The organism is Kinneretia sp. DJ1R-11 (assembly GCF_025717595.1).
Lineage (GTDB): Bacteria > Pseudomonadota > Gammaproteobacteria > Burkholderiales > Burkholderiaceae_C > Paucibacter_A.
Map to the genome: position 1 here is coordinate 227,666 of NZ_JAJIRR010000001.1, position 55,478 is coordinate 283,143.

The following is a 55,478-nucleotide window of genomic DNA, read 5'->3' on the forward strand; positions in this document are numbered from 1 at the left end:
CGCGCTCCAGCACGCTTCGGCCCATCCAGGCGAAATGCTCACGCGCCAGCGCCAGGCGCTGGGCGGCATCGAGCTCGGGAAAGCAGAGTTCGAGATTGCGCAAGGCGATGCGCCGGCGCGAACGCGCCAACACCCACAGCAAGCTCCCCAAGCCACGACCCAGGGCCGCGAGCAGCGACAACGGCAGGAAATGAAGAAGCCAGAGCAGGCCGATCAGGAACTTGGCACCCCAGGTGGACAGCATTCAACGCTCCGCTTCGGCGGCAGGAGCAGTTGCGGCAGCCGGAGCGGCCGCAATGTCCAGGCCACGCGGCTGCTTGTAACGGTGGTAGCCCCAGAGGTATTGGCTGGGCGCCAGGCAGATCAGCTGTTCCATGGATTGATTGATGAGCAGGGCGGCCGATTCTGGCGTGATTTCGCGCCCGATCTCGGGGCCGGGTCGCACATGCACCACATATCCGCGGCCCTTCTCTAGACGCTCACCCCAAATCAGGAGCGCGCGCGCGCCGGTCTGCTGCAGCAAACGGCTGGCCAAGGTCATGGTGTAGGCCTGCCGGCCGAAGAAGGGCGCCCAGACGCCCAGGCCATCGGGCGGCACCTGGTCGGGCAACAGGCCGATGGTGTGGCCCTGGCGCAGGGCGCGAATCATTTGCCGCACCCCGGCCAAATTGGCGGGCGCTGTGTCCAGCCCGGGACGGCCACGCGAGCCATCGACCACCTCGCGCAACCAGGCCTGGCGGGCCGGCCGAAACAGCACGGTGATGGGCGCCTTCGCGCTTTCCGCAAAGCGCTCGGCATAGGCCTGGGCGCAGATCTCAAAGCAAGCCAGATGCGGCGTCATCAGTACCAGACCGCGCCGCTCCTGCAGGGCTTGCGCGATCAGTTCGGCGCCGTCCCAGCTGACCCGATCGCCCAGCGGCGTGCCCGGCGGGCGCAGCCACAGCCAGGGCAGCTCGGCAATCATGCGCCCGGCCGCGGCCACGCCGCCGCGTACCGCCGGCCAAGCCAGACCGGCCTGAGCCACATTGGCCCGATAGCGGCGCCGGTAGGTGCTTGAGGCCAGGAAGGTCAGCCAACCGGCCAGGGCCCCGAAAGCATGGAGCAGCCGCAGGGGGCATTTGGAGAGCAGGCGAAGTAGCACAAACATATTTCTATAATCAGCGCATCGCCGAGTTACTGAACAACTTGCGGGGCGATGCGGGCCTTGTTCGAGAGATTGAGGGGTCCGCCGGGCAGCGATGCTCAACAAATGCTGCTAAAGCGTTCGCCGCGTCTCCAAACCAGACAGTCCGGCAACGCCGTCGAACTATCAACTGGAGTGTAAAAGTGGCGAACGATTTTCTCTTTACTTCTGAATCCGTCTCCGAGGGTCACCCGGACAAGGTAGCCGACCAGATCTCGGATGCGATTCTCGACGCAATCTTCACCCAGGACCCCTTGTCCCGTGTCGCGGCCGAAACGCTGACCAACACCGGCCTCGTGGTGCTGGCCGGCGAGATCACCACCAATGCGCACGTGGACTACATCCAGGTGGCTCGCGACACCATCAAGCGCATCGGCTACGACAACACCGAGTACGGCATCGACTACAAGGGCTGCGCGGTGCTGGTGGCCTATGACAAGCAGAGCAATGACATCGCCCAAGGCGTGGACCGCGCCAGCGACGACCACCTGAACATCGGCGCCGGCGACCAGGGCCTGATGTTCGGCTACGCCTGTGACGAGACGCCGGAGCTGATGCCGGCGCCGATCTACTATGCCCACCGTCTGGTCGAGCGCCAGGCGCAGATGCGCAAGGACGGCCGTCTGCCCTTCCTGCGCCCGGACGCCAAGAGCCAGGTGACCATGCGCTATGTGGACGGCAAGCCGCACAGCATCGACACCGTGGTGCTGTCCAGCCAGCACGCGCCCGAGATGAGCGACGGCTCCAAGATGAAGCCCGAGTTCATCGAGGCGGTGATCGAAGAGATCATCAAGCCGGTGCTGCCCAAGGAATGGCTGAAGGACACGAAGTACCTGATCAACCCGACCGGCCGCTTCGTCATCGGCGGCCCGCAAGGTGATTGCGGCCTGACCGGCCGCAAGATCATCGTCGACACCTATGGCGGCGCCTGCCCGCACGGCGGTGGCGCCTTCTCGGGCAAGGACCCAAGCAAGGTCGACCGCTCGGCCGCTTACGCAGCCCGTTATGTGGCCAAGAACATCGTCGCCGCCGGCCTGGCCCGCCAGTGCCAGATCCAAGTGGCCTACGCCATCGGCGTGGCCCGCCCGATGAACGTGACCGTCTATACCGAAGGCACTGGCGTGATCAGCGACGAGAAGCTGGCCGCCCTTGTCAACGAGCATTTCGATCTGCGCCCCAAGGGCATCATCCAGATGCTGGACCTGCTGCGCCCGATCTACACCAAGACCGCCGCCTACGGCCACTTCGGCCGCGAAGAGCCCGAGTTCACGTGGGAGCGGACCGACAAAGCGGCTGCGCTGCGTGCAGCGGCTGGCCTTTAAGGGCCAGAGGACGCCGAAGGCGAACCCGCCGCTTTGGGGCTTCGCTCATATCGCGCAGCGATGTGAGCGAAGCCCACAAGTCTGCCGCTCTGCTTGCTGCAGCTGGGCTGTAAGGCCCACCTCGCGCCAGCGAGGCATCGGTCCGCGGGCGATGCTCATGCTGCGAAGCAGCGTGAGCAGAGACCAAAGAACTGACGAGCCAAGACCCCGGCTGCGGCGAGGACTGCAGCATTTCTTGTCCCAACCAAAAAAGGCCGCTCCGGCACCCCGGAGCGGCCTTTTTTCATGGGCGCAGGTTTCAGCTCAATCCGCAGAATTTCTTGAACGGCGCCAGCACCGCGTCGCCGCGGAAGGGTTTGACGATCCAGCCCGTGACACCGACCTCCTTGCCGCGCGCGCGCATGGCCGGGTTGTCTTCGGTGGTCAGCATGATGATGCGCACGTCTTTGTTGCCCAGCTCCTTGCGGATCTTGTCGGCCATGGTGAGTCCATCCATATTGGGCATATTGACGTCGCTGACGATCAGCTTGATGCCGGGGTCGCTGCGCAGCTGCAGCAGCCCGTCACGGCCATCGGAGGCCACGGCCACTTGAAAGCCGTTTTGATTCAAATAGCCCGCCACGATCTCACGCATGGTGGCGGAGTCGTCAACCACCAGAACATTCGCCATATTTTTCTCTCCTCACGCTGCCGCAGTTGCGGGCTCATTCAAGGGGTCATTCGCTCAGAACAGATCCAGCTCACCGGTGGGGCTGACCGTCGGGGCCGCCGCATCGAACTCGGCAAACTCATCGGGTGACCAGTGCAGGTTGAAGATGAAGCGCTGCACGATCATCAAGGGCGGCAGGCCCGGCCGGAAGGGGTCAGACAGCTGGTAGCGTATGCACAGCTGCGGGTCTTGCGAGCCAAAGCTGATGTACTTGTGCTCGTGGTTGATGACGATGGGCACCTGCGTCTGCTGATTGGCAAAGGCCTGGGGCGGGATGTAGCGGTTCTTGAACGCACCCCAGATCAGATTGGTGGTCTCGCCGAGCATATTGTTGAGCTCGCGGAAGTTCAGGTCGCCGCCGATGCCGGCATAGCTGAAGCCCTGGATCAGGCCCTGGCGCAGGGCACTTTCCTCGGTCTGCAGCATCATGTAGCCGCGGCACCAGGTGCTCTCGATGGCGATCAGGGTCGACACCTCGCCATGGATGATGCGGTCATGCACCACATAGGGCGACTCCGACACCACCAAGGCATTCGGGAACATGGCGCCCAGGGCCGAACGGGTCAGGTCAACGATGCCATGCACCAGGCTGGTCGGGTAACGCAGACTGAAGATGGTGTACTCCACCGCCGCCTTGAGATGGGCCAGGTCGCCGGTGTTCCAGCGGTGGCGCACCACCACCTCTTCCTCGGGCGCCAGCTGGCGCTCGGTGGTGCGGCGCAGAAAGATGGGCAGCTCGGGCCGGAGCTTGTGGATGGCGCGCGCCAGATGCAAGCCGTCGGGGCCGTCACAAGGCAGGTCCTCGGCCAGCAGCACGCCACCCAGGTCCTTGTTCTGCGCCAGCGTCGCCAAGGCATCGGCGGCCGAGCGCGGCAGCGCCATCAGGCCGACCTCGCGGCAGAACTCGTTCAAGACCTGGAATTGCGCCGCATCATGCTCGAGCAGCAGCACCTTGGCTTCAAGTTGGGTGGTTTCGGTCATGTACATGCCCAGGCGGAGACGCCTGCCCTTTTCAACACAAGAGGAGCTCGCAGACCGGCCAGGCACAAAGAGGAGGAGGCCCTGACGCGCCCCTCCTCAACAGGCCGGAGATCCCGACAGGACGCCTCACGCACAGCGGTAGGCACCCATCGGCTCTGTGTTCTCTTTATCGGCCACCGCGCGCGGTTCTGAAGCAAAAAACAGCGCGACAAGCGCTTGGTGCACTCAAGCCGGGCCCTTGAACGCCGATAGCGCATGGACGAGTGGAGCGACCGCGCGAAACACCCGCGCCCGGCCGGCTGACCACCGCACCGTCAAACCGCGGATCCGCCCATGGCCATCACCTCGCCGAACCCACTCACCGTACTGATCGTTGACGATCAAAGCGCCACCCGCGTCGCCGTCAGCGCCGAGCTGGACCGGGTGGGCCACCGCGTCATCGAAGCCGACAGCGGGGAATGGGCCCTGGAACTGTTCATCCGCTACCGGCCTGATATGGTCCTGCTGGATGTGGAAATGCCGGGCCGCGACGGCTACTGGACTGCCCGCGCCATGCGCGCGGCCGAGCCAGGGGGCTGGACACCGATCCTTTTTCTTTCTCAGCGCGACCAAGATGAGGACATCTGGCAGGGCATCGACGCCGGCGGCGACGACTACCTGATCAAGCCCCTGTCACCGATGATCTTGCATGCCAAGCTGCGCGCCATGCAGCGCCTGATAGGCATGCGGCAACGGCTGCTGGAGATGTCCGAGGAATTGCGCCGGGCCAACGCGCAATTGCAGGAGCTGAGCAGCATTGACAGCCTGACCGGACTGATGAACCGCCGCGCGCTCGACGCCAGGCTGCATGAAGAAATCGGGCGAGCCAGGAGGGAAGGCACGCCGCTGACGCTTGTTCTCTGCGATGTGGACTTCTTCAAACGCTACAACGACAGCCTGGGCCATGTGGAGGGCGACAGCTGCCTGCGCCAAGTGGCACGACTGCTCAGCGAGGCCTGTCGCCGCCCGAGCGACTGCGTGGCCCGCTATGGCGGTGAGGAGTTCGCCCTGGTCCTGCCCAACACACCACGCTCGGGCGCCATGACCTATGCCCGCACCCTGACCCATCTCGTGACCCATGCCCATATCGCGCACCCGGATTCGCCCGTCGCCGGCCACGTCAGCTTGTCCGGCGGCATCACGACCTGCATTCCCGACGCGTCGACCACGGCCGAGGGCCTCTTGATTCGCGCCGATGACGCGCTTTATACGGCCAAGGCACATGGCCGCAACCGTTTCTTCAGCTACGAAATGCTGCTCGACACGGTGGAGCAGAGGGAGTTGCTGCGCGCCACACCCAAGCACTGAAACAGCTGGACAAAACCACAGCCCCTTGCCTATGCTCCGCGCCCAGGAGGGCCGCTCATGGGCGTCAACAGCAAGACCATCACACTCGAAGACCTGCGGCGCCATGCCGTGGCCCGCAGCCTGTTCAAGCCGACCAGCCTGCCGCAGGCCATCCAGCGTCTGGGCTTTGTGCAGGCGGATCCGATCCGCGCCCCGGCCCGCGCGCAAGACCTGACCCTGCGGCACCGCGTCAAAGACTACCGCGCCGGCGACTTGGAGCGGCGCTATGCCCGCCTGGCCGTGGAAGAAGACTGCCTGGTCAACTACGGCTTCCTGCCGCGCGAGCACCTCAAGCTCATGCACCCGCGCAGCGCCAAGCGCAGCTGGGACGCCAAGACCCGCGCCCAGGCGGCCGAGATCCAGGCATTCATCCAGTCCCATGGCCCCTGCCACCCGCGCGAGATCCAGGCCGAGTTTCAGCTCGGTGCCACCCGCAATGCCTGGGGCGGCAGCAGCAATGCCACCACCCATCTGCTCGACGCCATGCACTACCGCGGCTTGCTGCGCGTACAGCAACGGGAGCAAGGGCAGCGGGTTTACAGCGCCGTGGTGCACGAGGCCGACCCGCGCTCGCCGCATGAGAAAGCACAGGCCCTGCTAGAGCTGGTGCTGGCCAAGTACGCGCCCCTGCCCTCGCGCAGCCTGGGCCAGCTCTGCAGCCTGCTGGGCTACGGCGCACCGCATTTGCGCGGCGAGCTGCGCCAAACCCTGGCCATGGCGCGCAAGACCTGGCCCCAGGCCGAGGTCGAGGGGCAGATCTGGTACTGGCCCGAGGGCGAGAACCCCAGTTCCAAGCGCTGGAAGCTGGACGAGGCCGCGCGCCTGCTGGCCCCCTTCGACCCCATCGTCTGGGACCGCCTGCGCTTCGAGCGCTTCTGGGGCTGGGCCTATCGCTTTGAGGCCTACACCCCGGCGCCCAAGCGCAAACTCGGCTACTACGCCCTGCCCCTGCTCTGGCGCGGCGAGGTGATCGGCTGGGGCAATGTCAGTGCGACCGAGGGCCGGCTGCAGGCGCAGCTGGGCTATGTGCAAGGCCACCCGCCCGCCGACCCGGCCTTTGCCAAGGCATTGGAGCAAGAGCTGAGCAAGCTGGCCTGCTTTCTCGGCATGGAACAGCCAGGCTGAAGAAACCCCGGCCCGGCGATTAGCCAGGGATTCCCCGCTTGTTCCGCTCGCGACTTGCAGTGATGCGGCTAGAATTCAGGCGTTCCGAGGAGCGTTGCAACCTGGATCCGGCTCGCTGGACCTGGGCCAGGCTCGGAAAAATTTGCACAGCGGCCCCTCCCCTCTCGGCCCTGTCCATATGGCAACCGCGCTCACCCGCTGACGTTTTCGCGTGGGTGATCGGTTTGCAAGGTTCGGAACTCCGGGCCTGTCCTTCTGGACACCCTTTCCCCCCGGCGATGACGACAGCGGCTTCATATTTCGCATGAAGGAGCTGTCCGATGACTACCGCCATCACCACCACCCCGCTGGCCGCCGACCAATACCTGATCAAGGACCTGAGCCTGGCCGCCTGGGGCCGCAAGGAAATGAACATCGCCGAGAGCGAGATGCCCGCGCTGATGGCCATCCGCCGCGAGTACGCCGCCACGCAACCGCTCAAGGGTGCTCGCATCACCGGCTCGCTGCACATGACCATCCAGACCGCCGTGCTGGTCGAGACCCTGCAGGCCCTGGGCGCACAAGTGCGCTGGGCCTCCTGCAATATCTTCTCGACCCAGGACCAGGCCGCCGCCGCCCTGGTTGCCAAGGGCACGCCGGTGTTCGCCTACAAGGGCGAGACGCTGGAAGACTACTGGGACTACACCCACCGCATCTTCGAATTCGCCGGCAAAGGCGAGGCGGGTGAAGGCCCGAACATGATTCTCGATGACGGCGGCGATGCCACCCTGCTGATGCATCTGGGCCAGAAGGCCGAGAAGGATCTGAGCGTGCTGGCAAACCCGGGCAGCGAGGAAGAACGCATCCTGTTCGCCGCCATCAAGGCCAAGGTCGCCCAGGACGGCAGCTGGTACACCCGCAAGAGCGCCGAGATCATCGGCGTGACCGAGGAAACCACCACCGGCGTGCTGCGCCTGAACGAGATGGCCGCCAAGGGCAGCCTGCTGTTCCGCGCCATCAACGTCAATGACTCGGTGACCAAGAGCAAGTTCGACAACCTCTATGGCTGCCGCGAATCGCTGGTGGACGCCATCAAGCGCGCCACCGATGTGATGGTCGCCGGCAAGGTCGCCGTGGTGGCCGGCTACGGTGACGTGGGCAAGGGCTCGGCCCAGGCCTTGCGCGCCCTTTCGGCCCAAGTCTGGGTGACCGAGATCGACCCGATCTGCGCCCTGCAGGCCGCCATGGAAGGCTACCGCGTCGTCACCATGGAGTACGCCGCCGACAAGGCTGACATTTTTGTCAGCGCCACTGGCAACAAAAACGTGATCCGTCGCGAGCATATGGAGGCCATGAAGGACCAGGCCATCGTCTGCAATATCGGCCACTTCGACAACGAGATCGATGTCGCCTCGCTGGAATCCTGCGAGTGGGACGAGATCAAGCCGCAGGTTGACCATGTGATCTTCCCCTCGGGTCGTCGCATCATCCTGCTGGCCAAGGGCCGACTGGTGAACCTGGGCTGCGGCACGGGCCACCCAAGCTATGTGATGTCGTCCAGCTTCGCCAACCAGACCATCGCCCAGATCGAACTGTTCGCCCACAAGGACGCTTACGACATCGGCAAGGTCTATGTGCTGCCCAAGCACTTGGACGAGAAGGTCGCTCGCCTGCAGCTGACCACGCTGAATGCGCAGCTGAGTGAGTTGACGGCGGAGCAGGCCGCTTACATTGGTGTGCCCAAGACTGGCCCCTTCAAGCCCAACACCTACCGCTATTGATGGGCGTGGGGCTACTGCGCGGCGCTCAGGCGTCGTTGCGGGTCCCTCCGCAGATCCTCACGTAGCCCGAGCTACGTTCCGGTCTGCGGATCCGCCCGCGCCTAGCCTGAGCACCGCTCGCTACGCCCTGCAAGACTGAGTTTCCTTTTCACCTATGCGCGCTGATCAACTGTTAGTTTCCAAAGGCCTGGCGCCGACTCGTTCGGCGGCGCAGCGGCTGATTACGGCCGGCGCGGCGCAGTGGCGGGCGCCCAAGGACTGGCAGGCGATCCGCAAGGCGGGTGAAGAGTTGCCGGAACATTGCGAGCTGCGCGTCAGCGATGACGCGGAGCTGCGCTTTGTCTCGCGCGGCGGGCTCAAGCTGGAGGGGGCGCTGCAGCAAAGCGGCCTGGATGTGAGCGGCCTGACGGTGCTGGACATGGGCCAGAGCACCGGCGGCTTCACCGACTGCCTGCTGAAAGCGGGCGCGGCCAAGGTCGTGGGCGTGGACGTGGGCCACAGCCAGCTGCATGAGCAGCTGCGCCAGCACCCCCAGGTGGTGGGGCTGGAGCATTTGCATGTGCGCGAGCTGGCCGGCTCAGCCCTGGTGCAGCACGCGCCGCCCGAAGGCTTTGCCCTGATCGTCGGCGACCTCAGCTTCATCTCCATGCTAGGCGCCCTGCCGCATCTGGCGGCCTGGCTGGCCCCTCAGGGTCAGGTCTTGCTGCTGGTGAAGCCGCAGTTCGAGCTGGGCAAGAAAGCGCTGGCCCGCGGCGGCCTGGTCAAGGACGCCAAGCAATACCCGCTGCTGGAAACCCAGGCCCGCCAGGCCGCCCGAGATCAGGGCTGGCAGGTGCGGGGCTATTTTGAGAGTGCCATCACCGGTGGTGACGGCAACAAGGAATTTTTCCTCTGGGCGCAAGCGCCCGAGGTCGCGAAAGAAACGCCATGAGTACAGCTACACCCCGCGTGCCGGTCAGCTTCGAGTTCTTCCCGCCCAACACGCCGGTGGGCACCGAGAAGCTCAAGACCGTGGTGCAAGACCTGAGCGTGCTGAACCCGCATTACTTCAGCGTCACTTACGGCGCCGGTGGCTCCACGCGCGAGAAGACGCTGAGCACAGTGATGGACATCGCGGCAGCTGGCTATGAGGCCGCACCGCATCTGTCCTGCGTGGGCTCCACGCGCGAGAACATTGCCGAAATCCTGGCCACCTACCGCGCGCAGAACATTCGCCGCGTGGTGGCCCTGCGCGGCGATCTGCCCAGCGGCACGGCCACCGCCGGTGAATTCCGTTATGCCTCGGAGCTGGTGGCCTTCATCCGCGAGACCCAGGGCCCGGACTGGCAGATCGAGGTGGCCGCATACCCCGAATACCACCCGCAGCAGCGCTATGCCGCCAAGGACTTGGAGCACTTTGCCGCCAAGATGCGTGCCGGTGCCAACTCGGCCATCACGCAGTTCTTCTTCAACCCCGATGCTTACCTCCACTTCGTCGACGAAGTGCGCAAGCTCGGTGTGGACGCGCCCATCGTGCCGGGCATCATGCCCTTCCACAACTACGCCCGCATCGCCCAGTTCGCGGCCCGCGATGGCATCGAGATCCCGCGCTGGGTGGCACTGAAGATGGAAGGCTATATGGATGATGTGGCCAGCATCCGCGAGTTCGGCCTGGAGGTGATGACACGCGTCTGCGAGCGTCTGATCGCCGGCGGCGCGCCCAGCATCCACTTCTATACGCTCAATCAATCGGCCTTGACGCTGGCGTTGTGCAAACGCCTCGGCCTTGGCTGAGTTGTTTGCGGTAAATCAAGTGGCACCGGCCCTCCTCGCGAGGGCCTTTTTGCGTTTGCGCCAGATCAAGGGTTAACCCCTCGCGCCGCGATTCAATGGCTTCCATCGGGAACAGATTTGATTGATCCCATACATAGGAAGCCAAAAAATGATCACCAAGACTTTTGCTCGCACCGCCGCTGCCGCCCTGGCCATCGCCACCCTGGCTGGCGCCTCCTTCAGCGCTGCCGCCCAAGAAAGCCCCTGGCTGGTGCGCGTGCGCGCCGTGAATCTGGATTCGGCCAACAAGGACAGCACTGGTCTGGGCCTGAGTGTGAACAACAAGGTCATCCCTGAAGTGGACTTCAGCTATTTCGTGACCCCGAACTTCGCCCTGGAACTGATCCTGACCGTGCCGCAAAAGCACACCCTGAAGTCCAATGGCACGGCCATCGGTTCGCTCAAGCATCTGCCTCCGACCCTGTCGGCCCAGTACCACTTCAACCCGACCGGCGGCTTCCGCCCCTATGTCGGTGCTGGCCTGAACTACACCAACTTCTCGGCCGTGAAGTTTGATTCCGCCGTGGATGCTGCCCTGCACCCCAGCATCAAGCGCAACAGCTACGGCCTGTCCTTCCAAGTCGGCGCAGACATCGAGCTGAGCAAGAACATGTACCTGAACGTGGACCTCAAGAAGGTGAAGCTCGGCACCACCGTCTACTCCAGCGGCACCAAGGTCGGCACGTTCAAGGTCGACCCCACCCTGGTCGGCGTGGGTCTGGGCTTCCGCTTCTAATTCGGAGCAAGCCAAACCCAGACAGTTTCCCGCTGTCATCACCCGTGCCACCTTCAACAGTGGCCGCGCCAGAAGTCGAGGCGCCATGCCGCTGCAGCTTGAAGAAAGCGCAGCGGCATTTTTTCGTCGGCTGGAAACGGCACAGAGCCGTCGTTCGCGGAGAAGTTTCAGCACGCAGAGTTCGCAGAGGACCGCAGAGGACGCTGAGAACACAATCCTCGCTCTTCTTCTCTCTCTGCGACCTCTGCGAACCTCCGCGCACTCTGCGTTCGTATTCAAATCTCAGCGAACGACGGTTCTGTGCCGACACCCGCCGGAACAGACTCAGCTCAAGTTAGCAAACGCATCCCGCGTCAGATTCTCGGCAGCCCCTTCCGCCCGGCAGACCACATCGTCCTCGATGCGGATGCCGCCGAAACGGCTCAGGCGCTCGACCTTGGCCCAGTCCACGGACGAAGCTGAAGCGCTGGCGCGCAGCTGGCGCAGCAAGGTCGGGATGAAGTAGAGGCCGGGCTCGATGGTCACCACCATGCCGGCCGCCAGGGGGCGGGTCAGGCGCAGATAGGGGTGGCCTTCGGGCTTGGGCGAAACTGCACCGGTTTCATCGGCCATGAAGCCGCCCGCATCGTGCACCTGCAGGCCCAGCAAATGGCCAATGCCGTGTGGGAAGAAGATGCTGGTCACGCGCTCGGCCAGCTGCGCTTCCACGCTCATGCGCACCAGACCCTGGTCTTGCAGAATGGCGGCGATGCGGCGGTGGGTGCTCAGATGGATGTCTCGGTAGTCCGCCCCGGCGCGCACCTCGGCCACCAGCGCCAGCTGGGCCGATTCCATGGCGGCCAGCAGGGCATCGAACTCGGTGCTGTCGGCGCCACCGACTGACCAGGTGCGGGTGATGTCCGAGGCATAACCGTTCACTTGCGCGCCAGCGTCGATCAGGAAGCTGCGGCTCTGTGCCGGGCGCTGCGTGTCCTGGTACTGGTAGTGCAGCACGGCACAATGCTCGTTGAGCGCCACGATATTGCCGTAGGGCAGATCGCGGTCGGTATGGCCGGCAGCGATCAAGTAGGCACGGTGGATTTCGGCTTCCGAGGCGCCGGCCAGGAAGGCATCGCGCGCGGCCAGATGGGCCGGCGCAGCGCGGCGCGAGGCGGCGCGCATCTGCTCCAGTTCATACGCCGTTTTGTAGGCGCGCTGGTAATGCAGCAGGTGAATCAGGTCCTGCGGGTTGTTGGGCACCACGCCGTCGAGCGCGGCATCGGCCTCGCCGATGATGGCCAAGCGGCCCGGCACCTGCAGATGAGCGGCGGCGTCCTCGGCGCGGCAGATGACGATCAGCTCCACATGCTGCACCCACTCGCCGGTCGGGGCGCTGGGCGGCACATGCCAGTAGTCATCGGGCTGATAGTAGACAACGCGCGGCTTGTGGCCCGGGCGCAGCAGCAGCCAGCTGTTGGGATGCTGGGTCAGCGGCAGCCAATGCTTGAAATGCGGGTTGGGCTGGAACAGATAGGGCCGGTCATCGAGGAAGGCGTACTTCTCGATGCCGGACGCGATCAGCAGCGCGTCAAAGCCGGTGCGCGCCAGGGCGCTTTCCAGCTGCGCTTGCAGCTGGGCCAGGTGTTGGGCGTAGGTCGTCGTGCTCATGGCTGCGGATTGTCGGCCATGGCGGGCTGAAGAATGCTCAGCCTTCGCGGTCCCAGACCACACCTTCTTCGGTCAAGACGGCATCCAGGGGCACATCATGCGGCTCGGCCTTGAGCATGGGCAGAAAGCCATGGGCATAGCCGACGCCGGCCGTGGCCGGGCGCGGCTGCAACTCGGCCAAGGTGCGATCCATGAAGCCACCGCCATAGCCGAGGCGCAGGCCGAAAGGCCCGTAGCCCACACAGGGCACGATCAAGAGCTGCGGCTCAAACGTGGCGGTGTCCTTGGGCTTGGGGATGCCATAGGCGTCTTCTTCCATCGGGCAGCCGGGATACCAGATGTGAAAGCGCAGCGTGCCATGCTCCTTGTCCACCACCGGCAAGCCTATCTTCCGGCTCTGGCGATCGGGCGCGGCCTCGCTCCAGCGGTAGAGCGCCGGCAGCGGGTCGAACTCGCCCTTGATGGGCCAGTAGGCGCCGATGGTCAGCTCAGGCCGCCGCACCAGCCAGACCCGCAGCACGCTTTGCAGCTGCTCGGCCAGCTCCAGGCGATGGGGCAGGTTCAGGCGATCCTGGATCAGCTTGTGGCGCAAGGCGGCACGGTCATTCATGTCCACTGACAACTCCCTGGGAACTGGCTGGCAAGCAATTCGGAATGCCTCGCGATTGTGTGCGGACTTGGTGACGGGCCTGGGCAGAAACTGCCCCTATATTTGACCCATGTCCAAGGATTCCAAGGAATTGCTCGCCCACAGCCTGGAGTTGCTCGCCCCGCTGGGGCCACTGCGCAGCCGGCGCATGTTCGGCGGCTGGGGCATTTATGTCGACGACATCTTCATCGCCCTGATCGCCTTCGATCAGCTCTACCTGAAGGCCGATGCCGAAAGCCGGCCCCAGTTCGAAGCCGCCGGCTGTGCGCCCTTCCAGTACGAGCGCGAGGGTCAGGTCATGAGCTTGGGCTACTTCGTGGCGCCCGAGGAGGCCATGGAGTCGCCGGCTCTGATGGCGCCCTGGGCGCGCCTGGCCCTGGGCGCTGCCTTGCGAGCACGGGCCAGCAAGGCCAGGAAACCCAGGCGCGCCACCGTCAAGAGCCCAAAGGGCCGGCGCTGACCTGCGCCAGGTCGACCAGGGCTTCTTCCGCGCCGCTCATATAAAGGCGTTTGCCTTGCCTGGGATAGTCACAGACGTCCTGCTCCAGGTTCGTGCGGGCGACGATGAAGACCAGCGGCTCCTCACCCGTGTTGATCAAGGTGTGCGCCGCGCCACGAGCCGCAAAGCCGAGAAAGTCGCCCGGGCCGATGACATGGCGGCGCTCCTCGATCACGGCCTCGCCGCGCCCCGACAGGATGTAGACGCACTGCTCCTCGTACAGATGGCGGTGGTACTCCCAGGCCTCGCGCCCGGGCGCCACGCTCAGCAACTGAAAGCCCAGAGCCGACATGCCGGTTGCGGCGGCAAGATCGCGGCTCTCGCGCTGCGCATTGGCATTGAGCAGATGCGTCTTGTGCTGCACCGGCAGCGCGGCCATGGCGGCGGACGTGATCAAGACTTGGGCATCCATGAGTGGATCGAACTCAGGCTGCCGCCAACAAGCGCCCCATCGCCGCCTTGCCGCGCGCATCGCGGCTTTCACGCTGGCGCGCCTGCAAAGCCGGGCAGGCCGAGGGCGGCACCAGCAGTTGGAAGTCAGCCTGGGGCCAGGCCTCGATCACCACCTGGCTGCCTGAAGCCAGGGCCAACGATTGCCCTGCCTGCAGCCAGACATCCTCAGAAGGCGCCTCGGGGCGGCCAGGCTGGGTCAACCAGAGGCGGCCGCTGCTCACGCGCAGCTCGCGCGCGCCCGGGCCGACCTTGAAACTCAGGGCCTCGCCCTCGGCCAGGCGCCACAATGCTTGCGATTCACTCATGATTCTTGCTCCCGCTGTTCGCTCCCTGGGGCGCCTCAGACATTGCGCGCGTCCTTGGAAGCCATGGGTGAATCCTAGGGTTCGCCCGGAGCGGCGTCCAATGAGACTGTTGCCCGCGATTGATACCATTCGCGCATGAATGGCGAGCACCCCTCCGACCCGCAGCCCGCGCGGCTGCCCTTGTCCAGCCGGCAGCGACCGCTGTCCATCGGCCCCCTGCGCGCCTTCGAGGCGGTGGCGCGGCTGCTCAGCTTTCGGGCTGCGGCTGAAGAGCTGCACCTGACCCAATCGGCCATCAGCCGCCAGATCCGATCGCTGGAAGACGAGATCGGCTGCACCCTGTTCCTGCGTGGCACGCGCTTCGTCGAGCTGAGCGCCGATGGCGCCGTGCTGCGCCACCAGGTCCTGCCCCTGCTCGAACGCCTGGACCAAACGGTGCGTCAGATCCGCCAGTCGCGCGGCCGGCGCGTGGTCAATGTGACCACCTTCGCCTCCTTCGCCTCGCTCTGGCTGATCCCGCGCTTGGAGGCCTTCCAGCGCGAGCATCCGGACATCGACATCCGCGTCTCGGCCAATGACGTAGTGATCGACCTCGACGACAGCGAGTTCGACGTGGCCCTGCGCTATATCTCGAAAGAACAAACCCCGGCCGGCGCTGAGCGCTTGTTCGGCGAGACCCTGACCCCGGCCATCGGCCGCTGGGCCGCCGAGCGCGCCGAGGCCGGCGAAGCCCCGCCCCTGCGCCAGCCGGCCGATCTGGCCGCCTACAGCCTGGCCGAGGAAGACGACTCACGCGCCAGCACCGAATACCTGGGTTGGCGCCGCTGGCTGCGCAGCCATGGCGTGGGCGAGCTGCAGCCGCGTCGCTGGATGTACCTCAACTTCACCTACCAACAGGTGCAAGCAGCACTGGCCGGTCAGGCCGTGGCCCTGGCGCGCGTGGCCCTGGTCGGCGAGCAGCTACAGAGGGGCGATCTGGTCGAACCCTTCGGCCCCGCCGGCCGCATGAGCAGCCCCATCTCCTACTGGCAGCTGCAGTCGCGCCACAGCCGCGAGCGCGCCGAGGTGCGGCAATTCTGCGACTGGATCACGGCGCAGGCGGCGCAGACGCGGGCGGATATTGGCGAGGCGGAGCTGCCACCCGAGACCTGAGGCCCGCTACAGCCGGGTCCACGACGCCGTGCGGGCATTGAAAAATCCCGACTGCGTGTAGGCCTTGCGGACCACCCCCTGCTGCAGCAGGCGCTGCAGGCCGCCATCGAGCGCGCTGCGCAGGCCAAAACCTTCCGGGTGCTCGCGCGCCAGCAGATAGTGGCGCGTGCCGCGCAGGGCGATCTTGAGGCCCGGAATGGGCAGCAGACGCACATTGCCCACCGTCAAGGACAGGTCGGGCGTGGCCTGAAAAGGCGCCAGCAAAAGGTCAGCCCGGCCGGCTGCGACCATGCGCGGCATCAGCTCCCAGTTGGTGACATGCTGGCGCCGGCTGATCCCCAGCTGCTCCAGCGTCGCCCAATCGACCACCCAGTTGCGATTGGACAGCACGCTCAAGCCCTGCACATCTGCCAGTGTGCGCGCGCTCATGGCGCGGCGGTTGCTCTCCACCGTGTAGAGGCCGGCCTCAAACTCGCCCATCTGGATCATGGGCCGGCTCAGCATCACGCCCTGGCCGGTGCCAGCGCCTGGGCCGGCAATATCTTGCTGCCAATAGGTGGTGGCACTACAGATCAGGCGGCCCGAGCTGATCTCGCGCAGCAGGCGCTCACCCGAGGGCATGTCCACAAACTGCAGCGGGTGCTGCCAGCCACCGAGCGCCAGCGCCTGGTGCAGCAGCACCACCTCCACCACATCTCGGCGCGAGTACGGCCCGGAGAAGTCGCTGATGCTGAGAGGGTCGCGGCGATTCAGGAAGCGCTCGTAATCGGCCATCACGTCCGCGGGCACGGCGGCCTGGATGACGCCCAGCTCGGGGCCTGCGGCCCAGGCCGCCGGCAGGCAGGCACAGGACATGAGGGACAGCGCCTGGCCCAGACAGTTCCGGCGACTCAAGACGTCCATCAGGCCTCACGCTTCTGGATGGGGTTCACGGCGACATCAGCTCCCGCTCGGTCAAAACCAGGGTCAGGGCCTGGTCATGCGCCTCGACGGCAAACGCCGCCTCGCCCAAGCTCCAGGCCAGGCCGATGCTGGTGACGCCCGGGTGGGCAGCCAGCCAGCGATCGTAATAACCACCGCCGTAGCCGAGGCGGTAGCCCTCACGGGTGAAGCCCACGCAGGGCACCAACACCACATCGGGCACCAGCACCGCACCCTTGCTGCTGGGAATGCCGCACTCGTCCAACAGCGTGGGCGCCGGGCCGTCGAGCGGGCCGTCCCAACGCCGGTAGTCCATGCGGCGCGGCGATTTGTAGGCGTAGGGCAAAGCGAACTGCAGCGGCTCGGCCGGGCCCTCGTCTTCCAAGTCATCGTCGTCGTCTTCGTCCGCCTCGGGCTCCAACATGGCGGCCAGGTTCAGCAGATACGGGGCCGGGTTGAACTCGCCGTCCAGCGGCCAATAGATACCCAGGCACTGTGGCGCCAGCTGACGCAGCAGCTCGTGCAAACGCTGGCCCAAGGCGGCGCTGGCCGCATGCGCGGCCGGTGTGGCCAACCAAGCGCTGCGCTGGGCCAACAATTGCGCGCGCAGGGCCGGCCGCTCGTGCGACAGTGTGGTGTGGCTGGGTGTTGAAGACGGAGCCGGTGTGGAGTTGCTCATGTGCTGGGCTCCTCAGGCAAGCGATGCACGCAGGCCAGCCTGAATCGTTGCGATGGAAAAAAGACCGAAGAAAGCAGTGGGACCATGTTCTTGGCAGTATATGAATCAGAAGTCCGGCCGCAGGCTGGGGAAGCCCCCGATCGCCGGGCGAGCCGCGCACGCCAGTTGACCCTGGCGCTGGCCTGTGCCATGGCCGGTTGGCTGGCAGCGACCGGCACGCCAGCCCTGGCGCAAACTGCGACCACAGCCGGCGCCAGCGCCAGCGCCAGCGCCGAGCTGATCCTGGACGCGCAAGACGCACTTCGCCAGAAAAACCGCGCGCGGCTGTCGGCCCTGAACGTGGCAGCGCAAGAGCTCAAACACCCGCTGGCGCCCTGGGTCGACTACTGGCAGCTGGGTCTGCGCCTGGCCGAGGCCTCGCAAAGCGAGCTGGACGCCTTCTACGCCCGCTGGCCGGGCAGCTATGTCGAAGACCGGCTGCGCAATGACTGGCTGCTGGAGCTGGGCCGTCGCCGCGACTGGAAGAATTTTGCGAACGACCACACCCGCTACCAGATGCGCGACGACCGCGAGGTCGTCTGCTACGCCCTGCTGGCCGAGCATTTCAACGGCCGGCCGGTGGCACGCGAATCGGCCCGCGCCGCCTGGTTGGCCCAGCGCGACGCCGGCGAAGGCTGCGGCCTGCTGGCCAGCACCTGGCTGGACAACAAACAGTTCAGCCAGGCGGACATTTGGCTCAAGCTGCGCCTGTCGCTCGAATCGCTCAAGCTGCCGGCCGCGCGCCAAGCCGCCAGCCTGCTGGGCAAGCCGACCGAACTGGCGCTCAAGGAAATCCTCGACAACCCGACCCGCTATATGGCGCGCAAGGCGCATGGCGGCGCTCGCACGCACACCGAGCTGGCCACCCTGGGCTTGATGCGCCTGGCCGCCGCCGACCCGAGCGCCGCAGCCGAGGCCTTGGCCAAGCGCTGGGAGCGCGAGCTGCCGCAAGATCTGCAGGCCTGGGCCTGGGCCCAGATCGGACGGCACGCGGCCTTCAAGCTGCAGCCCGAAGCCAGCGAGTATTTCGAACGCGCGCTCAAGGCCCAGGGCCGCCAGAGCCCCGAATGGAGCGAGGACACCCGCGCCTGGGTCGTTCGCGCCGCCCTGCGCAGCGGCCGCTGGACTCAAGCCCTGCAAGGCCTGGACCTGCTGACTGGCACCGACGATGGCCAGCGCGAGGGCCGTGAAGCACGGGAGGCGCGCCAGGCCCGCGAGCTGCGCGAAGCGCGCGACTTGCCGCCCTGGCCCTACTGGCGCGCGCGCGCCCTGCTGGCCACCGCCGCCGCCGGCGCCGCGGGGGAAGCCCAGCGCGAAGAAGCCCGCAAGCTGCTGCGCGCCATGGCCGACGGGCCGCAGGCCGGCCTGAATTACTACGGCCGCCTGGCCGCCGAAGAACTGGGGCTCACCCCCCATCTGCCCGCAACACCCAGCCCCTTGAGCCCGGCCGAGCGCAGCCAGGCGCAGGGCCACGCAGGATTGAGCCGAGCCCTGCTGCTGATCAACGCCGGCCTGCGCAGCGAGGGCAACCGCGAGTGGAACTTCTCCTTGCGCGGCCTGAACGACCGTGAGCTGCGCGCCGCCGCCCAGCTGGCCTGCGAGCGCGAACTCTGGGACCGCTGCATCAACAGCAGCGACCGCAGCCGTCAGGAATTTGACCTGGCCCAGCGCTTCCCCACGCCCTTCCGCAATGCCTTGCTCGGCCAGGCCCGCGACGCCGGGCTCGACCCGGCCTTCGTCTACGGCCTGATCCGCCAGGAGTCGCGCTTCATTGCCGACGCCCGCTCGTCCGTCGGCGCCACGGGCCTGATGCAGGTGATGCCAGCCACAGCGCGCTGGACGGCCAAAAAGGCTGGCCTCAGCTACAGCCCCGAGCTGATGAAGACGCAAGACTTCAATCTGCGCATCGGCACCCACTACCTGAAGCTGGTGCTCGACGACTTCGGTGGCTCCTACGCCATGGCTGCGGCCGCTTACAACGCCGGCCCCGGCCGCCCGCGCCGCTGGCGCGATGGCCCTGTGCTGGAGGCGGCCATCTGGGCCGAAAACGTGCCCTTCATCGAAACCCGCGACTATGTGAAGAAGGTACTGACCAACAGCGCCGTCTATGCCCAGCTGCTGGGCCTGGGCCCCGAGGCCAGCAGCCTCAAGGCCCGCCTGGGCCGCAGCATCGGCCCGCGCAGCGCAGGCACCGACATCGTCCCCGAGGAGCAGCCCCAGCCATGATGCCCAACCGCCCATCCAGCGAACCGTCCGTCCTGATCCTGGGCGGCAGCGGCTTCATCGGCCGAGCCCTGTGCGAGCAGCTGGTGCAAGCCCACGGCGGACGCGCCCGCATCACCGTGCCGACGCGACGCCTGGGCCATGCGCCGGGCTTGCAAGCCATCCAGAGCCTGCCGGGGCTGACGGTGCTGCAGGCCGATGTGCACCGGCCCGACACCTTGCAAGCCCTGGTGGCAGACCATCAGGTGGTGGTCAATCTGATCGCCATCTTGCAAGGCAGCGAGGCCCAGTTCCAGCGCAACCATGTGCAGCTGCCGCGCCAGATTGCGGCTGCCTGCCGGGCGACGGGCGTGCGCCGCCTGATCCACATCAGCGCCCTGGGCGTGGGCGCCACGGTGGACGGGCAGACCGAGGGCCCTTCACGTTATCTGCGCTCCAAGGCCGGGGGCGAAGCGGTCTTGCAGACCTCGCCCGATCTGGACCTCAGCATCCTGCGCCCCTCGGTGGTCTTCGGCGCGGGCGATCGCTTCGTCAACCTCTTTGCCAAGCTGCAGGCCTTGTTCCCGCTGATGCCGCTGGCCGGCGCCGAGGCGCGCTTCCAGCCGGTCTGGGTCGAGGATGTGGCGGCAGCCATTCGGCGCTGCATCGCTGACCCGGCGACCATCGGCCAGACCTACGAGATCGCCGGTCCCGAGGTGCTGAGTCTGGCCGAGATCGTGCGCCGGGCCGGCCGCTGGAGCGGCCACTCGCGCCCCATCCTGCCCCTGCCCGCGCCCCTGGCCTGGGCCCAAGCGCTGATGATGGAGCTGATGCCTGGCGAGCCGCTGATGTCGCGCGACAACCTGGGCTCCATGCGCGTGCCCAATGTGGCCGGCGCCGCAGGCCCGGCCCTGCCAGGCCTGGCAGAGCTGGGCATCAGCCCCAGCGCCATGGCGGCGGTGGCCCCCGGCTACTTGCGCCCTGAGCAGCAGGGCTGCGGGCGGCTCGATGCCTGGCGCATGAAGGCGGGGCGCTGAGGCAAAACCCAAGGCCAGCCGCTGTTATGGATTGATGCGTTCAGCGCATCAAGCTCATGCATGAATATCAGCGGCCTGGCTTTCGGTTTCAGCGGCCTGACTCGCTAAGCTGGCCGCTCTTCGCAAGCCCATCCGACGACCAGAAAGAACCCACCCCATGAAGCTCTACATCGGCAACAAGAACTACTCCTCCTGGTCCATGAGGCCCTGGGTGCTGCTCAAGGCCTTCGGCATCCCCTTCGTGGAGGTGAAGCTGCGCTTTGATTTCAGCCCCCGCTCGGCCTTTTACCAGACCCTGGCGGCACTGACCCCAGTGGGCAAGGTGCCGCTGCTGGTCGAGGACGACGGCTTTGTGGTCTGGGACACGCTGGCCATCACCGAGACCCTGGCCGAGCAGCACCCCGAGCACGCCATCTGGCCGCGCGATGCGCGCCAGCGCGCCCGCGCCCGCAGCGTTTGCGCCGAGATGCATGCTGGCTTCAGCGCCCTGCGCAGCCTGTGCCCCATGAATATCGATGCGGAACTGCAGGCCGTGGGCACCCGCCTGATGGCCACCGAGCCCAAGCTCAAGGCGGACCTGGCCCGCATCGATGGGCTCTGGAGCGAGGCCCTGGCCGCCAGCGGCGGGCCCTTCCTCTTCGGCGCCTTCAGCGCGGCAGACGCTTACTTCGCCCCGGTCGTGATGCGCGTGACGCGCTACGGCCTACCCCTGTCCGCCGCTGCGCAAGCCTATGTTCAGGCCATCGAGGCTCACCCGGCGGTGCAGGCTTTTGTGGCCGACGCCGTGGCCGAGCGCGACTTCATCGCCGAGGACGAACCCTACCGAACCCAGCCTTGAGAAAGCACGAGAAAGCAGGGACGCGATGACGCCGATGAAGTCCTACTTGGTCGGCGGCGCCGTGCGCGATGCCCTCTTGGGCTGGCCGGTCAAGGACCACGACTGGGTGGTCGTGGGCGCCGACCCGGCTGCCATGCGCGCGGCCGGCTACCAAGCCGTGGGCCGCGACTTCCCGGTCTTTCTGCACCCCGAAACGCATGAGGAATACGCCCTGGCCCGCACCGAGCGCAAGACCGCGCCGGGCTACCACGGCTTTGCCTTCCATGCCGCGCCCGATGTGACCCTGGAGCAAGACCTGGCCCGGCGCGACCTCACGATCAATGCCATGGCGCAAGACGCCAGCGGCCAGATCATCGACCCCTACGGCGGCCAGCGCGATCTGGCCGCACGGGTGCTGCGCCATGTCTCGCCCGCCTTTGCCGAAGACCCAGTGCGCATCTTGCGCCTGGCCCGCTTCGCCGCCCGTTTTGAGGGCTTCACCGTGGCGCCAGAAACCCTGGCCCTGATGCGCGAGATGGTGGCAGCCGGCGAGGTCGATGCCCTGGTGGCCGAGCGGGTCTGGCAGGAGTTCGCCAAAGGCCTGATGGAAGCGCAGCCAGCCCGCATGATCGAGGTACTGCGCGACTGCGGCGCCCTGGCCCGCCTGGCGCCCGAGTTGGAGGCCCTGTTCGGCGTGCCGCAGCCACCCGCCCACCACCCGGAAGTGGACACCGGCATCCATGTGCTGATGGTGCTGCAGCAATGCGCGCGCCAGCAGGCGCCGCTGACCGTGCGCTACGCCAGCCTCTGCCACGACCTGGGCAAGGGCCTGACCCCCGCCGATGTGCTGCCCCGCCACATCGGCCACGAAAGCCGCAGTCTGCCCCTGGTGCGGCGCCTGAGCGAACGCTGGCGCGTGCCCAGCGATTGCCGCGAGCTGGCCGAGCTGGTCGCCCGCGAACACACCCATGTGCACCAGAGCGAGAGCTTCAGCCCCGAAGCCCGCCTGCGCCTGATGGAACGCTGCGATGCCTGGCGCCGCCCCGAGCGTTTCGAGCAGTTGCTCTGGGCCTGCGAATGCGACGCCCGCGGCCGCCTGGGCCTGGAAGACCGGCCCTACCCGCAGCGTGACAAGCTGCTGCAAGACCTGCGCGCCGTGCAGGCCGTGGACCTGGCGGCCGTCAGCGCGCAGGCGCTGGCGGAGGGGCGCAAGGGGCCGGAGATCGGCCGGGCAGTGCAGCGTGCGAGGCTGGCGGCCTTGGGCGTTTGAGGGCCAAGGGGTCACCGCTTCCGCCACCTGCCAGACGGACTACCGCACCGCCCCTGTCCCGCGTCGGCTTGTCAAACTGCGCTGCCAGACTGCGCCCCAAGCGCGCCGGCATCCTCCTTCGCGCGCTGCCGACGAAAGATGGATATGGGACGCCCGACACAAGTCAAGCCGCTGCGCACAGGCAGCACTCGCCGCGATTTCTTCAAGCGCTCTGGCGCCGGCACGGTGGCCGTGGCCACCGCCACGCCCCTGCTGCTGCCGCTGGCGGCGCAATCCGCGGCGCTCGCGCCGGTCTTCCAGCACGGCGTGGCCAGCGGCGACCCGCTGAGCGACCGCGTCATCCTCTGGACCCGCGTCACGCCGGCCAGCCTCAAGCCTGCCGTGCCGGTGAGCTATGTGGTGGCCACCGATGCGGCCCTCAGCAATGTGGTGCTGCGCGGCAGCAGCAAGACCAACCCGGGCCGTGACTACACGGTCAAGGTCGATGCCATCGGCCTGCAGCCGGGCCGGACCTACTACTACCAGTTCAGCGCCGAGGGCGCCAGCAGCCCCATCGGCCGCACCAAGACCTTGCCGGTGGGCGGCACCAGCAGCCTGCGCATGGCCGTGGTCAGTTGCTCCAACCTGGCCTATGGCTACTTCAACGCCTACGCCCGCATCGCCCAACGCGCCGACCTGGATCTGGTCGTCCATCTGGGCGACTACATCTACGAATATGGGACTGGCCAATACGGCTCGGCGCGCCCCTCGGAACCCGCCACCGAGATCGTCTCGCTGAGCGACTACCGCCAGCGCCACGCTCAGTACAAGCGCGATGCCGACTCCCAGGCCATGCACCGCCAGCACCCGCTGGTCGCCATCTGGGACGACCACGAAACCGCCAACGACGCCTACAAGACCGGCGCCGAAAACCACCAGCCCGGCACCGAGGGCGATTGGGCCACGCGCCAGGCCGCCGCCCTGCAGGCCTACTACGAGTGGATGCCGGTGCGCCCGGTCAACACCGCCAAGCTCAACGACAACCACCGCAACTTCGTCTACGGCGACCTGGTCGACCTGCTGATGCTGGAAGAGCGCCTGAGCAACCGTTCACAGCAGATCAAGGGCAGCATCGCCACGCCGCTGGGCCAGGGCTTCACACAGAGTGGCCCCTTTGCCGACCCCAGCCGCAGCTTGCTCGGCAATGAGCAAGAAGCCTGGCTGGCCGAGCGCCTGCGCCAAGGCGGCACGCAGTGGAAGCTGCTGGGCCAGGGCGTGATGTTCGCCCAGCTCAAGGGCGTGGCGGCGGCCAATTCGGCCGGTGGCGGCGTCTTCCTCAACAGCGACCAGTGGGACGGCTACCAGCCCGCCCGCAACCGCATCTACGACATCATCAAGGGCGATGCCGCACATGGCCGTGTCGACAACGTCGTGGTGCTGACCGGCGACATCCACAGCTCCTGGGCGGCCGACCTGACCCAAGACCCGAACAACCCCAATGTCAGCACCGGAGGCTACAACCCGGCCACCGGCGAGGGTTCGCAAGCGGTGGAGTTCGTCGGCACCTCGGTGACCTCGCCGGGCGTGGACAGCGACACCAGCGGTGGCACGGCGGCCTATCTGCGCTCGCTCAACCCGCACTTCAAGTACATCAATCTGCATCGCCGCGGCTACATGCTGCTGGACGTGAACCGCCAGCGCGCGGTGTGCGAGTGGTGGTACGTGGACACCGTGGCCAGCCCCAGCAATCTGGAGAGCTTTGGCGTCGCCTTTGAAGTGCAGGCTGGCAGCCAGCGCCTGAGCCCCTCGGCCCAGACCCCCTCCCGCGCCAACCCGCCGCTGCTGGCGCCCTGATGCGGGCCCTGGCCCGCGTCACCCCACCTCATTTCACCGAGATCACACCCATGAACACCCACTTCGCGCTGCGCAGCCTGGCTGCCGCCACCCTGGGCTTTGCGGCCCTGGCGGCCCAAGCCGCCGATTTCAGCTTCAGCGGCCAGTTCAGCCATAACACCGACGTCGTGCAGATCGACTTCAGCCTGAGCAGCGCTCAGACCATCACCCTGTTCACCGACTCCTGGCAATCGGGCCTGAACTTCGACCCCACGCTGGGTCTGTACAACGCCCAGCACGCCTGGCTGCAAACCATTGACGACAACGACGGCAGCTTCGCCGGCCCGGGCTATTTCGACGCCGGCGCCGTGCTGACCTCTTTCGCCGCGGGCCACTACCGGCTGACGCTGAGCCTAGCGGGCAACGACCCGATCGCGGGCGCCAACAGCATCGGCTTCACGCTCGATGGCAGCACCCCGGTGGCCCTGGCCGACTGGGTGCAAGCCAGCTCCAACATCAACACCGGCGACCAAAAAGGCGGCTACTGGTCCCTGCATCTGAACGGCGTGGACCACGCCGCCATCGCCGCCGTGCCCGAGCCGGGCAGCGTGGCCTTGATGTTGGCGGGGCTGGCCGGCTTGATGCTGGGGCAGCGTCAGCGTCGGGGCGCTTGACCGCATTCGCGGTCTTCAACCGCCCGACTCACAACATGTGAGACCGGTCCCCTCGCGCAAAGCCCTGCGCCTCGAAGCCTGAGCCTGCGGCCGCGAAGCCGATCACCTTGAAGAGCTCGCCCATCTCGTGCTCGGCCACCAGCTTGTGGGCCATGCTGCGCTCGGCCACGCTGGCGCCTTCCAGCAGGGCGGCGAGGCCGCAGTTCCAGAGGAAATGAGCCTGGCTGGTGTAACCCAGCACCTCGAACCCGGCGTTCTGGCCGGCCAGGGCAATGCCGGTGAAGTTGATGTGGGCGGTGATGTCTTTCTCGCCCACCAGAACCAAAGGATCGGGGTCGCTGCGGTGCAGGTGGTGGCACATCAGAGTGCCGCCATGCCGCTGCGGGTGGTAGTACTCGCGCTCGGGAAAACCGTAGTCGATCAAGAAGGCCGCACCGCGCCGCAGGCGCTGGGCCAGGGTGCGAACAAAAGCCTCGGCCTGGGCATGGGTCTCGGTGACCATGCCGGGCGGGAAGGCGCTCTCCGGCGGCTCGCTCAGCGGCAGCTGCAGGCCAGGCTGCGCGCGGTCCGAATAGGCAAAGCCACCCTCGGGCGTGCAGACCACGCCGCGCTCGGCCCAGGCCTGGCCGTCGAAGGCCAAGAGCTGCACCGGCATGGCGTCCAGCACCTCGTTGCCGACGACGATGCCGTCGAACTGTTCGGGCAGCTGGTCCAGCCACTCGACTTGGTCGCCCCAGTGGGCCAGGCGCTCGGCCTGACGGGCGCGCAGGGTGCCGGAGAGGTCAACGATGCGATAGCGGCGAATCTGCGTGCCCAGGGCACCCAGCAACTGCTCGGCCAGGGCGCCGGTCCCGGCACCGAACTCCCAGACCTCATCGCAGCCGCAGGCCTGCAGGGCCTGTCCGACCTGGGCCGCCAGCGAGCGGCCGAACAGCGGGCTCAGCTCGGGCGCGGTGACAAAGTCGGAGCCGCTTTGCGGCATCAGGCCGAACTTCTGGCTGGGGCCGCTGTAATAGCCCAGGTCCGGTGCATACAGGGCCAGGGCCATGAAACGATCGAAGGGCAGCCAGCCACCGGCTGCATGGATCTCGGCAGCAATGCGCTCGTTCAGCGGGGAGGCCTGGGAAGAATCATCGGTCATGGGAACGCGCTGCTGCGCTGCTGCAGCCATTGCTCGAAATCGGCGGCGGACATGGGCGGGCCGATCAATTCGCCCTGAAGTTCATCACAGCCCCAATCGGCCAGCAGGCGACGCTGTGCCAATGTGCGCACGCCCTCGGCGCTGACATGGAGGCCCAGGCCGCGCGCCATCTGGATGATGGCCCGGGTGATGGCCGCCGCGCCGCCGTCCTCGGGCAGCTTGGCGACAAAGCTCTGGTCGATCTTGAGCTTGTCCAGGGGCAGCTGGGTCAGGTGGGCCAGCGAGGTGTAGCCGGTGCCGAAGTCGTCGACCGACACGCCCAGGCCCAGCGCTCGCAGGGCCGACAAGGTGGCCGGCGCACTGGCGATCTCGTCCATCAGCATGCGCTCGGTCAGCTCCAGCTCCAAGCACTCGCCGGCAATACCCACCTCGTCCAGCACCCGCGCCACTGCGGCACCAAATCCATCGAGGCGGAACTGCATGCGCGAAAGGTTGACGGCAATCGGCACCGCCGCCACGCCGCGCTCGCGCCAGTCGCGCGCCTGCAAGGCCGCCGCGCGCAGCACCCATTCGCCCAGCTTGACCATCAGGCGGTGGCGTTCGGCCACATCAATGAAAGCATCGGGACCGAGCAAGCCGCGCGTGGGGTGGCGCCAACGCAGCAAAGCCTCGGCGCCGATCAGCGCCCCACCTTGTTCGCCACCGAGCGCTGCCACCTGGGGCTGAAAAAAGAGCTCGAACTCGCCGCGCTCCAGGCCTTGCGCCAGCTCGCTCTCCAGCACCAAGTCGGAGTAGGCATGGCGGGCCAGTTCGGCATCGAAGAACTGGTAGTTGGCGCGGCCGCCGGCCTTGGCTTGGTACATGGCCATATCGGCATGCTGGATCAGTTCCTCGGGCCGGCCGCCATGCTCGGGGAACATGGCCACGCCGATCGAAGGCGTGACGCAGAGCCGGCAGCCGTCGGCCAGCACCGGCACCTCAACCACGGCCAGCAGTGCCATCAGCACCACCATCACATCCTCACGGCTGGCGATGTCACGCAGCAGGATGACGAACTCGTCGCCGCCGAAGCGGGCCACCAAGTCAGTAGAGCGCAGGCAATCGGTGATGCGCTCGGCCACCGTGGTCAGCACCTTGTCGCCTTCGAGATGACCGAGCGAATCGTTGACGCGCTTGAAATTGTCCAAGTCGATGAAAAGCAGGGCCAGGCGCCGCTCGCGGCTCTCGGCCAGTTGCAGGGCCGGGCCCAGCTGTTCCATGAAGGCGGCGCGGTTGAGCAGACCGGTCAGCGCGTCGTGGTGGGCCAGGTGCTGGATGCGGGCCTGGGCGGCCAGGCGGTCGCGGATGTCGCGAACGATGGTCATGCGCAGCTGCTCGCCCTGCGACTCCAGCGTGCGCACGATCAGCTCGACCGAGATGCGCGAGCCGTCTCGGTGCAGCAGGGCCGACTCATAGCTGAGTTCGCGCCGCTCGGCCATCACGCGCGCCGCCTGCTCGCGCAAATCTTCGACGACGAAATCCAAGGCCGCTCGCCCCACCATCTCGTCCAGGCTGTAGCCCAGCAAGCGGCACAAAGGCGGGTTGGCGTCGCTGATCTGGCCTTGGCGGTGAAACAGAATGCCCTCGACCGAAGCCTGCATGAACTTCTGCAACCGCGCCTCGGACTCGCGCGCGGCGATCTCGGCCACGCGGTGGCGGGTGATGTCGTTGATCATCACGAAACAGGCCTGGGAAGGAATGCCGTCGACCAGGTGCGGGATCAGACTGACCTCGACCCAGCGCCCGTCCTCGCCGCGCGCGGGATCGCTGCCGGGCAGATAGCGTTCATAACTGACGGTCACCCGCTCGCGCAGCAGGCGGTCCACCTGAGGCTGGACCAGCAGCCGGGCGTCGGCCCCGATCACCTCGCTGAAGCTGCGGCCAAGAATGCTCCGCTCGTCCAGACCGAAGGCCTGGGCGTATTGGCGGTTGGCGAAATGACAGCGGAAGGTCTGCGCGTCGTAGAAGGCCAGCAGGGCCGGCACGTTGTCGGCCAACAAGCGCATCTGGCTGGCTTGCAAGGCCAGGGCCTGGGCCTGGGCTTGAGCCGCCTGCTCCTGGCGGCGCTGGACCGAGACATCGTGCCAGAGGCAAGCGAAGGCCTGGCGGGCGCTCAGCCAGCGCGCCCGGCAGGCTAGGTCAGGCGCGCAGCCATGGCCGGGCAAGAGCAGTTCGAAATCCTGCTCGCGGCCCAGGGCCTGGCTCAGTTGTTCGCGCTCGGCCGCGGCAAAAGCCTGCAGCCAAGTCACCCCGAGCGCGAAGGCAGGATGAAGGGATTGCCAAGCTGCATTGGCTTGCAGCAGTTGGGCTTGCGGCCCGATCAGGCTGGCGGCGCAGGGCAATTCGTCCCAGCGCAGTTCGGCAGGTGGGGACGGCAGGGTCGCGTCGTTCATGAGCCGGCCTTGATCGACTCCAACGCCAGACAGAGGTCGGCCCAGGCCCCGGCCTTGTCGGCCGGGCTGCGCAGCAGGTAGTCCAGGCCATAGCTGACCACCACCGCAATGCCCTGGTGGCGATGGACCCGACCGCGCAGACGACCCAGGGGCTCATCGCTGCCCAGCAAGGCCTGAGCCGAAGCTCGACCCAAGGCGACGATGACACGAGGCTGCAACAAGGCCACCTGGCGCGCCAGGATGGGGCGGCATTGCAGCAACTCCTCCGGCCCCGGCGCGCGGCCGGCGGCCGGCCGGCATTTCAGGGGCAGGCTGATATAGGCCTGACGGGCACGTTCGACCGGCGCCGCCGCGGCGCGGCCCAAGGCCGGCGCCGGGTCCAGCTTGAGAGCTCGCAACATATTGGCCAGCAAGGCCGCAGCCTCGCCACCAAAAGCCTGGGCCGGGTCTTCGCCTTCGCCGGAGGGGTCGGCCACGATCAGCCAATCGGCTGCCTCCTCGCCGGCGCCGAACACATGACCGCGCCGGCCCTGGCACAGACGGCAGGCTTGGCATTCGGCGGCCTCGTAGCGCAGCTCGGTCCAGTCGAAGCCGGCCAGGGCCTGCTCGCGTGCCCCGGCAGGCAAAGCCGGGCGCAGTGCCGCGGCGGCAGGCACGGGCGCTGATGGCGGCTTGGGCAAGAGCGGCGCGGCTGCGCTGGCAGCGGACCGCATGGCGGGGGCGGGGTTGGGTTGGGGCGGGACGGGCTTTGACACCACGGCTTCAGCCACGGCCACATCGGCCTCGACCAGCTCTTGCGACTCAAGCTCAGCAGCCCGGGCACGCGGCCAGACCCGCAGGCCCATGGCCGCGAGCATGGCGGTCTGGCGTGCATCCCAGCTCATGGCTGCTGCGCCTCGAGCACATCAAGGCTCATCAACACGGCATCCTCGCGCGCGCCCTGCAAGACCGGGTAGTAGGCCGGGCGCAAGCCCACCTCACGAAAGCCGTATTGCAGGTAGACCTCGCGGGCGCGCTGGTTGCTGACGCGCACTTCCAGCCAGAGCTGCGGGCATTTGCGCTCACGGCAGAGCTGGGCCAGCGCCGCCAACATGCGGCGCGCCAGGCCGCGGCCCTGACAGGCCGGGTCGACCGCGATATTGAGCAGATGGACCTCGCCAAAGCCCTGCATGGCCAGGCAATAGCCGAGCACGGCGCCGTCGGCCGCCTGCAGCACCAGAGCGCTGTAACCGGCAGCCAGGGAATCAATGAAATTGCCCTCGGTCCAGGGCAGTTCGTAAGCCAGGCGCTCGATGGCCAGCACGGCCGGCACGTCGCTGCTGCGCATGGCGCGCAGCTGGGCCTCGGGCACGAGTTCGTGCTGGTCCTGCGGACAGGCACTCATGCAGCGCTCCCGGCCGCGGCTTTGGCGGCCAGGCGTTCGGCCGTGGTCTGGGCCACCTTGTCGCGCACATAGACCGGCATGGCTTCGGCGGCATCGAGCAACTCGCCGCGTGCAAAGGCTTGGGCCGCCAGCGACGCCAAGGCCTGCGCGCGCGACTGGCAGCGCGGCCATTGGCGCACGCCGTCCAAAGCCGGCGCCAGGGATTCAGCAAAAACCAGCAAGGCCGAGCCGGCCACGGCCTCGGGCCGCTCCCAGTGTGCCAACAGGCTGGCCGGGGCATACAGCGCCGGCGCCTGCAGAACCCGCCATTGCAGGCCATCCCAGCGCATGGCGGCGGCATAGATTTCATTCATGCGGGCGTCCATGGCCACCCAGATCACGCCAAGCAAAGGCTGCCCCTCGGCCTCAGCCTGCTGGCGTGCGTCCTCGGCCACCAGTTCCAGGCTGCACAGGGACAAAACCGGCTTGCCCAGCGCAAAAGCCAAGCCCTGGACCACGGCACAGGCCGCGCGCAAGCCGGTGAAAGCACCGGGGCCACGGCCAAAGCCGATGGCGTCAACATCAGCCAGACGCAGGCCCGCCGAAGCCAGCAAGGCCTGAGCTTCCGGCACCAAACGAGCCGAGGCCTGCGGGCCACCTTCGGCCTCGAAAACCCAGCGGCCCGCCGGGCTGCTGAGGGCCAGGGCCATGGTTTCGGTGGAACTGTCTAAGGCCAACAACACGGTCATGGCGGAAGTGTAGCTGCGGGGTTCAGAGGCAAGACCGGCTGGGGGCGCACGCAAAAACAAACGCCGGGGCGCTTGCGCGGCCCGGCGAGTGCGACAACGCAGCCTCGGCTGCCGATCAGAAGGGGTTGTTACGCGCCCGGGTCAGCGCCAAGGAGCCCAGCCTTTGCTGGCCGGCCGGGCCGAGCTGAGTGTCACTGGCCCACAACCAGGTGTCGGCCGTGGCGTCGGTGACCAGAGTCTTGGGGGTGCACTCGGTGATGGCCACGGTGCTCTGGCAGGACGCAGCCACCACATTGGCAAAACCGAAACCGCCAGGGTATTTGACGATGGTCTGGATGCCGCCGCTGCGGTCATCGTTGGTCATGACCAGGCCGATCAAACGGCCGTCGTTGACCAGATTGAGCGTCATTTCCAGGTTCAGCTCGCTGGTCAGCTCCGACAGGAACTTGGCGCGGTCCAGGGTGCCGGGCTTGGCCGCAGCTTCCTTGATCGCAAACGGCGTCAAGCCCATATCGGGCACCTGGACCACGACGATGCGACCGTTGGCCAGGCCGATGCGGTTGACCTGTTGAGCCAGCAGCTTGCCGCGTGCACGCGCTTCGGCCAGCAAACTGTCGCTGCTCTGCGCCGGATACTGGGCATAGAGCTCCAGCACATCGTTGCTCCCCACCATCAAGGTGACCAGATCCTTGGGACCAAAACCGCCATTGGTGAACTGGGCGTCGATGCGAGCCCGCACATCGGCGATCTTGGCGCCGGGGGCCGCATACATCAGGGCTGTCGGGTTGGCGATATTGGTCGGATTGCATTCCTTGAAGACCATGCCGAAGTTGGCGGCAACGATCTGCACCCAATTCGGGTTGCTCGCGCAAGCCAGCAGGCCGGTGGTGGCATCGAGCGCATTGACGCTGTACTTCTTGCCGGCGGCGGTGATGACACTGGTCTCATCGCCCAAAGCCATGATGCGGGTTGGGGCGAAAGGCTCGATCTGCTGGGTACCGCCCCCGCAGCCCGACAGCACAGCCACGGCAGCCAGGGCCAGCGTCGCCATCCAGGCGCGACCTTGGCGAACGTCGCGACCTGCGCCCGTTTTGCAACTCTTCATGAACACTCCAAGCAAAAAAACTCTCAGAGGTGGTGTTGGCCTTCTGCCAAACACCGACCCCAAACCTCAAGGTCCGACAAAGGCAGCGGCGGCACGGCTCAGGCGATCCCTGACCCCGTCCCAGGCGCTGCCCGCAGGCGGCAACTCAATCCAGATTTCGCTCGCGCCGGCGGCATCCAACTCCCGCAGCACCGCAAACAACTCATGTGCAGCCGCCCGTGCCTGCTCCGGCATGCGTCGGGCCAGCGCGCCGGCCGGCACCTCGACCGATCGCGAATATACCGCCAGCCCCTCGACGGGGCGCCCTTGGACCGTGCTTTCGGCCAGGGCCAGACGCAGGGCTTCGGCGGCGTACAGGCGCACGACCGCCCGGGGCGCGTAATGCGCGACCAGGGTGCCCGAGGCGCGCGGCGCCTGCGCGTCCGGTGCCCGCAAGGGCTCGCCGGCCGCGGCTTCGATCTCGTCCGGGGTCAGCACGCCGGGGCGCAGCAGCACTGGATGGGCGCGGCTGCAGTCGACGATGCTCGACTCAATGCCGACCTCGCAGTCACCTCCGTCCAGCACCCACAGGCCCGGCTCGAACTCATCGACCACATGGCGGGCCTGGGTCGGGCTGACCCGGCCGAAGCGGTTGGCGCTGGGGGCGGCCACACCGGCCACGCCCAGGGCGCGGGCGGCGATCAGCAGTTCGCGCGCCACCGGGTGGGCCGGGCAACGCAGGCCGATGGTGTCCTGCCCGCCGGCGGCGGCAGCGCCGACACCGGGCTTGCGCGGCACGATCACGGTCAGTGGACCCGGCCAGAAAGCGAGCATCAAGCGCCTCGCCAACGACGGCAGCTCGGCCGCAAACGCGTCAGCATCGGCCGCATCGGCGACGTGGACGATCAAAGGATGGTCAGCCGGCCGGCCCTTGGCCGCAAAGATCTTGGCCACGGCCGCGTCGTCGTCAGCGCGCGCACCGAGGCCGTACACCGTCTCGGTCGGCAGCGCCAGCAACTCGCCCGCAGCCAAGCGGGCGGCTGCGGCGGCGATGGCATCTGGCTGGCGGGCGTCAAGCAACATGGCGGTGTCGCTCACCAGTCCTGGGACAGGCCCAGCAGGCCCGCGGCTTCGCGCGCCAGGCGCTCGGCTTCGACTGCCGTGGCGGCTGTGATGTTGAGGTGACCCATCTTGCGACCCGGTCGGGCGCTGGCCTTGCCATACAAATGCAGGTGCGTGCCAGGCAGGGCTAGCACAGAGTCCCAGGGAGGTGTGCGCTCCACCGGCGGCTCGCCGCCCGCCGGGCCGCTCCCAAGGGCGGCAACACCCCCTTGGGGGGCAGCCTGTGTACCCGCAGGCGTGGGGGCCTGCGGAAACCACAAGTCGCCCAGCAAATTGAGCATCACGGTCGGCGAATGCAGGCGCGGCGTGCGCAGGGGCAGACGGGCCATGGCACGGACCTGGAGATCGAACTGCGAGACATCGCAGGCGTTCATCGTGTAGTGGCCCGAGTTGTGCGGGCGCGGCGCCATCTCGTTGACGACCAGGGAGCCGTCTTGCAGCACAAAGAACTCAACGCAGAGCACGCCGACATAGCCCATCTCGGTGGCGATGCGGGCGGCCGAGGCCAGGGCCTGCTGCTGCAAAGCTTCGCTGACCGAGGGCGCCGGCACTTGCGTGACGGCCAGGATGCCGTCGCGGTGCAGGTTCTGCTGCACCGGGAACTGCACCACCGTGCCATCGGCACCGCGTGCGCTCAGCACCGAAAGCTCGAGCGCCAGCGGCAGCATCTGCTCCAGCACGCAGGGCAATTGCTTGAGCTCGTCCCAGCCGGCTTGCAGCTCGGCGCGGTTGCGCACGCGGATCTGGCCCTTGCCGTCGTAACCCATTCGGCTGGTCTTGAGGATGCCGGGCAGCAGGCTGTCAGCCACCGCGGCCAGATCAGCCGCGCTCTCGATCACCGCGTAAGGCGCGCAGGCGACGCCGCTGGCCTTGAAATGCGCTTTCTCTGCGGCGCGGTCCTGGCAATAAGCCACGGATGCACCAGCCGGCGCGACAAAGCGCCGCGCGGCCAGTTGCTCCAGGGCCTGGGCCGGCACGTTTTCAAATTCGGTGGTGATGGCATCGGCCACTTCGGCCAAGCGCGTCAGACCGGCCTCGTCGAGATAGCCGGCGCGGATGTGCTCATGGGCGACCAGACCGGCCGGGCTGTCGGCGTCCGGGTCCAAGACCACGGTGCGATAACCGAGGCTCTGCGCGGCATGAACAAACATGCGGCCCAGCTGGCCGCCGCCCATCACGCCCAGCGTGGCTTCTCCGGGCAACAAAGGTTTCAGAGCGGCCGCCGACATCAGACCAGGTCCTTGCTCATGGCCCGTGCGACTTCGGTCTGACGGGCGCGGAAGGCCTCCAGCTGGGCGCGCAGGGCCGGGTTGTGGTTGGCGAGCATGGCCACGGCGAACAGAGCGGCATTGCCGGCACCGGCCGTGCCAATGGCGAAGGTGGCGACCGGGATGCCCTTGGGCATCTGGACGATGGAATGCAGGGAATCGACGCCTTGCAGATGGCGGCTGGCCACGGGCACGCCGAGCACCGGCACGGGCGTCTTGGCCGCCAACATGCCCGGCAGATGGGCGGCGCCGCCGGCACCGGCAATGATGGCTTGCAGGCCGCGGCCCGCCGCGCTCTCGGCATAGGCGAACATATCGTCCGGCATACGGTGCGCCGACACGACCTTGGCCTCGAAGGCAATGCCGAACTCGGCGAGAATGTCAGCAGCGTGCTTCATGGTGTCCCAGTCGCTGCTGGAACCCATCACCACGCCAACCAGGGGTGCTGCGCTCGTTGACGGTTGATGATGCTGCACGACTCGCTCCATGGCTTGGGAAACCTTGAATTGTAGGCGGCCGGCGCCATCTGGCAGCTGGCTCCCGGCTTTGCAGGCCCGCCCCACCCCGCGCAATCGAAGCGCATCATCGACACCGACACTCGACCATGATCGACATCAACCTACAGAATTTTGAAGCCGAACTGATCCAGGGTTCGATGCAACAGCCGGTCCTGCTGGACATCTGGGCGCCCTGGTGCGGCCCCTGCAAGAGCCTGGGCCCGGTGCTGGAAAAGCTCGAAGTGGCTTACGCCGGCCGCTTCAAACTGGCCAAGCTGAACAGCGACGAAGTGCCCGAGATCGCCAGCCAGCTGAGCCAGATGTTCGGCGTGCGCAGCATTCCGTTTTGCGTGATGTTTGCCGGCGGCCAGCCGGTGGACGGCTTCGTCGGCGCGGTTCCCGAGGCCCAGATCCGCGAATTCCTGGACAAGCATGTGCCGAGCGGCGAGATGCTGGAAGCCCAGGAAGAAGTGGCCGAGGCCGAGGAATTGATGGCCGAGGGCGATCTGGAATCGGCCCTGGTCAAGCTGCAGGCGGCGGTCGAGACCGACCCGGCCAATGAGCAGGCGCGCTTCGACTATGTGCGTGCGCTGCTGGAACTCGGCTTGCTGGCCGATGCGCAAGCGGCTTTTGCCCCGGTGGCGGCCCGCGCGGCGGACAACATCACCCCGCATGCCCGCTTCGCCGCTCTGGGCCTGTGGCTGCAAGCCTGCGAGCGCAGTGCTGCCGGCCTGGATGTGAACGCCCTGCAAGCGGCCATCGCCAGCAACAAGCGTGACTTTGAATCCCGCTATGCCCTGGCCCAAGGCCTGCTGGCAAACCAGAGCTTCACCGAAGCCATGGACGAATTGCTCGAAATCATCATGCGAGACAAGAGCTGGAATGGCGAGCTGGCGCGCAAGACTTATGTCGCCATCCTGGAACTGCTGAGCAAGCCGGCCCCCAAGCCTGCGGCCAACGAGACCAAGAGCACCCTTGAACTGGCCGGCCGCGCCGTCGTGCCGCCCAGCGACCCACTGCTGGACCAATACCGCCGCAAGCTCAGCATGGCCTTGTTCTGAGGCCGACGGCGCGGCCCTCAGCCCCTTAGCCCCTTAGCCCATCAGCGGGGCTGAATCGCCGTAGCCCGCAGCTGCCCGGCCCAAGCAGCCTGCTGAACCGCGAACTCTTGCCATTCCGCTTGCGCCTGGGCGGCTTGCTGAGCGGCTGCCTCGGTCTGACCCAGTGCGGCATAGACCTGCGCGAGGCGGCTGTGCGTGGCGGCGCGGTCATCGACATCGCAATGCGCATCGAGTTCGAATTCGGACTCGCGCGCCTGCAGCAAACCATGGTCCGCCTGGCCCAGATTGACCCGGCACCAGGCCAGATCTGCCAGCAGGCTGCTGCCCAAACGCGCCAGGCCGCAGGCCATGGCTTGCGGGAGATGGGCCTCGTACAGCGCCAGTGCCTGAGCGAAGTCGCCCTCGACCACCAGGATCTGCGCACGCAGCAGCGGCGTCAGGTCCGGCATCACCGAGCCACCCATGGCGGCGTCGTAATGCTTGATGGAATCGGCCCCGAGCAGCAGCCCCTGCCCGCCCGACACCGCGGCCAAGGCCGCAACCAGGCTGGCGCGGCGCGCCTGCGCCGTGCGCATTTCCGCCATGTTGTACATCAGGGCCGAGACGGACGCGTCATCGCCATCGATCAAGGCATGGCGGCGCGCCTGCGAAAACCAGGCTTGGGCCGGCTCATTGAGATCGGCGTACTGATGGGCCAGGCCCATGACGGTGCACAGGCGGTAGCGCGCGCCATGGTCATCGAGCGCGGCCAGGCGATCGCAGAGTTCGGCCTGGCGCAGCATCTCCTCGGAGGCATGGCGCACATAGGCCAGCTGGGCCAACCAGGCCGCACACAAAGCCTCCAGCGCCGGCAGGCTGGCGGCCCTGGCGATCTGCTGAGCGCGCGCGATCTTCTCGTGGGCCGAGCTGCTGAAGTCGGTGTAGTAACTCATCAGCCCCTCGGCGAAATGCAGCCAGGCGCCGAGCTCGGGATGAGGGTGCTGGAAGGCCAGCTGATGCAGGCCGGTCAGCTCGCTGCGCGCCTGTTCCAGGCGGCCATGGCGAGCCAGCAGCAAGGCGCGGCGCGCGCGGGCGCAGGCCGATTGGGTTTGGTGGGTCGCGGCAGCGATCTCCGCCTCGACCCGGCTCAGCAAGCGGTTCTTGATGGTCTCGGGCGCGGACCGAGGCGCACGCTTGGCAGCGGGCCGGCTGCTGCCCTTGCTGCCGCTCATGACTGGGTCAGGCGCTGCAGCGCCTCGCGGTATTTGGACGTGGTGTGCTCGATCACGGCAGCGGGCAGGCTGGGCGCCGGCGCGGTCTTGCCCCAGGGCTTGCCGTCGACCTCCGCCGCCTCCAGCCAGTCACGCAGGAACTGCTTGTCATAGCTGGGCGGGTTGATGCCTTCGGCATAGCTTTCCACCGGCCAGTAACGCGAGGAGTCGGGCGTCAGCACCTCGTCCATCAGGGTCAGGGTGCCGTCGGCATCGAGGCCGAATTCGAATTTCGTGTCGGCAATGATGATGCCCTTGGTCAGCGCGTAATCGGCGGCGCGCTGATAGAGCTGGATGGAGATGTCGCGCACGCGGGTGGCGAGATCCAGGCCGATGATGTCGACCATCTTGTCGAAACTGATGTTCTCGTCGTGGTCGCCCATCTCGGCCTTGGTGGCCGGGGTGAAGATGGGCGCAGGCAGCTTGGAAGCGTTCTTCAGGCCGGCCGGCAGTTGCACGCCGCAGACCTGGCCGTTCGTCTTGTACTCGGCCCAGCCACTGCCGGCCAGATAACCGCGCACCACGGCCTCGACCGGCAGAGGCTTGAGGCGCTTGACCAGCATGGAGCGGCCGCGCACCTGGGCCTGCTCCTCGGCCGTCACCACCGACAACGGCTCATCGCCGGTCAAGTGGTTGGGCACGATGCCATCGAGCTTGTCGAACCAGAACAGCGCCATCTGGGTCAGCAACTCGCCCTTGCCCGGGATGGGCTCGCCCATGATGACGTCGTAGGCCGAGATGCGGTCGCTGGCGATCATCAGGATGCGGTCCTCGCCGACGGCATAGTTTTCGCGCACCTTGCCGCGAGCGATCAGGGGCAATGAGGTGAGGGTCGAGTTCAGCAAGGCAGCGGTCATGGCGGGCATCCGGAAAATGTTGGCCGGGATTTTAGGCGGCATTCAAAAACACAAAGGCCCACCGGGCGCGAACCCGGCGGGCCAAAGACCGAAAAGGCGTCCTGGGTCTTGCTTACTGAACGATCTGGTTCAGCTCGCCGCGGGCATAGGCCGCAGCAATGTCCACCAGCGTGCGAGGCTGGATCTTGCCGGCCTGGCCTTCGCAGCCGAATTCCATATAACGCTGCTTGCACACGGCCTTGGCGGCTTCGCGCGCGGGCTTGAGCCACTCGCGGGCGTCGAACTTGTCGGGGTTCTCGAACAGGAACTTGCGCACCGCGCCGGTCATGGCCAGGCGGATGTCGGTGTCGATATTGATCTTCCGCACGCCATGCTTGATGGCTTCCTGGATCTCTTCGATCGGCACTCCGAAGGTTTCCTTCATCTGGCCACCGTACTGGTTGATGATGGCCAGCAGCTCTTGCGGCACGCTCGAGGAGCCGTGCATCACCAAGTGGGTGTTGGGAATGCGGGCGTGGATCTCCTTGACGCGGCTGATGGCCAGGATGTCGCCGGTGGGCTTGCGGCTGAACTTGTAGGCGCCGTGGCTGGTGCCGATGGCGATGGCCAGCGCGTCCAGTTGGGTGGCCTTGACGAAGGTGGCGGCTTCTTCCGGATCGGTCAGCATCTGGCTGTGGTCCAGCTTGCCGACGGCGCCGATGCCGTCTTCCTCGCCGGCATCGCCAGTTTCCAGATTGCCCAGGCAGCCCAGCTCGCCCTCGACCGTGACGCCGACCTTGTGCGCCATCTCGACGACGCGGCGGGTCACGTCCATGTTGTATTCAAAGGACGAGGGCGTCTTGCCGTCTTCCATCAAGGAGCCGTCCATCATCACCGAGCCAAAGCCCAGGTCGATGGCGCCCTGGCAGATCTTGGGGCTGGTGCCGTGGTCCTGGTGCATGACCAGGGGAACGTGGGGGTACATCTCAGCCGCGGCCTGAATCAGGTGCTTGATGAAGGGCTCGCCGGCGTACTTGCGGGCGCCGGCGCTGGCCTGCAGGATCACCGGGGCGCCCACCTCGTCGGCGGCAGACATCACGGCCTGGACCTGCTCGAGGTTGTTGACGTTGAAGGCCGGGATGCCGTAGCCGTGTTCGGCGGCATGGTCCAGCAGTTGGCGCATAGAGACGAGAGCCATGGAAGTTCTCCGGGAGTTTGAAATCCGATTGACGCAGCCTGCCGGCCCATCATCCGCCGATTGATGGCGAAGTGGGCCATGTAACCACGCTGTAACTGGCGCGGATTCTAGCGGCGCGCCATGAAACGACAGCCCGGGCAGGCTCGCTTGTGTCAATGTTGACAAGCATTTAGGCTCACTGTGCCCCATTTTTCACGCCTTCACGGGGGGGCAACCCGGGTCAGACTACCCAGCATGGAGCCCCACGCATGACACGACTTGCCATTGACCAGCTGACCCTCTGGATCACCGCCGCTGCGCGCGAGCATTCGCACGACCTGGCCCAGCATCTGGAGGAACGCACCGGCGCCAGCCACCGCTCGGCCTTGAGTGCGCTGCGCCGACTGGTCGATGCCCATTGGCTGGTGCGCTCGGGCAGCAGCCGCCGCCCTGTGTACGGCCCGGGGCTGCTGCGTCAGGTGGCGCGCTCCTACACCTTGCACGGCCTGCAGGAAGACATCCCCTGGCAGCGCGACTTCGCGCCCCACTTCGAGCTGCCGACTCATGTGGCACGCATGGTTCAGCACGGCTTCACCGAGCTGGTCAACAACGCGGCCGACCACAGCGGCGGCAGCAGCGTCACCGTTTCGCTGCGCCAAACGCCCAGCCATGTGCAGCTGCTGGTGTCCGACGATGGCTGCGGCGTGTTCGACAAGATCTGCTCGGCCTTCGACATCGCCGATGCACAACACGCCATGCTGGAACTGAGCAAGGGCCGGCTGACCAGCCAGCCCGAGATGCACACCGGCCGCGGCCTGTTCTTCAGCTCGCAGCTGGCCGATGTCTTCGACATCCATGCCAATGGCACCGCCTTCCAGCGCCGCGCCTGGGAGAGCACCGGCTGGCAGCCGGGCCGCCCCATGCCGCGCCAGGGCAGCTCCATTTACATGGCCATCGCCCTGGACACCAAGCGCACCCTGGACCAGGTGATGGAGACCTGGAGCCTGGCCGGCGACGGCATCGAATTCGACCGCACCACCATCAATCTGCGCCTGCTGGCTGGCCCGGGCCAGGCCCTGGATTCACGCGCCCAGGCGCGCCGCGTGGCCGCCCGGCTGCCGCAATTCAAGCGTGCCGAGGTCAGCTTCGAAGGCGTGGTGGACGTGGGCCACGGCTTCACCGACGAGCTGTTCCGCGTCTTCGCACGAGCTCACACCGAAGTGGAGCTGGTGCCGACACACATGACGCCGCGCATTGCAGCCTTGATCAAAAGCGCCCAAAGCAGCTAGCGCACGCCCTCTCGCGCCCCAGCTTTAGATTCGCTAGCGACATTTGAAGGGCTGGACACAGGCCCGGCGGTGACCGCTGCCATTCGGGCCCGGTAGATCTGGAGCTCTTCGGCGGGCAGCATGGATTCGTACTGTTCGCGCAAGCGTGATTTTTCGGCCTCCATGCCTGTCACGCGGTCAATGGCATGAATCACCTGCCTGCCCCAGGCGGTTTGGCTGCAAGCGACATAGGTGGGAATCAGGGCCGGCGCCTCAGCCAAAGCCACGAACTGAAAATCAGCGGGGCTGGTTTGGGTCTTGCGCAGCTGCTCCACTTCGATGGCATAGCCCAGGGTCACGTCGAAGCGCTTGCGGCTCAAGGTGTGTAGCAATCCGGACAAGAGCCCGTACTCACCAAAAACCAGAACCTGGTCCGGATGGGCGGCCCGTGATTGCTTCAAGATGTCATCCAGCGCCTGCCCATATCGACGTTTGGGCAAGGTGCCCACCTTCACTTCGCCGGAGCGAAGCAGGTCGGCCAGAGACACATCACCGCCCGGTCGCTTCTTCCAACCACCCGGCGGCGCATAGGCACGACGGGCGATCAAGACCGGCGGCAATTGCACAAAATAGGGTTCCGAAGCAAACCGGGTGTAGGCCTCACGCTCCGGCACCTTCAACAAGGACAGTGTGCACACGGGCTGCCCGGCCTGCATCGCCTGAAAGATCCGCTCCGTGCTGCTGATTTCCAACTGATGCTGGTATTCAGGCAAGCGCTTGCTCAGCGCGCTGAGGTACTGATCTCGCAAACCTGTCCCTTGCTTGGGGCCGTCAATCACGTGGTACGGCACAAAGTCGAGCAAGAGCCAGCGGATGGGCGGGGATGCTGCCGCCAAGCCAGTTGGGCTGCCCGAACTGGACCCAGGCGCAGTGGATATCGGCTGCGCGACCGTCTGCGCATGCCCGGCTGACACCATTGCCAAACAGCCAGCCAACAAGGCAAACCACAAAGACCCAAGGCCTGCAACCATTCGAATGCTCCAGTGGCCAACAGCAGACCTGCGCGAAGGCAGCGTCAGGGCCGACTATAGCGAGCACTTGCTGGCATGACGTTTGCTGGAGCCGCACTTTTTATCGCGCCGCAAACGGAGCCAAACAGGGCCTGATGCGCGGTTCAGCGATCGCTGTTGTCCAGAAACTGCATCGCCATAGTTTGCTGGCGCATGGCCAGGCTCAGACATGGCAGCAGGGCCGCCCAGGCATGCTTACTCGATCACGCCTGCGCTCAAGGTGCTAACGACACGTTCAAGCTGGAACACACTGCCTCTGAGCGCCGCAAAGTCCGCGCCGAAACTGGCGTGTCGACTTGGCCACCAGCAAGGCCCTCGGCTGGCCATTGGCAACGGCGATGGGCACAGCCAATGGCGCCAGACGCCAAGCAGGGGCAGCATCAGCAGAACGCCATGCGACCGCAGTCTATAGACCCATGCGGGCACTCAGCCCGCACTTCAAGCAAGGCTCAGCCGCCGACGCGGCACACCTTCAGCATATTCGTGCCGCCGGGATAGCCCATGGGCTCACCGCAAGTGATGGCATAGGTGTCGCCCGGCATCAGCACACCCTTGTCGACGAGGATCTTCTCGGCTGCAGCCAGCGCGGTGTCGCGGTCCTCAAACTTGGGCATCAGCAGCGGCCGCACATTGCGGTACAGCGTCATTTTGCGCTGGCTGATTTCCTGTGTGGTGAGGGCATAGATCGGCACCTGGATGCGGTGGCGGCTCATCCACAGCGCGGTCGAACCCGATTCGGTCAGGGCCAGGATGGCCTTGCAACCCAAGTGGTGGGCGGTGAACAAGGCACCCATGGCGATGGACTGATCGATGCGGCCGAACTGGCGACCGGCAAAGTCGGTGTCCAAGGTGACGAACTCGGCGCGCTCGGCCTCCAGGGCGATGGCGGCCATCTGCTCGATGGTCTCGACCGGGAACTTGCCGGCTGCCGTTTCGGCACTCAACATCACCGCATCGGTGCCATCCAGAACCGCGTTGGCCACATCGCTGACTTCGGCGCGTGTGGGCACCGGGTTGACGATCATGGACTCCATCATCTGCGTGGCGGTGATGGCCACCTTGTCCAGCGCCAGAGCCATCTTGATCATGCGCTTTTGCAGCGCCGGCACTGCCGCATTGCCCACTTCCACGGCCAGGTCGCCGCGCGCCACCATGATGCCATCGCTGGCCTTGAGGATGGCCTCGAGGTGCGGGATGGCCTCCGAGCGCTCGATCTTGGCGATCATGCTGGGCTTGTGGTTGTAGGCCTCGCCGGCCATATTGGCCAGTTGACGCGCCATTTCCATGTCGGTGGCGTTCTTGGGGAAGCTGATCGCCAGGTACTCGCAGCGGAAGCTCATCGCGGTCTTGATGTCTTCCATGTCCTTGGCGGTCAAGGCCGGCGCGGTCAGGCCGCCGCCCTGCTTGTTGATGCCCTTGTTGTTGGACAGCTCACCGCCCAGCTTGACGATGGTGTGCACGGCCGCGCCACGCACCGCTTCCACGGTCAGCACCAGCAGGCCGTCGTTCAAGAGCAAGGTGTCGCCGGGCTTCACATCGCGCGGCAGTTCCTTGTAATCGAGGCCCACGGCTTCTTCATTGCCGAGTTCGGTGCGGTCGGCGTCAAGGATGAAACGCTCGCCGTTGACCAGCTCGATCTTGCCGTTCTCGAACTTGCCGACGCGGATCTTGGGGCCCTGCATATCGGCCATGATGGCCACTTCCTTGCCGGCGGCCTTGGCGGCCTCGCGCACCAGGCGGGCGCGGTCGATGTGATCTTGCGCCTTGCCGTGCGAGAAGTTGAGCCGCACCACATCGACGCCGGCTCGGATCATGCGCTCCAGCACCTCCGGTGAGGAGGACGCAGGGCCCAGGGTGGCAACGATCTTGGTGGCTCGGGACATGGCAGATCTCGCTGAAATAAAGTTACAAGCGGCTGATTATGCGGCGCATTTGTGGCCGCTCAAACGTCGAACAAGGGTTTCAGCGAGTTACACGCAGCGCGCCGCCATCAGCCTGTGGCCGACGCTGCGTCGGCCTCCCTTCAAGTTTTCGCCGCCAGCACGTCGGCCACCGCCAGCGCTGTCATATTGACGATGCGGCGCACCGTGGCCGAGGGCGTCAGGATGTGCACCGGCGCCGCCGAACCCAAGAGGATGGGGCCGACCGTCACGCCCTGACCAGCGGTGATCTTGAGCACATTGAACAAAATATTGGCCGCATCCAGCGAGGGCAGCACCAGCAGATTGGCCGCACCCTTGAGCGTGCTGTCGGGCAGGAAGGTGTTGCGCACCGATTCCGACAGCGCCGCGTCGCCATGCATCTCGCCATCGCACTCGACATCGGGCGCGTGCTGGGTGAAGAGCTCGCGCGCACGGCGCATCTTCACGGCCGAGGGCCGCTTGCTGGAGCCGAACATCGAGTGCGACACAAAGGCCAGCTTGGGCGGCAGGCCGAAGCGCTTGACCTCCTCGGCCGCCATGGCCGCGATCTCGGCCAGCTGCTCGGCATCGGGCTGGTCGTTGACGAAGGTGTCGGTGATGAAGAGCGTGTGCTCATCCAGCATCAGCGCATTCATGGTGGCGAAGTTGCGCGCACCGGGTTTCAGGCCGATCAGATCGGAGACATGCTCGAGGTGGTTGTCGAAGCGACCGACCATGCCGCAGATCATGGCGTCGGCATCGCCGAGCTTGATGGCCAGGGCGCCGATGGTGGAGGCTGATCGGCGAACGGCCGCCTTGGCCATCTCGGGCGTCACGCCCTGGCGGCCCATGACCTGGTGATACGCCTCCCAGTACTGGCGGAAGCGTGCGTCGTTGCTTGGGTCGATGACGGCCACATCCTCGCCCAGCTTGAGGCGCAGGCCGGCCCGCTCGATGCGGGTGGCGATGACCTCGGGCCGGCCGATCAGGGTCGGTTTGACGATGCCCTCGTCCAACGCCACCTGCACGGCGCGCAGCACACGCTCGTCCTCGCCTTCGGCGTAGATCACGCGCGCAGGGTTGGCCTTGGCCGCCGTGAACACCGGGCGCATGAACATGCCGGTCTGGTAGACGTAACGCTCCAGCGACTGGCGGTAGGCCGCCATGTCCGCGATCGGGCGCTCGGCCACGCCGGAGTCGGCGGCAGCCTGGGCCACGGCCGGCGCGATGCGCAAGATCAGGCGCGCATCGAAGGGCTTGGGGATCAGGTAGTCGGGGCCGAAGTGCAGCTCTTCGCCGGCATAGGCCGCGGCGACTTCATCACTGGTCTCGGCCTTGGCTAGGGCGGCGATCTCGCGCACGCAGGCCAGCTTCATCTCCTCGGTGATCTTGCTGGCGCCGCAGTCCAGGGCACCTCGGAAGATGTAGGGGAAGCAGAGGACGTTGTTGACCTGATTGGCGTAATCGGAACGGCCGGTGGCGATGATGCAATCCGGGCGCACGGCCTTGGCCAGTTCGGGGCGGATCTCGGGCTCGGGGTTGGCCAGGGCCAAGATGATGGGACTGGCTGCCATGGTCTTGACCATCTCGGCCGTCAGCACGCCGGCGGCCGAACAACCCAGAAAGACATCGGCGCCATGGACCACATCGGCCAGCGTGCGCGAGGCCGTGGTCTGGCAATAACGCTGCTTGGATTCATCCAACTTGCCGGCCTTGGCATCCTCACGCTCGGCGTGGATCACGCCCTTGGAGTCGCAGACAAAAATGTTCTCGCGCTTTAGCCCCAAGCCCACCATCACGTCCAGGCAGGCGATGGCTGCCGCGCCCGCGCCGGACACGGCCAGCTTGACCGCGGCGATGTCCTTGCCCACCAGTTCCAGGCCGTTCAGCAGTGCGGCACTGGAGATGATGGCCGTACCGTGCTGATCATCGTGGAAGACGGGGATGTTCATGCGCTCCTTGAGCTTCTTCTCGATGTAGAAGCACTCGGGCGCCTTGATGTCCTCCAGGTTCACGCCACCCAGGGTGGGTTCCATGGCGGCAATGATGTCGACCAGCTTGTCGGGGTCGCGTTCGGCCAGCTCGATGTCGAACACATCGATGCCGGCGAATTTCTTGAACAGGCAGCCCTTGCCCTCCATCACCGGCTTGGCGGCCAGCGGGCCGATGTCACCGAGGCCCAGCACGGCTGTGCCATTGGTGATCACACCGACCAGGTTGGCGCGCGATGTGTACTCGGCAGCCAACGAGGGATCGGCCTCGATGTCCAAACAGGGATAGGCCACACCGGGTGAATAGGCCAGCGACAGGTCGCGCTGGTTGGACAAAGCCTTGGTCGCGTTGACGGCAATCTTGCCGCGCGTCGGGCTGCGGTGGTACTCGCGGGCCGCATCCCTCAGGGCAGCCTCAGCCGGACTCAAGTCGCTCTCGGATTTCTTGCTATCGCTCATTCTGTCGTGTCTCCATCGCGCAGTGCATAGGCACTGGACTGCGCTGTCATTGACCGTCCGCGGACCTCCCTGCTGAGCTCGCGGACCACTTAGGGCATTGAGCTTAGCGTCCCGCTGCGCAGACCAAACCGGGTTTGCGCTCTTGCCTCATGCAAAGATCGCACGCCCCCATGCATGAAACAGTGTCACACAGCGGTGTGAACGGCCTGGCGCGCTTGGCAGCGCCTTCCACGTGAACTGCGCACGCGCCGCTTTGGACGGGCCCATTAAAATTAGGCCTGCTTTACCTGCCCATCAGAGCTGTCCGTGTCCCATTCCCTGTATTTACCGCGTCGCACCTGGCTTCGCCTGGGCGCCCTCTGGCCCGTGAGCACCCTCGGCTCCACGCTCTCCCTCGCAGCCCTGAACAGCGCCCAGGCGCAAACCGCGCCGGCAGCCGCACTCAGCGGCGCTGGCGCATCCTTTCCCTCGCTGGCCTATGCACGCTGGACCGCCGCCTATGAGAAAGCGCGCGGCCAAGTGGTCAACTACCGGCCGACCGGCTCCGGTGATGGCCTCAAGCAGATCAGCGCACGCAGCGTCGGTTTCGGCGGCAGTGACTCCGCGCTGAGCAACGAGGAGCTTGCCAAACGCAAGCTGATCCAGCTGCCCATGCTGGTGGGCGGCATCGTGCCGGTGGTCAACCTGCCGGGTTTGGCCGAAGGTCGCTTGCAATTGAGTGGCGAGCTGCTCGCGGAGTTGATGGCAGGCCGCGTGGGTAAGTGGAACGACGCTCGCATCGCCGCCCTCAACCCGGGCATTGGCCTGCCGGCCCTGGCCGTCAAACGTGTCGTGCGAGCCGACAAGTCCGGCACCAGCGAGGGCTTGACGAAATACCTCAGCACCGTGTCGGCCGAGTTCGCCGCCAATGTCGGCGCAAGTGCCCAGCCCAAATGGCCGGGCGAGGTCGAAACGGCGGACGGCAACGACGGCGTCGTCAAGCTGCTGAAGTCCACGCCCGGTGCCATCAGCTATGTCAGCTACGACCGTATGCAGCGGGACAAGCTGAACGGAGTTCGCCTGCGCAACGCTGCGGGTCAATGGCTCACGGCCAGCGAGCCTGGTTTCCGGTCCGCCATTGCCAACAGCGACCTGGCACGCAAAGGCGACGACCTGGCTTCACTGATGAATCGGGACGGCGCGGAAAGCTGGCCCATCACGATGACCAGCTTCATCTTGATCGATGCCGCACCAGAAAAAGGCGAGCACAGCGTCACGGTGCTGCGCTTCCTCTACTGGTGCCTGCTGCATGGTGATGAGCTGGTGCGCGGCACCGGCTTCGCGCCACTGCCAATCATCCTGCAGTCCAAGCTGGCCGCACGCCTGGCCGCAGTCAAACCGGTAGACGGCAAGCTGCCACAGTACCAAGGCGCGTGAACGCAAGGTGCGCGCTCGACGCGCACCTTGTGTGGCTGCTGCTGAAGCTTCAGCCCTGAGCGCGCTGGGTCAAGATTTCAAACGCAGGCAAGGTCTTGCCTTCCAGGATTTCCAGGAAAGCGCCGCCACCGGTGGAGATGTAGCCCACATCCTTCTCGATGCCGTACTTGGCAATCGCAGCCAAGGTGTCGCCACCGCCGGCGATGCTGAAGGCCGGCGAGGCGGCGATCGCGCGGGCGATGGTCTCGGTGCCATGGGCAAAGGCGTCGAACTCGAACACGCCGACCGGGCCGTTCCAAACGATGGTGCCGGCGGCCTTGAGTTGCTCGGCCAGCAGGGCAGCGGTCTTGGGGCCGATGTCCAGGATCAGGTCATCTTCAGCCACATCGGCCGCATCCTTGACCGTGGCTTCGGCGTCGGCGGCAAAACGCTTGGCCACCACCACGTCCACAGGAATCGGCACGGCCGCGCCGCGCGCCTTCATGGCGTCGATCACGGCCTGCGCTTCGGCGACCAGATCGGGCTCGGCCAGCGACTTGCCGATCTTCAAACCAGCGGCCAGCATGAAGGTGTTGGCGATGCCGCCGCCGACGATCAGGCCGTCAACCTTCTCCGACAAGGCCTTGAGGATGGTCAGCTTGGTCGAGACCTTGGAACCGGCGACGATGGCCACCAGCGGACGCTTGGGCGCGCTCAGGGCCTGGCCGATGGCATCGATCTCGGCGGCCAGCAGCGGGCCGGCACAGGCGATCTTGGCGAACTGGGCGATGCCGTAAGTCGTGCCCTCGGCGCGGTGGGCGGTGCCGAAGGCGTCGTTGACGTAGATGTCGCACAGAGCGGCCATCTTCTTGGCCAGCTCTTCGTTGTTCTTCTTCTCGCCCTTGTTGACGCGGCAGTTTTCCAGCAGCACCAGCTCGCCGGGCTTCACATCCACGCCGTCCACCCAGTTGGCCACCAGCTTGACCTCGCGGCCCATCAGTTCACCCATGCGCTTGGCCACCGGGGCCAGCGAGTCTTCGGGCTTGAACTCGCCCTCGGTCGGGCGGCCCAGGTGGGACGTGACCATCACGGCGGCGCCAGCCTTCAAGGCCTGCTCGATGCAGGGGATGGAGGCGCGGATGCGGGTGTCTTCGGTGATGTGGCCGGCGTCATCCTGCGGCACATTCAGGTCGGCGCGAATGAAGACGCGTTGGCCGGCAACGTTGCCAGCGGCGATCAGGTCGTTGAAACGGATCACGTTCATGGGGTGAGCTCAGGGCTAGTTTGGAATTCGGGGCGTGGCGGGGTCGAGCGACCCGGCCGTGCAATGCCCGCTAGCTTACCAAGCCCGCCGCCGAGCGCGGAATCCAAGCGGTTTCACCAACCGAGGCCGATGCGCAGTACCAGCATCACGGCCGTGCCGCAGACGATGGTGCCGAGGATGCCGCGCTTCCAGAAGAAATAGGCGGTGCCGGCCGCAGTGGCGTAGAGCCGGGCGTCTTGCCAGGTGCTGATCAGCTCACCCTGTGTCATGACGATCTCGGGCACGATCACCGCCGCCAGCGCGGCCAGGGGCGCATAGCGCAGGCCGCTCTTGGCCCAGTCGGGCATGGGCAATTCATTCTTGGGGATCATGAAGAAGCCTCGGGTCAGCACCGTGATCAAGCCCATGCCGACGATGGCCAGTGCGGTTTGCCAGTCGTTCATCATCATTCGCGCACCTCTCGCGCAGGCTCGCTTTGCGCCGGCCACCAATGCTCCATCAGCAGGCCAGCTGTCACCGCCACGGCGATGGCCACCATGATGTTCAGGCGCAGCGGCAAGGCATAGGCCGCCACCGCGGCGCAGCCTGCCAAGGCGGCCGAGACCCAAGTCTTGCGGTCCTTGAGCAAGGTGTAGGACAGGCCCAGCAGCGCCAGCACGCCGGCGAAACCCAGGCCCCAATGCGTGGGCACATGGTTGGCCAGCAAGATACCGGTGATGGAAGGGATCTGCCAAGCCGTCCAGTTCATGCAGACGCCGCCCCAGAAGTAAGGCGCTTGGTCGGGATGTGACTTGGCCTCAGGAAAGCGTTTGAGAAAGGCCACGTAATTGAGATCGGCCGCGAAGTAGGCAATGTGTAGGCGTCGCAGCAGGGGCAGGTGGCCGAAGTACATGCGCCACTGCACGCTGAAGATGATGAAACGCAGGTTGACGCAGAAGGCCGTGGCCCAGAGCACCCACATCGGTGCACCGCTGGCGATCAGGGGCAAGGCGGCCAGCTGCGAGCTGCCGGCGAACACCACCAGGCTCATCAAGAGCGCCAGCCAGACGGACAGGCCGCTCTTGATCATGGCCACGCCGGTCACCAGGCCCCAGGCCGAAATGCCCAGGGTGATGCCGGCCATCTCGCGCGCACCGCGCCGGAATTCAGGGTGGCGGTACTGCGCCCTCAGGGATTGAAGCATGCGCCATTGTCGCGGCACGCCCGCTTCTGCGCTGTCGCGCCGACATCAAAGCCGGGCCGGGCGGGCGAACTCAGCACAGGCTCAGGGATTGTTGAGGCGGCGCACCCGGCCACTGCCGGCCACCGAAGTGCTGACCTCGGGCGAGCCCAGATAGGCGATATCTCCCGAGCCCGCGATCGAGATCTTGAGTGTCTTGCTGGCGTTCACCTCGGCATCGCCGCTGCCCGCAATCGAAGCCTTGACGTCATCGGCCAGCAGGCCGCGGGCGCGCACATCGCCCGAGCCGGCAATCGACAAGCTCAGGTTGCTGGCGCGACCATGGGCCGTGACGGTGCCGCTGCCCGCCACCTTGAGGCCCAGGCGATCGCTGCTCAGATCCACGAACAGCACATCACCGGAGCCGGCGATGCTGGCGTCAACATCCGGAGACTTCATCGCCTCGACGCGCACATCGCCCGAGCCGCCGACCGCAATGCTGCGCAGCTGGGCCATGTCCAGCACGATCTCGGGTCGCACCGAGCCCTGGACCTCATAACCACGCTTGGGGGCAATTTCCAAGGTGCGGCCTTTCTTGCCGTCGACGACGCGTGTCTCGATATAGCTCTGCAGATTGCGATCGGTCTTCACCTCGACCCGACTCTGTGCACCTTGTCGCACCAGCACCTTGAAACCTCCGCTGAGGCTGATGCTGTCGAAGCTGCCGATATCGCGTGTCTCGCTGCTGACATCACCCGTGCCCTTGATGCGCTCGGAATTGCCCCAGCTCCAGGCATGGCTGCTGGTGGCGGCGAACAGGCTGAGGGCGCTCAAGGCGGAGATGGCGAACAGGCGACGTTGCAGCATTGGGGGCTCCAGGTAAGTGAGGGGCGAACAAGATCCGTTTGGGGTGACGGCATCTTCAGTGAATCGCCCTCCAACCCCCAGCACGGTTCGACCAAACGCAAGGTCGGCGGCGCCAAGTGTAAAAAAGCCGTCACGGGCGGGTGACGGCTGCTTGACGCTCGTGAGGAGGGCAACCTGATTCAATGGGCCTTGGCCTTGCCCTTGGCTTCCTTGACGCCCTCTTTCTCGCCGCTGGCCTTGGCCTCGGCGGCTGCGGCCGCCTTCTCTTCCAGCGCGAGGGCCTCGGGGCTGCCAGGCTTGGGCGGCCGCGGCACGACCGGGGCCACGCCTTCGAGCTTGTTTTCGCGCATGTACTCGTCCATCTCCTTCCAGCCATTGAAAACCGAGGCCTTGTGGGCCTTGGGGTTCAAGGTGTAGCAGTCTTCGATGGCGCGCATGGCGTGGCGGCAGGCGCTGCCGATGGCCTTACCCTCGGCTTCCTTGGCGGCCATGACCTTGGCCGGGTCCTCGATGCCCAACTGCTCGCAACCAGCCAAGGCCAGCAGACTGGCAAGCAGCGGCAAAGACAGCAAGGCGCGACGAGGCGCGGTCGAAGGAGGCTTCATATCATCAGTATCGGCCAGCCACGGGTCAGCTTGAGCACGGCGTTTGCATGCCCGCTTCAGCGCTGCGCCATGGCCATCAGCCGCGCCACCCGCTCCTCGGTGGCCGGATGCGTGCTGAACAGACCCGCCAAACCGCCGCCGGAGAGCGGGTTCATGATCATCATCTGCGCCGTCTCGGGGTGCCGTTCGGCCGCCTCCATCGGCAGGCCTTGCGCAAAGCGATGGATCTTGTTCAGCGCCGAGGCCAGGGCCTGGGGGTCGCCGGAAATCTCGGCACCGCCGCGGTCGGCTTCAAACTCGCGGGCTCGGCTGATGGCCATCTGGATCAGGCCGGCCGCAATCGGCGCCAGGAAGGCAACCAAAATGCCGACCAGCGGATTGCTCTGGCGGCCTTCGCTGTCGCGGCCGCCGAAGAACATGGCGAAATTGGCCAGCATGGAGATCGCACCGGCCATGGTGGCGCTGATGGTGCTGATCAAGATGTCGCGGTGCTTCACATGGGCCAGTTCATGGGCCATCACGCCGCGCAGCTCGCGCTCGGACAGCACGCGCAAGATGCCGGTGGTCGCCGCCACGGCCGCATGCTCAGGGTTGCGGCCGGTGGCAAAGGCGTTGGGCGCGTCCTCGTCAATCAGGTAAACGCGCGGCATCGGCAGCTGGGCGCGCTGGGCCAGCTCGCGCACCATGCCGTAAAACTGCGGCGCCGAGGTCTCGTCCACCTCGCGGGCCTTGTACATCTTCAGCACCATCTGGTCGGAGAACCAGTAGCTGAAGAAGTTCATGCCCAGCGCCACCAGCAGCGCCAGCATCATGCCGGCCTGTCCGCCAATCAAGCGCCCCAGGGCCATGAACAAGGCGGTGATGGCGGCCATCAGGATGGCGGTCTTCATCAGATTGAACATGGCGAGGGGCTCCTTGCAAAAGGACGGTGGAGTCCTGCAGATCGGGCCGAAAGACCCGGTTTCAAGCGGGTCTCAGGCCGCGCCGGACTCGAAACGAGCGCCCACAAGCACCGGCCGGGCCTGCAAAAAGGCTGCGGCCGGCAAGCGTTTGCCACCGGCGCGCTGCAGCTCGGTGAGGCGCACAGCGCCCTGGCCGCAGGCGACGACGATGCCAGCCTCATCCACCCGCAAGACCTGACCCTCAAGGGCAAGACCGTCCCCGCGCTCGCAGACTTCGGCGCGCCAGATCTTGAGCAGCTCGCCGTCCAGCTGCGACGCCCCGCCCGGAAACGGATCGAAGGCGCGCAGGCGGCGCGCGATCTGAACGGAATCTTGCTGCCAATCGATCTGCGCCTCGGCCTTCTCGATCTTGTGGGCGTAGCAAACGCCCTCGGCAGGCTGGGGCGTGGCCGTCAAACCACCGCAAGCCCCCAGCTCCAGGGCCTCGACCACCATGCGGCCGCCCAGGGCCGCCAGCTTGTCGTGCAAGCTGGCCGTGCTGTCGTCCGCGGCAATGGGCAGGCGCTCGATCAGCAACATGTCACCCGTGTCCAAACCGGCATCCATCTGCATGATGGTGATGCCGGTTTCGGCGTCACCGGCCTCGATGGCGCGGTGGATGGGCGCCGCACCTCGCCAACGCGGCAGCACCGAACCGTGGATGTTGAGGCAGCCGCGCAGGCCCGTGCTGCGGCCGGCACCGGGCAGGTCCAGCACCCACTGCGGCAGGATCAAACCGTAGGCGGCCACCACCATCACATCGGCGCGGGCGTCCAGCAAGGCCTGGCGCGCGGCGGCAGCGTCCTCGGGGAACTTGCCATCCAGGCGCAGGCTGCGCGGTTGGGCGACCGGGATGCCATGCTGAAGCGCCAGTTGTTTGACCGCCGAAGCTTGCAGCTTCATGCCGCGACCGGCGGGCCGGTCGGGCTGGGTCAGCACCAGAGGAACCTCGAAGCCTGCCGCCAACAAGGCGGCCAGCGCAGTGGCCGCGAACTCCGGCGTGCCGGCGAACACGACCCGAGGGCCGTTCGAACGCGGGGCTGACACTGCGGTGCCGGCCATCAGCGGCGGCGCCCTTCTTCTTCGCGGGTCTTTTTGACCATCTTGGTCTTGATGCGCTCGCGCTTGAGCGGGCTCAGGTATTCAACGAAGACCTTGCCCATCAGGTGATCGAGCTCATGCTGAACGCAAACGGCCAGCAGGCCCTCGGCCTTGAACTCGTAGCTCTGGCCTTCGCGGTTGAGTGCGCGCACCGTGACGCGCGAATGGCGCGGAACCTTGTCATAGATTTGCGGCACCGACAGGCAGCCTTCTTCGCCTTCGGTGAATTCGGCGCTGGTTTCGATGATCTCGGGGTTGATCAGGACCAGAGGCTGATCGCGCTCCTCGGAGGTGTCGATCACGACCACGCGCTCGTGGACATCGATCTGGCTGGCCGCCAAACCCACGCCCTCCGCGGCATACATGGTTTCCAGCATGTCATCGACGAGCTGGCGGATGCGCTCGTCCACAGCGGTGACCGGCTTGGCCACCGTGTGCAAACGAGGATCGGGATAACGCAGAATGTTCAGTTTCGCCATGAGCTTGCGTGTGTGGACTCAGCACAACGCCTGTTTGTAAGTGCTTGCAAGAGGGCGAAAGCGCCCTCTTTGTTCATTGCGACGCCCTGTTTTTGGGGGCAGAATCGTCGCGGCCTGGGGGGATTTTCGCTGAATTGGCGCCGCTGGTCTGAGGACGCGGCAAAGCACCCCGTGCAATGGTTTGAAAAAAAGACCCCGAAGTCTGTCCAACCCACCCGCAGCCGGTCTGCGGTAGAGAGTGCTCGATGCCTGTTTGTGAATCGCTGATGTCCGCCCGGCCCACCCAGAACACCCCCCTGAATCTGCTGTTGGCCGCCAGCCTGGCCGCCTTCAGCTTCGGCGCCGTCGCCCAAACCAGCAGCCTGCCCATCAGTGGCCAGCAACGTGCCACCGCCGACCGGGTCGCCCAAGCCGGTGTCCCCCTCAGTGAGTTGGCGGCCGATGCGCCGGACTCCCACACCGTCAAGGCCGGAGACACGCTCTGGGACATCTCCAAGCTCTTCCTCAAGAGCCCTTGGCGCTGGCCCGAGCTCTGGGGCATGAACCGCGATCAGATCAGCAACCCGCATCTGATCTACCCCGGCCAGGTGTTGGTGCTGGTCAAGATCGACGGCCGCGCCCGCTTGCAATTGGCCCAAGCCCTGAGCAGCAGCGGCACGTTCAGTGGCGACACCGTCAAGCTATCGCCGCGCGTGCGGAGTTCGGGCGTCGACGACGGCTCCATCAGCGCCATCGCGCTCAATTTGATCGAACCTTTCCTGAACGACGCCGTGGTGTTCGACAGCGATGAGCTGGCAAAAGCACCGCGCATCGTCGCCACGCCCGAGAGCCGCGTGCTCCTGACCCGCGGCGACTTGGCCTATGCCCGAGGCGACCTCAGCCAGGCCAGCGACTACCGGGTCTTCCGCAGCACTCGCCCGCTGCTCGACCCGAGCACCGGTGAGATCCTCGGTTACGAAGCGCCTTATTTGGGCACGGCCGAGCTGACCCGCCCGGAGCAGAGCAGCCCACTGCCGGACGGCAAGAGTGAGGTGGTTCCGGCAACCTTGACGATCAAGACCGTGCGCCAGGAGATCGGCGTCGGTGACCGGCTCTCGCCCGTGCCGCAGCGCAGCTTCTCGCGCTATGTGCCGCATGCGCCGGCCCAGCCCATCGCCGGCCAGATCGTCTCCATCTACGGCGAGGGCCTCAATGCCGGCCAGAACCAGATCGTGGCCCTGAACCGCGGCAGCCGAGACGGCCTCGAACGCGGGCATGTGCTGGCCCTGTGGCAGCAAGGACGGCGCGTGGTCGACCGCACCGATGGCCTGCGTGAAACCATCAAACTGCCCGACGAACGCCATGGTGTGCTGTTTGTGTTCCAGGTCTACGCCCGCGTGTCCTACGCCCTGATCATCTCGGTCAAGGACCCGGTGCGAGCCGGCGACCGCTTCAGCCAACCCTGAGGCCCGCCACGCGGCCAGCAGCGATGTGGGACCGCGCTGAACTGACCGCCTGGCTTCGCTTGCTGGAAAGCCCCGGCATCGGCCTGGAGACCGCGCGCGCATTGCTGAGTCAGCTGGGTTCACCCCAGGCGGTGTTCGAACTGCCCGGCAACGCTTGGACCGATGTACTCAGCCCTCGGCAGCGCGAGGCCTTGAGCCAGCCGCCCGAGTACATGGCGGCGGTGCTGGAGCACACATGGAACTGGCTGCAGGCCGACGCCTCGCACCAGATTCTGTTGCTCGGCGAAGCCGACTACCCGACGCAGCTGCTGGCCACGGCCGACCCGCCCTTGTTGCTCTACCTGAAGGGCCGACGCGAGCTGCTGCGCGAGCCCTGTCTGGCC

Annotated in this window: 53 protein-coding genes and 1 riboswitch (2 of these 54 running past the window's edge); of the genes, 20 read left to right on the forward strand and 33 right to left on the reverse strand. The window is 66.4% G+C overall.

Translation table 11 applies throughout. From position 1 onward, the window contains the following. Positions 1 to 244, reverse strand: partial view of an LpxL/LpxP family acyltransferase gene (locus LNV23_RS00950; RefSeq protein WP_263561224.1) — the 5' portion only. Its footprint begins 644 nt before the window's first position; 244 of the gene's 888 nt are visible here — the first part of the coding sequence; it begins with the start codon at positions 242 to 244; its stop codon lies off the left edge, out of view. After that, positions 245 to 1,147, reverse strand: coding sequence for a lysophospholipid acyltransferase family protein (locus LNV23_RS00955; protein WP_263561225.1), 903 nt, complete (start codon positions 1,145 to 1,147; stop codon positions 245 to 247). It abuts the gene before it with no gap. A gap of 179 nt (positions 1,148 to 1,326) precedes the next feature. Here LNV23_RS00955 and metK point away from each other — a divergent pair, with 179 nt between their 5' ends. Beyond that, a complete protein-coding gene (metK, locus tag LNV23_RS00960; RefSeq protein WP_263561226.1) occupies positions 1,327 to 2,505 on the forward strand; it encodes a methionine adenosyltransferase in 1,179 nt (392 codons plus the stop codon). A gap of 298 nt (positions 2,506 to 2,803) precedes the next feature. On the opposite strand, the gene LNV23_RS00965 is transcribed toward metK, so the two are convergent. Further along, positions 2,804 to 3,175 (reverse strand): response regulator, encoded by a 372-nt coding sequence (locus LNV23_RS00965; RefSeq protein ID WP_263516613.1) that lies wholly within the window; start codon positions 3,173 to 3,175, stop codon positions 2,804 to 2,806. A gap of 54 nt (positions 3,176 to 3,229) precedes the next feature. After that, positions 3,230 to 4,201: a chemotaxis protein CheX gene (locus LNV23_RS00970; protein WP_263561227.1), complete on the reverse strand. Its 972-nt coding sequence runs from the start codon at positions 4,199 to 4,201 to the stop codon at positions 3,230 to 3,232. A 327-nt stretch (positions 4,202 to 4,528) separates the two neighbouring features. Between LNV23_RS00970 and LNV23_RS00975 the strand changes: the two genes are divergently transcribed. From LNV23_RS00975 to LNV23_RS01000, 6 genes are all read left to right on the forward strand, one after another. Continuing rightward, the gene (locus LNV23_RS00975) at positions 4,529 to 5,542 is read left to right on the forward strand and encodes a GGDEF domain-containing response regulator (RefSeq protein ID WP_263561228.1); all 1,014 of its coding nucleotides are present in this window, start codon (positions 4,529 to 4,531) and stop codon (positions 5,540 to 5,542) included. Positions 5,543 to 5,599: 57 nt separating this feature from the next. Beyond that, positions 5,600 to 6,706, forward strand: a complete 1,107-nt coding sequence (locus tag LNV23_RS00980) for a DNA glycosylase AlkZ-like family protein (RefSeq protein WP_263561229.1) — start codon at positions 5,600 to 5,602, stop codon at positions 6,704 to 6,706. An 80-nt stretch (positions 6,707 to 6,786) separates the two neighbouring features. Further along, a riboswitch (S-adenosyl-L-homocysteine riboswitch) is annotated at positions 6,787 to 6,906 on the forward strand. A 120-nt stretch (positions 6,907 to 7,026) separates the two neighbouring features. Beyond that, on the forward strand, positions 7,027 to 8,466 hold the full coding sequence (gene ahcY, locus LNV23_RS00985; RefSeq protein WP_263516609.1) for an adenosylhomocysteinase: 1,440 nt from the start codon (positions 7,027 to 7,029) through the stop codon (positions 8,464 to 8,466). Between the two features lie 154 nt (positions 8,467 to 8,620). Then, positions 8,621 to 9,397 carry a TlyA family RNA methyltransferase gene (locus LNV23_RS00990; RefSeq protein WP_263561230.1) on the forward strand — a complete coding sequence of 259 codons (777 nt, stop codon included), beginning with the start codon at positions 8,621 to 8,623 and terminating at the stop codon, positions 9,395 to 9,397. Then, positions 9,394 to 10,239, forward strand: coding sequence for a methylenetetrahydrofolate reductase [NAD(P)H] (gene metF, locus LNV23_RS00995; protein ID WP_263561231.1), 846 nt, complete (start codon positions 9,394 to 9,396; stop codon positions 10,237 to 10,239). Before LNV23_RS00990 ends, metF begins: the two co-directional genes overlap by 4 nt. Before the next feature lie 148 nt (positions 10,240 to 10,387). Further along, positions 10,388 to 11,014: an OmpW/AlkL family protein gene (locus tag LNV23_RS01000; protein ID WP_263561232.1), complete on the forward strand. Its 627-nt coding sequence runs from the start codon at positions 10,388 to 10,390 to the stop codon at positions 11,012 to 11,014. Between the two features lie 324 nt (positions 11,015 to 11,338). On the opposite strand, the gene pepQ is transcribed toward LNV23_RS01000, so the two are convergent. Both pepQ and LNV23_RS01010 read right to left on the reverse strand, forming a co-directional pair. Then, a complete protein-coding gene (gene pepQ / locus LNV23_RS01005; RefSeq protein ID WP_263561233.1) occupies positions 11,339 to 12,661 on the reverse strand; it encodes a Xaa-Pro dipeptidase in 1,323 nt (440 codons plus the stop codon). Positions 12,662 to 12,698: 37 nt separating this feature from the next. After that, positions 12,699 to 13,271, reverse strand: a complete 573-nt coding sequence (locus tag LNV23_RS01010) for a 5-formyltetrahydrofolate cyclo-ligase (RefSeq protein WP_263561234.1) — start codon at positions 13,269 to 13,271, stop codon at positions 12,699 to 12,701. A gap of 109 nt (positions 13,272 to 13,380) precedes the next feature. Between LNV23_RS01010 and LNV23_RS01015 the strand changes: the two genes are divergently transcribed. Then, positions 13,381 to 13,770, forward strand: a complete 390-nt coding sequence (locus tag LNV23_RS01015) for a TfoX/Sxy family protein (RefSeq protein WP_263561235.1) — start codon at positions 13,381 to 13,383, stop codon at positions 13,768 to 13,770. Here LNV23_RS01015 and LNV23_RS01020 read toward each other — a convergent pair. Together LNV23_RS01020 and LNV23_RS01025 are read right to left on the reverse strand one after the other, a co-directional pair. Next, complete coding sequence (locus LNV23_RS01020) at positions 13,745 to 14,221, reverse strand: cupin domain-containing protein (RefSeq protein WP_263561236.1); 477 nt, start codon at positions 14,219 to 14,221, stop codon at positions 13,745 to 13,747. The two genes, LNV23_RS01015 and LNV23_RS01020, sit on opposite strands and share 26 nt — an antisense overlap. Positions 14,222 to 14,234: 13 nt before the next feature. Then, positions 14,235 to 14,567, reverse strand: a complete 333-nt coding sequence (locus LNV23_RS01025) for a DUF2917 domain-containing protein (protein ID WP_263561237.1) — start codon at positions 14,565 to 14,567, stop codon at positions 14,235 to 14,237. Between the two features lie 135 nt (positions 14,568 to 14,702). On the opposite strand from LNV23_RS01025, the gene LNV23_RS01030 reads away from it, so the two are divergent. Continuing rightward, a complete protein-coding gene (locus LNV23_RS01030) occupies positions 14,703 to 15,719 on the forward strand; it encodes a LysR family transcriptional regulator (RefSeq protein WP_263561238.1) in 1,017 nt (338 codons plus the stop codon). Between the two features lie 6 nt (positions 15,720 to 15,725). Here LNV23_RS01030 and LNV23_RS01035 read toward each other — a convergent pair whose 3' ends face one another. Together LNV23_RS01035 and LNV23_RS01040 are read right to left on the reverse strand one after the other, a co-directional pair. Continuing rightward, entirely contained in the window at positions 15,726 to 16,574 is an 849-nt protein-coding gene (locus LNV23_RS01035; protein ID WP_263561239.1) for a transporter substrate-binding domain-containing protein, read from the reverse strand. A gap of 73 nt (positions 16,575 to 16,647) precedes the next feature. Next, the gene (locus LNV23_RS01040) at positions 16,648 to 17,319 is read right to left on the reverse strand and encodes a 5-formyltetrahydrofolate cyclo-ligase (protein ID WP_263561240.1); all 672 of its coding nucleotides are present in this window, start codon (positions 17,317 to 17,319) and stop codon (positions 16,648 to 16,650) included. A gap of 84 nt (positions 17,320 to 17,403) precedes the next feature. Between LNV23_RS01040 and LNV23_RS01045 the strand changes: the two genes are divergently transcribed. From LNV23_RS01045 to LNV23_RS01070, 6 genes are all read left to right on the forward strand, one after another. Further along, complete coding sequence (locus LNV23_RS01045; RefSeq protein WP_263561241.1) at positions 17,404 to 19,584, forward strand: lytic transglycosylase domain-containing protein; 2,181 nt, start codon at positions 17,404 to 17,406, stop codon at positions 19,582 to 19,584. Beyond that, a complete protein-coding gene (locus LNV23_RS01050) occupies positions 19,581 to 20,597 on the forward strand; it encodes a complex I NDUFA9 subunit family protein (protein ID WP_263561242.1) in 1,017 nt (338 codons plus the stop codon). The genes LNV23_RS01045 and LNV23_RS01050 overlap by 4 nt, the downstream gene beginning before the upstream one ends. A gap of 157 nt (positions 20,598 to 20,754) precedes the next feature. Then, on the forward strand, positions 20,755 to 21,435 hold the full coding sequence (locus LNV23_RS01055; protein WP_263561243.1) for a glutathione S-transferase family protein: 681 nt from the start codon (positions 20,755 to 20,757) through the stop codon (positions 21,433 to 21,435). 25 nt (positions 21,436 to 21,460) lie between these two features. Next, positions 21,461 to 22,684, forward strand: a complete 1,224-nt coding sequence (locus LNV23_RS01060; protein ID WP_318023199.1) for a multifunctional CCA addition/repair protein — start codon at positions 21,461 to 21,463, stop codon at positions 22,682 to 22,684. A 144-nt stretch (positions 22,685 to 22,828) separates the two neighbouring features. After that, positions 22,829 to 24,517 carry an alkaline phosphatase D family protein gene (locus tag LNV23_RS01065; protein ID WP_263561244.1) on the forward strand — a complete coding sequence of 563 codons (1,689 nt, stop codon included), beginning with the start codon at positions 22,829 to 22,831 and terminating at the stop codon, positions 24,515 to 24,517. A 50-nt stretch (positions 24,518 to 24,567) separates the two neighbouring features. Next, entirely contained in the window at positions 24,568 to 25,170 is a 603-nt protein-coding gene (locus LNV23_RS01070; RefSeq protein ID WP_263561245.1) for a DVUA0089 family protein, read from the forward strand. A 28-nt stretch (positions 25,171 to 25,198) separates the two neighbouring features. On the opposite strand, the gene LNV23_RS01075 is transcribed toward LNV23_RS01070, so the two are convergent. The 9 genes from LNV23_RS01075 to purE form a co-directional block, all read right to left on the reverse strand. Beyond that, positions 25,199 to 26,311 (reverse strand): class I SAM-dependent methyltransferase, encoded by a 1,113-nt coding sequence (locus LNV23_RS01075; protein ID WP_263561246.1) that lies wholly within the window; start codon positions 26,309 to 26,311, stop codon positions 25,199 to 25,201. Then, positions 26,308 to 28,743 carry a putative bifunctional diguanylate cyclase/phosphodiesterase gene (locus LNV23_RS01080; RefSeq protein WP_263561247.1) on the reverse strand — a complete coding sequence of 812 codons (2,436 nt, stop codon included), beginning with the start codon at positions 28,741 to 28,743 and terminating at the stop codon, positions 26,308 to 26,310. The genes LNV23_RS01075 and LNV23_RS01080 overlap by 4 nt, the downstream gene beginning before the upstream one ends. Then, positions 28,740 to 29,627, reverse strand: coding sequence for a uracil-DNA glycosylase (locus LNV23_RS01085; protein ID WP_263561248.1), 888 nt, complete (start codon positions 29,625 to 29,627; stop codon positions 28,740 to 28,742). Before LNV23_RS01085 ends, LNV23_RS01080 begins: the two co-directional genes overlap by 4 nt. Then, a complete protein-coding gene (gene rimI, locus LNV23_RS01090) occupies positions 29,624 to 30,127 on the reverse strand; it encodes a ribosomal protein S18-alanine N-acetyltransferase (protein WP_263561249.1) in 504 nt (167 codons plus the stop codon). The genes LNV23_RS01085 and rimI overlap by 4 nt, the downstream gene beginning before the upstream one ends. Then, entirely contained in the window at positions 30,124 to 30,855 is a 732-nt protein-coding gene (gene tsaB / locus LNV23_RS01095; protein ID WP_263561250.1) for a tRNA (adenosine(37)-N6)-threonylcarbamoyltransferase complex dimerization subunit type 1 TsaB, read from the reverse strand. Before tsaB ends, rimI begins: the two co-directional genes overlap by 4 nt. Positions 30,856 to 30,970: 115 nt before the next feature. Further along, on the reverse strand, positions 30,971 to 31,960 hold the full coding sequence (locus LNV23_RS01100; protein ID WP_263561251.1) for an SGNH/GDSL hydrolase family protein: 990 nt from the start codon (positions 31,958 to 31,960) through the stop codon (positions 30,971 to 30,973). A 66-nt stretch (positions 31,961 to 32,026) separates the two neighbouring features. Beyond that, positions 32,027 to 33,022 carry an L-threonylcarbamoyladenylate synthase gene (locus LNV23_RS01105; RefSeq protein WP_263561252.1) on the reverse strand — a complete coding sequence of 332 codons (996 nt, stop codon included), beginning with the start codon at positions 33,020 to 33,022 and terminating at the stop codon, positions 32,027 to 32,029. Between the two features lie 11 nt (positions 33,023 to 33,033). Next, positions 33,034 to 34,290, reverse strand: coding sequence for a 5-(carboxyamino)imidazole ribonucleotide synthase (locus tag LNV23_RS01110; protein ID WP_263561253.1), 1,257 nt, complete (start codon positions 34,288 to 34,290; stop codon positions 33,034 to 33,036). After that, positions 34,290 to 34,754, reverse strand: coding sequence for a 5-(carboxyamino)imidazole ribonucleotide mutase (gene purE, locus LNV23_RS01115; RefSeq protein WP_318023204.1), 465 nt, complete (start codon positions 34,752 to 34,754; stop codon positions 34,290 to 34,292). Before purE ends, LNV23_RS01110 begins: the two co-directional genes overlap by 1 nt. A 179-nt stretch (positions 34,755 to 34,933) precedes the next feature. On the opposite strand from purE, the gene LNV23_RS01120 reads away from it, so the two are divergent. Next, complete coding sequence (locus LNV23_RS01120; RefSeq protein WP_263561255.1) at positions 34,934 to 35,887, forward strand: tetratricopeptide repeat protein; 954 nt, start codon at positions 34,934 to 34,936, stop codon at positions 35,885 to 35,887. Between the two features lie 41 nt (positions 35,888 to 35,928). Here LNV23_RS01120 and LNV23_RS01125 read toward each other — a convergent pair whose 3' ends face one another. From LNV23_RS01125 to fba, 3 genes are all read right to left on the reverse strand, one after another. After that, positions 35,929 to 37,098: a hypothetical protein gene (locus LNV23_RS01125; protein ID WP_263561256.1), complete on the reverse strand. Its 1,170-nt coding sequence runs from the start codon at positions 37,096 to 37,098 to the stop codon at positions 35,929 to 35,931. Further along, positions 37,095 to 37,994, reverse strand: a complete 900-nt coding sequence (locus tag LNV23_RS01130; protein WP_263561257.1) for a phosphoribosylaminoimidazolesuccinocarboxamide synthase — start codon at positions 37,992 to 37,994, stop codon at positions 37,095 to 37,097. The genes LNV23_RS01125 and LNV23_RS01130 overlap by 4 nt, the downstream gene beginning before the upstream one ends. Before the next feature lie 112 nt (positions 37,995 to 38,106). Continuing rightward, complete coding sequence (gene fba / locus LNV23_RS01135) at positions 38,107 to 39,171, reverse strand: class II fructose-bisphosphate aldolase (RefSeq protein WP_263561258.1); 1,065 nt, start codon at positions 39,169 to 39,171, stop codon at positions 38,107 to 38,109. A gap of 248 nt (positions 39,172 to 39,419) precedes the next feature. On the opposite strand from fba, the gene LNV23_RS01140 reads away from it, so the two are divergent. Then, positions 39,420 to 40,439 (forward strand): ATP-binding protein, encoded by a 1,020-nt coding sequence (locus LNV23_RS01140; RefSeq protein WP_263516575.1) that lies wholly within the window; start codon positions 39,420 to 39,422, stop codon positions 40,437 to 40,439. On the opposite strand, the gene LNV23_RS01145 is transcribed toward LNV23_RS01140, so the two are convergent. The 3 genes from LNV23_RS01145 to LNV23_RS01155 all read right to left on the reverse strand — a co-directional run bounded on the left by LNV23_RS01145 (position 40,436) and on the right by LNV23_RS01155 (position 45,839). Then, entirely contained in the window at positions 40,436 to 41,314 is an 879-nt protein-coding gene (locus LNV23_RS01145; RefSeq protein ID WP_263561259.1) for a TIGR02285 family protein, read from the reverse strand. The genes LNV23_RS01140 and LNV23_RS01145 overlap by 4 nt on opposite strands. Before the next feature lie 623 nt (positions 41,315 to 41,937). Next, entirely contained in the window at positions 41,938 to 43,371 is a 1,434-nt protein-coding gene (pyk, locus tag LNV23_RS01150; RefSeq protein ID WP_263561260.1) for a pyruvate kinase, read from the reverse strand. 140 nt (positions 43,372 to 43,511) lie between these two features. Continuing rightward, the gene (locus LNV23_RS01155; RefSeq protein ID WP_263561261.1) at positions 43,512 to 45,839 is read right to left on the reverse strand and encodes an NADP-dependent malic enzyme; all 2,328 of its coding nucleotides are present in this window, start codon (positions 45,837 to 45,839) and stop codon (positions 43,512 to 43,514) included. Positions 45,840 to 46,145: 306 nt separating this feature from the next. Here LNV23_RS01155 and pstS point away from each other — a divergent pair, with 306 nt between their 5' ends. Then, positions 46,146 to 47,255, forward strand: a complete 1,110-nt coding sequence (pstS, locus tag LNV23_RS01160; RefSeq protein ID WP_263561262.1) for a phosphate ABC transporter substrate-binding protein PstS — start codon at positions 46,146 to 46,148, stop codon at positions 47,253 to 47,255. Between the two features lie 49 nt (positions 47,256 to 47,304). Here pstS and LNV23_RS01165 read toward each other — a convergent pair whose 3' ends face one another. The 8 genes from LNV23_RS01165 to def form a co-directional block, all read right to left on the reverse strand. Beyond that, positions 47,305 to 48,498, reverse strand: coding sequence for a phosphoglycerate kinase (locus LNV23_RS01165; protein WP_263561263.1), 1,194 nt, complete (start codon positions 48,496 to 48,498; stop codon positions 47,305 to 47,307). A gap of 113 nt (positions 48,499 to 48,611) precedes the next feature. Further along, the gene (locus LNV23_RS01170) at positions 48,612 to 48,941 is read right to left on the reverse strand and encodes a branched-chain amino acid transport AzlD family protein (protein WP_411910529.1); all 330 of its coding nucleotides are present in this window, start codon (positions 48,939 to 48,941) and stop codon (positions 48,612 to 48,614) included. A 2-nt stretch (positions 48,942 to 48,943) separates the two neighbouring features. Then, complete coding sequence (locus tag LNV23_RS01175; protein ID WP_263561264.1) at positions 48,944 to 49,681, reverse strand: AzlC family ABC transporter permease; 738 nt, start codon at positions 49,679 to 49,681, stop codon at positions 48,944 to 48,946. An 81-nt stretch (positions 49,682 to 49,762) separates the two neighbouring features. Then, positions 49,763 to 50,524, reverse strand: coding sequence for a head GIN domain-containing protein (locus LNV23_RS01180; protein ID WP_263561265.1), 762 nt, complete (start codon positions 50,522 to 50,524; stop codon positions 49,763 to 49,765). 179 nt (positions 50,525 to 50,703) lie between these two features. Continuing rightward, positions 50,704 to 51,129: a hypothetical protein gene (locus LNV23_RS01185; RefSeq protein ID WP_411910523.1), complete on the reverse strand. Its 426-nt coding sequence runs from the start codon at positions 51,127 to 51,129 to the stop codon at positions 50,704 to 50,706. Positions 51,130 to 51,185: 56 nt separating this feature from the next. After that, positions 51,186 to 52,031, reverse strand: coding sequence for a zinc metalloprotease HtpX (htpX, locus tag LNV23_RS01190; RefSeq protein WP_263561266.1), 846 nt, complete (start codon positions 52,029 to 52,031; stop codon positions 51,186 to 51,188). A gap of 72 nt (positions 52,032 to 52,103) precedes the next feature. Next, positions 52,104 to 53,132: a methionyl-tRNA formyltransferase gene (gene fmt / locus LNV23_RS01195; RefSeq protein ID WP_263561267.1), complete on the reverse strand. Its 1,029-nt coding sequence runs from the start codon at positions 53,130 to 53,132 to the stop codon at positions 52,104 to 52,106. Further along, positions 53,132 to 53,650: a peptide deformylase gene (gene def, locus LNV23_RS01200; RefSeq protein WP_263561268.1), complete on the reverse strand. Its 519-nt coding sequence runs from the start codon at positions 53,648 to 53,650 to the stop codon at positions 53,132 to 53,134. Before def ends, fmt begins: the two co-directional genes overlap by 1 nt. A gap of 266 nt (positions 53,651 to 53,916) precedes the next feature. On the opposite strand from def, the gene LNV23_RS01205 reads away from it, so the two are divergent. Both LNV23_RS01205 and dprA read left to right on the forward strand, forming a co-directional pair. Next, positions 53,917 to 55,095, forward strand: coding sequence for a LysM peptidoglycan-binding domain-containing protein (locus LNV23_RS01205; protein ID WP_411910530.1), 1,179 nt, complete (start codon positions 53,917 to 53,919; stop codon positions 55,093 to 55,095). A 23-nt stretch (positions 55,096 to 55,118) separates the two neighbouring features. Then, positions 55,119 to 55,478, forward strand: partial view of a DNA-processing protein DprA gene (dprA, locus tag LNV23_RS01210; RefSeq protein WP_263561270.1) — the 5' portion only. 756 nt of this gene lie beyond the right edge of the window; the window shows 360 of its 1,116 coding nt (coding positions 1-360); the start codon lies at positions 55,119 to 55,121; the stop codon falls past the right edge of the window.

Coding starts and splice junctions, on each gene's coding strand:
- LNV23_RS01175 (WP_263561264.1), bottom strand. CDS start 49,681: ATGCTTCAATCCCTGAGGGCGCAGTACCGCCACCCTGAATTCCGGCGC.
- LNV23_RS01205 (WP_411910530.1), top strand. CDS start 53,917: ATGTCCGCCCGGCCCACCCAGAACACCCCCCTGAATCTGCTGTTGGCC.
- LNV23_RS01140 (WP_263516575.1), top strand. CDS start 39,420: ATGACACGACTTGCCATTGACCAGCTGACCCTCTGGATCACCGCCGCT.
- LNV23_RS00975 (WP_263561228.1), top strand. CDS start 4,529: ATGGCCATCACCTCGCCGAACCCACTCACCGTACTGATCGTTGACGAT.
- LNV23_RS01070 (WP_263561245.1), top strand. CDS start 24,568: ATGAACACCCACTTCGCGCTGCGCAGCCTGGCTGCCGCCACCCTGGGC.
- LNV23_RS01075 (WP_263561246.1), bottom strand. CDS start 26,311: ATGACCGATGATTCTTCCCAGGCCTCCCCGCTGAACGAGCGCATTGCT.
- LNV23_RS01105 (WP_263561252.1), bottom strand. CDS start 33,022: ATGTTGCTTGACGCCCGCCAGCCAGATGCCATCGCCGCCGCAGCCGCC.
- LNV23_RS01045 (WP_263561241.1), top strand. CDS start 17,404: ATGTTCTTGGCAGTATATGAATCAGAAGTCCGGCCGCAGGCTGGGGAA.
- LNV23_RS01010 (WP_263561234.1), bottom strand. CDS start 13,271: ATGAATGACCGTGCCGCCTTGCGCCACAAGCTGATCCAGGATCGCCTG.
- LNV23_RS01155 (WP_263561261.1), bottom strand. CDS start 45,839: ATGAGCGATAGCAAGAAATCCGAGAGCGACTTGAGTCCGGCTGAGGCT.
- tsaB (WP_263561250.1), bottom strand. CDS start 30,855: ATGACCGTGTTGTTGGCCTTAGACAGTTCCACCGAAACCATGGCCCTG.
- ahcY (WP_263516609.1), top strand. CDS start 7,027: ATGACTACCGCCATCACCACCACCCCGCTGGCCGCCGACCAATACCTG.
- LNV23_RS01100 (WP_263561251.1), bottom strand. CDS start 31,960: ATGAAGAGTTGCAAAACGGGCGCAGGTCGCGACGTTCGCCAAGGTCGC.
- fba (WP_263561258.1), bottom strand. CDS start 39,171: ATGGCTCTCGTCTCTATGCGCCAACTGCTGGACCATGCCGCCGAACAC.
- htpX (WP_263561266.1), bottom strand. CDS start 52,031: ATGTTCAATCTGATGAAGACCGCCATCCTGATGGCCGCCATCACCGCC.
- LNV23_RS00965 (WP_263516613.1), bottom strand. CDS start 3,175: ATGGCGAATGTTCTGGTGGTTGACGACTCCGCCACCATGCGTGAGATC.
- LNV23_RS01165 (WP_263561263.1), bottom strand. CDS start 48,498: ATGAACGTGATCCGTTTCAACGACCTGATCGCCGCTGGCAACGTTGCC.
- LNV23_RS01050 (WP_263561242.1), top strand. CDS start 19,581: ATGATGCCCAACCGCCCATCCAGCGAACCGTCCGTCCTGATCCTGGGC.
- def (WP_263561268.1), bottom strand. CDS start 53,650: ATGGCGAAACTGAACATTCTGCGTTATCCCGATCCTCGTTTGCACACG.
- LNV23_RS01030 (WP_263561238.1), top strand. CDS start 14,703: ATGAATGGCGAGCACCCCTCCGACCCGCAGCCCGCGCGGCTGCCCTTG.
- LNV23_RS00955 (WP_263561225.1), bottom strand. CDS start 1,147: ATGTTTGTGCTACTTCGCCTGCTCTCCAAATGCCCCCTGCGGCTGCTC.
- LNV23_RS01085 (WP_263561248.1), bottom strand. CDS start 29,627: ATGAGCTGGGATGCACGCCAGACCGCCATGCTCGCGGCCATGGGCCTG.
- LNV23_RS01125 (WP_263561256.1), bottom strand. CDS start 37,098: ATGAGCGGCAGCAAGGGCAGCAGCCGGCCCGCTGCCAAGCGTGCGCCT.
- metF (WP_263561231.1), top strand. CDS start 9,394: ATGAGTACAGCTACACCCCGCGTGCCGGTCAGCTTCGAGTTCTTCCCG.
- purE (WP_318023204.1), bottom strand. CDS start 34,754: ATGGGTTCCAGCAGCGACTGGGACACCATGAAGCACGCTGCTGACATT.
- LNV23_RS00980 (WP_263561229.1), top strand. CDS start 5,600: ATGGGCGTCAACAGCAAGACCATCACACTCGAAGACCTGCGGCGCCAT.
- LNV23_RS01065 (WP_263561244.1), top strand. CDS start 22,829: ATGGGACGCCCGACACAAGTCAAGCCGCTGCGCACAGGCAGCACTCGC.
- LNV23_RS01170 (WP_411910529.1), bottom strand. CDS start 48,941: ATGAACGACTGGCAAACCGCACTGGCCATCGTCGGCATGGGCTTGATC.
- LNV23_RS00970 (WP_263561227.1), bottom strand. CDS start 4,201: ATGTACATGACCGAAACCACCCAACTTGAAGCCAAGGTGCTGCTGCTC.
- LNV23_RS01015 (WP_263561235.1), top strand. CDS start 13,381: ATGTCCAAGGATTCCAAGGAATTGCTCGCCCACAGCCTGGAGTTGCTC.
- LNV23_RS01040 (WP_263561240.1), bottom strand. CDS start 17,319: ATGAGCAACTCCACACCGGCTCCGTCTTCAACACCCAGCCACACCACA.
- LNV23_RS01130 (WP_263561257.1), bottom strand. CDS start 37,994: ATGACCGCTGCCTTGCTGAACTCGACCCTCACCTCATTGCCCCTGATC.
- LNV23_RS01020 (WP_263561236.1), bottom strand. CDS start 14,221: ATGGATGCCCAAGTCTTGATCACGTCCGCCGCCATGGCCGCGCTGCCG.
- LNV23_RS01035 (WP_263561239.1), bottom strand. CDS start 16,574: ATGTCCTGTGCCTGCCTGCCGGCGGCCTGGGCCGCAGGCCCCGAGCTG.
- LNV23_RS00990 (WP_263561230.1), top strand. CDS start 8,621: ATGCGCGCTGATCAACTGTTAGTTTCCAAAGGCCTGGCGCCGACTCGT.
- rimI (WP_263561249.1), bottom strand. CDS start 30,127: ATGAGTGCCTGTCCGCAGGACCAGCACGAACTCGTGCCCGAGGCCCAG.
- LNV23_RS01185 (WP_411910523.1), bottom strand. CDS start 51,129: ATGAAGCCTCCTTCGACCGCGCCTCGTCGCGCCTTGCTGTCTTTGCCG.
- LNV23_RS01080 (WP_263561247.1), bottom strand. CDS start 28,743: ATGAACGACGCGACCCTGCCGTCCCCACCTGCCGAACTGCGCTGGGAC.
- pepQ (WP_263561233.1), bottom strand. CDS start 12,661: ATGAGCACGACGACCTACGCCCAACACCTGGCCCAGCTGCAAGCGCAG.
- LNV23_RS01060 (WP_318023199.1), top strand. CDS start 21,461: ATGACGCCGATGAAGTCCTACTTGGTCGGCGGCGCCGTGCGCGATGCC.
- LNV23_RS01110 (WP_263561253.1), bottom strand. CDS start 34,290: ATGTCGGCGGCCGCTCTGAAACCTTTGTTGCCCGGAGAAGCCACGCTG.
- LNV23_RS01000 (WP_263561232.1), top strand. CDS start 10,388: ATGATCACCAAGACTTTTGCTCGCACCGCCGCTGCCGCCCTGGCCATC.
- LNV23_RS01055 (WP_263561243.1), top strand. CDS start 20,755: ATGAAGCTCTACATCGGCAACAAGAACTACTCCTCCTGGTCCATGAGG.
- fmt (WP_263561267.1), bottom strand. CDS start 53,132: ATGGCCGGCACCGCAGTGTCAGCCCCGCGTTCGAACGGCCCTCGGGTC.
- LNV23_RS01180 (WP_263561265.1), bottom strand. CDS start 50,524: ATGCTGCAACGTCGCCTGTTCGCCATCTCCGCCTTGAGCGCCCTCAGC.
- LNV23_RS01120 (WP_263561255.1), top strand. CDS start 34,934: ATGATCGACATCAACCTACAGAATTTTGAAGCCGAACTGATCCAGGGT.
- LNV23_RS01025 (WP_263561237.1), bottom strand. CDS start 14,567: ATGAGTGAATCGCAAGCATTGTGGCGCCTGGCCGAGGGCGAGGCCCTG.
- pyk (WP_263561260.1), bottom strand. CDS start 43,371: ATGTCCCGAGCCACCAAGATCGTTGCCACCCTGGGCCCTGCGTCCTCC.